The organism is Dickeya undicola, assembly GCF_000784735.1.
Taxonomy (GTDB): Bacteria; Pseudomonadota; Gammaproteobacteria; order Enterobacterales; family Enterobacteriaceae; genus Dickeya; species Dickeya undicola.
Genome location: NZ_JSYG01000025.1, coordinates 57,672 through 104,358, shown reverse-complemented (window position 1 = coordinate 104,358; position 46,687 = coordinate 57,672). Strand labels below are relative to the sequence as shown.

40 protein-coding genes, 3 tRNA genes and 3 pseudogenes (1 of these 46 running past the window's edge) are annotated in these 46,687 nt (G+C 53.6%); 30 read left to right on the top strand and 16 right to left on the bottom strand.

Going from position 1 to position 46,687, the window contains the following annotated elements; translation table 11 throughout:
* The 8 genes from OB87_RS12910 to OB87_RS12875 form a co-directional block, all read left to right on the top strand.
* The coding region (locus OB87_RS12910) for a tandem-95 repeat protein (RefSeq protein ID WP_152605894.1) at nt 1–950 on the top strand (950 nt) is incomplete at its 5' end.
* Nucleotides 951–962: 12 nt separating this feature from the next.
* Complete coding sequence (locus OB87_RS12905) at nt 963–2,489, top strand: TolC family protein (RefSeq protein WP_072025472.1); 1,527 nt, start codon at nt 963–965, stop codon at nt 2,487–2,489.
* Nucleotides 2,486–3,370: an efflux RND transporter periplasmic adaptor subunit gene (locus OB87_RS12900; RefSeq protein ID WP_033569823.1), complete on the top strand. Its 885-nt coding sequence runs from the start codon at nt 2,486–2,488 to the stop codon at nt 3,368–3,370. The genes OB87_RS12905 and OB87_RS12900 overlap by 4 nt, the downstream gene beginning before the upstream one ends.
* Nucleotides 3,363–4,727 (top strand): HlyD family efflux transporter periplasmic adaptor subunit, encoded by a 1,365-nt coding sequence (locus tag OB87_RS12895; protein WP_050515712.1) that lies wholly within the window; start codon nt 3,363–3,365, stop codon nt 4,725–4,727. Before OB87_RS12900 ends, OB87_RS12895 begins: the two co-directional genes overlap by 8 nt.
* Nucleotides 4,728–4,729: 2 nt before the next feature.
* Nucleotides 4,730–6,811 (top strand): biotin/lipoyl-binding protein, encoded by a 2,082-nt coding sequence (locus tag OB87_RS12890; RefSeq protein WP_033569822.1) that lies wholly within the window; start codon nt 4,730–4,732, stop codon nt 6,809–6,811.
* Between the two features lie 29 nt (nt 6,812–6,840).
* Entirely contained in the window at nt 6,841–7,824 is a 984-nt protein-coding gene (locus tag OB87_RS12885) for a Bug family tripartite tricarboxylate transporter substrate binding protein (protein ID WP_081977393.1), read from the top strand.
* A 50-nt stretch (nt 7,825–7,874) separates the two neighbouring features.
* The gene (locus OB87_RS12880; RefSeq protein WP_081977392.1) at nt 7,875–8,858 is read left to right on the top strand and encodes a Bug family tripartite tricarboxylate transporter substrate binding protein; all 984 of its coding nucleotides are present in this window, start codon (nt 7,875–7,877) and stop codon (nt 8,856–8,858) included.
* A gap of 233 nt (nt 8,859–9,091) precedes the next feature.
* A complete protein-coding gene (locus OB87_RS12875; protein ID WP_050515711.1) occupies nt 9,092–10,291 on the top strand; it encodes an MFS transporter in 1,200 nt (399 codons plus the stop codon).
* A 44-nt stretch (nt 10,292–10,335) separates the two neighbouring features.
* On the opposite strand, the gene OB87_RS20390 is transcribed toward OB87_RS12875, so the two are convergent.
* Together OB87_RS20390 and OB87_RS12865 are read right to left on the bottom strand one after the other, a co-directional pair.
* A complete protein-coding gene (locus OB87_RS20390; RefSeq protein WP_050515710.1) occupies nt 10,336–10,632 on the bottom strand; it encodes a hypothetical protein in 297 nt (98 codons plus the stop codon).
* 48 nt (nt 10,633–10,680) lie between these two features.
* Entirely contained in the window at nt 10,681–11,208 is a 528-nt protein-coding gene (locus OB87_RS12865; protein ID WP_033569819.1) for a P-loop NTPase family protein, read from the bottom strand.
* 32 nt (nt 11,209–11,240) lie between these two features.
* Between OB87_RS12865 and OB87_RS21165 the strand changes: the two genes are divergently transcribed.
* The 4 genes and pseudogenes from OB87_RS21165 (at nt 11,241) to OB87_RS12855 (ending at nt 13,498) form a co-directional block, all read left to right on the top strand.
* Nucleotides 11,241–11,492 (top strand): WYL domain-containing protein, encoded by a 252-nt coding sequence (locus OB87_RS21165; RefSeq protein WP_072025471.1) that lies wholly within the window; start codon nt 11,241–11,243, stop codon nt 11,490–11,492.
* A 65-nt stretch (nt 11,493–11,557) separates the two neighbouring features.
* Nucleotides 11,558–11,743: pseudogene (locus OB87_RS12860) on the top strand (IS256 family transposase); the annotation flags it as partial.
* Between the two features lie 372 nt (nt 11,744–12,115).
* Nucleotides 12,116–12,319: a hypothetical protein gene (locus OB87_RS20665; protein WP_152605893.1), complete on the top strand. Its 204-nt coding sequence runs from the start codon at nt 12,116–12,118 to the stop codon at nt 12,317–12,319.
* Nucleotides 12,320–12,427: 108 nt separating this feature from the next.
* Complete coding sequence (locus tag OB87_RS12855) at nt 12,428–13,498, top strand: DNA cytosine methyltransferase (RefSeq protein WP_033569817.1); 1,071 nt, start codon at nt 12,428–12,430, stop codon at nt 13,496–13,498.
* On the opposite strand, the gene OB87_RS19910 is transcribed toward OB87_RS12855, so the two are convergent.
* Together OB87_RS19910 and mobC are read right to left on the bottom strand one after the other, a co-directional pair.
* Nucleotides 13,477–14,136: an HNH endonuclease gene (locus OB87_RS19910; RefSeq protein ID WP_072025470.1), complete on the bottom strand. Its 660-nt coding sequence runs from the start codon at nt 14,134–14,136 to the stop codon at nt 13,477–13,479. The genes OB87_RS12855 and OB87_RS19910 overlap by 22 nt on opposite strands.
* A 540-nt stretch (nt 14,137–14,676) precedes the next feature.
* Nucleotides 14,677–15,206, bottom strand: a pseudogene (gene mobC, locus OB87_RS12845) (MobC family replication-relaxation protein); the annotation flags it as partial.
* On the opposite strand from mobC, the pseudogene OB87_RS12840 reads away from it, so the two are divergent.
* A pseudogene (locus OB87_RS12840) lies at nt 15,206–15,382 on the top strand (tyrosine-type recombinase/integrase); the annotation flags it as partial. The pseudogenes mobC and OB87_RS12840 overlap by 1 nt on opposite strands.
* Before the next feature lie 233 nt (nt 15,383–15,615).
* Here the strand turns inward: OB87_RS12840 and OB87_RS12835 are convergent.
* Nucleotides 15,616–15,691 (bottom strand) — tRNA-Phe (locus OB87_RS12835).
* A gap of 665 nt (nt 15,692–16,356) precedes the next feature.
* On the opposite strand from OB87_RS12835, the gene OB87_RS12830 reads away from it, so the two are divergent.
* Nucleotides 16,357–18,510, top strand: a complete 2,154-nt coding sequence (locus OB87_RS12830) for an ornithine decarboxylase (RefSeq protein WP_033569815.1) — start codon at nt 16,357–16,359, stop codon at nt 18,508–18,510.
* 73 nt (nt 18,511–18,583) lie between these two features.
* On the opposite strand, the gene ansP is transcribed toward OB87_RS12830, so the two are convergent.
* From ansP to mutY, 4 genes are all read right to left on the bottom strand, one after another.
* Nucleotides 18,584–20,041: an L-asparagine permease gene (gene ansP, locus OB87_RS12825; protein ID WP_033569814.1), complete on the bottom strand. Its 1,458-nt coding sequence runs from the start codon at nt 20,039–20,041 to the stop codon at nt 18,584–18,586.
* A gap of 448 nt (nt 20,042–20,489) precedes the next feature.
* The gene (mltC, locus tag OB87_RS12820; RefSeq protein WP_033569813.1) at nt 20,490–21,572 is read right to left on the bottom strand and encodes a membrane-bound lytic murein transglycosylase MltC; all 1,083 of its coding nucleotides are present in this window, start codon (nt 21,570–21,572) and stop codon (nt 20,490–20,492) included.
* A 54-nt stretch (nt 21,573–21,626) separates the two neighbouring features.
* On the bottom strand, nt 21,627–21,899 hold the full coding sequence (locus OB87_RS12815; RefSeq protein WP_033569812.1) for an oxidative damage protection protein: 273 nt from the start codon (nt 21,897–21,899) through the stop codon (nt 21,627–21,629).
* A gap of 2 nt (nt 21,900–21,901) precedes the next feature.
* Entirely contained in the window at nt 21,902–22,987 is a 1,086-nt protein-coding gene (gene mutY / locus OB87_RS12810) for an A/G-specific adenine glycosylase (RefSeq protein WP_033569833.1), read from the bottom strand.
* Between the two features lie 158 nt (nt 22,988–23,145).
* On the opposite strand from mutY, the gene trmB reads away from it, so the two are divergent.
* From trmB to OB87_RS12790, 4 genes are all read left to right on the top strand, one after another.
* Nucleotides 23,146–23,865 carry a tRNA (guanosine(46)-N7)-methyltransferase TrmB gene (gene trmB / locus OB87_RS12805; RefSeq protein ID WP_033569811.1) on the top strand — a complete coding sequence of 240 codons (720 nt, stop codon included), beginning with the start codon at nt 23,146–23,148 and terminating at the stop codon, nt 23,863–23,865.
* Complete coding sequence (locus OB87_RS12800; RefSeq protein ID WP_033569810.1) at nt 23,865–24,209, top strand: YggL family protein; 345 nt, start codon at nt 23,865–23,867, stop codon at nt 24,207–24,209. The genes trmB and OB87_RS12800 overlap by 1 nt, the downstream gene beginning before the upstream one ends.
* 108 nt (nt 24,210–24,317) lie before the next feature.
* Nucleotides 24,318–25,034, top strand: a complete 717-nt coding sequence (locus OB87_RS12795) for a YggN family protein (protein WP_033569809.1) — start codon at nt 24,318–24,320, stop codon at nt 25,032–25,034.
* A gap of 889 nt (nt 25,035–25,923) precedes the next feature.
* On the top strand, nt 25,924–28,944 hold the full coding sequence (locus tag OB87_RS12790) for an autotransporter serine protease (protein WP_235425275.1): 3,021 nt from the start codon (nt 25,924–25,926) through the stop codon (nt 28,942–28,944).
* Between the two features lie 55 nt (nt 28,945–28,999).
* Here OB87_RS12790 and OB87_RS12785 read toward each other — a convergent pair whose 3' ends face one another.
* The 4 genes from OB87_RS12785 to mutH all read right to left on the bottom strand — a co-directional run bounded on the left by OB87_RS12785 (nt 29,000) and on the right by mutH (nt 32,144).
* Entirely contained in the window at nt 29,000–30,040 is a 1,041-nt protein-coding gene (locus tag OB87_RS12785; protein ID WP_033569807.1) for an NADP(H)-dependent aldo-keto reductase, read from the bottom strand.
* A 232-nt stretch (nt 30,041–30,272) separates the two neighbouring features.
* Nucleotides 30,273–30,491 carry a YgdI/YgdR family lipoprotein gene (locus tag OB87_RS12780; protein WP_033569806.1) on the bottom strand — a complete coding sequence of 73 codons (219 nt, stop codon included), beginning with the start codon at nt 30,489–30,491 and terminating at the stop codon, nt 30,273–30,275.
* Between the two features lie 153 nt (nt 30,492–30,644).
* Entirely contained in the window at nt 30,645–31,361 is a 717-nt protein-coding gene (locus OB87_RS12775; RefSeq protein WP_033569805.1) for a TerC family protein, read from the bottom strand.
* A gap of 96 nt (nt 31,362–31,457) precedes the next feature.
* Complete coding sequence (gene mutH / locus OB87_RS12770; protein ID WP_033569804.1) at nt 31,458–32,144, bottom strand: DNA mismatch repair endonuclease MutH; 687 nt, start codon at nt 32,142–32,144, stop codon at nt 31,458–31,460.
* Nucleotides 32,145–32,347: 203 nt separating this feature from the next.
* Between mutH and OB87_RS20845 the strand changes: the two genes are divergently transcribed.
* The 10 genes from OB87_RS20845 (at nt 32,348) to ptrA (ending at nt 42,672) form a co-directional block, all read left to right on the top strand.
* Nucleotides 32,348–32,569 (top strand): hypothetical protein, encoded by a 222-nt coding sequence (locus tag OB87_RS20845; protein ID WP_033569803.1) that lies wholly within the window; start codon nt 32,348–32,350, stop codon nt 32,567–32,569.
* Nucleotides 32,570–32,916: 347 nt separating this feature from the next.
* Nucleotides 32,917–33,444: an RNA pyrophosphohydrolase gene (gene rppH, locus OB87_RS12760; RefSeq protein WP_033569802.1), complete on the top strand. Its 528-nt coding sequence runs from the start codon at nt 32,917–32,919 to the stop codon at nt 33,442–33,444.
* 14 nt (nt 33,445–33,458) lie between these two features.
* Nucleotides 33,459–35,705: a phosphoenolpyruvate--protein phosphotransferase gene (gene ptsP, locus OB87_RS12755; protein ID WP_033569832.1), complete on the top strand. Its 2,247-nt coding sequence runs from the start codon at nt 33,459–33,461 to the stop codon at nt 35,703–35,705.
* 192 nt (nt 35,706–35,897) lie between these two features.
* Nucleotides 35,898–36,764 (top strand): prolipoprotein diacylglyceryl transferase, encoded by an 867-nt coding sequence (gene lgt, locus OB87_RS12750; protein ID WP_033569801.1) that lies wholly within the window; start codon nt 35,898–35,900, stop codon nt 36,762–36,764.
* A 31-nt stretch (nt 36,765–36,795) separates the two neighbouring features.
* Nucleotides 36,796–37,590, top strand: coding sequence for a thymidylate synthase (thyA, locus tag OB87_RS12745; RefSeq protein ID WP_033569800.1), 795 nt, complete (start codon nt 36,796–36,798; stop codon nt 37,588–37,590).
* Between the two features lie 242 nt (nt 37,591–37,832).
* Nucleotides 37,833–38,336 (top strand): prepilin peptidase-dependent protein, encoded by a 504-nt coding sequence (locus OB87_RS12740; protein WP_081977390.1) that lies wholly within the window; start codon nt 37,833–37,835, stop codon nt 38,334–38,336.
* Nucleotides 38,330–38,923: a prepilin peptidase-dependent protein gene (locus tag OB87_RS12735; RefSeq protein ID WP_033569799.1), complete on the top strand. Its 594-nt coding sequence runs from the start codon at nt 38,330–38,332 to the stop codon at nt 38,921–38,923. The genes OB87_RS12740 and OB87_RS12735 overlap by 7 nt, the downstream gene beginning before the upstream one ends.
* A complete protein-coding gene (locus tag OB87_RS12730; RefSeq protein ID WP_200884293.1) occupies nt 38,913–39,359 on the top strand; it encodes a YgdB family protein in 447 nt (148 codons plus the stop codon). Before OB87_RS12735 ends, OB87_RS12730 begins: the two co-directional genes overlap by 11 nt.
* Nucleotides 39,343–39,732 (top strand): prepilin-type N-terminal cleavage/methylation domain-containing protein, encoded by a 390-nt coding sequence (locus tag OB87_RS12725; RefSeq protein ID WP_033569798.1) that lies wholly within the window; start codon nt 39,343–39,345, stop codon nt 39,730–39,732. Before OB87_RS12730 ends, OB87_RS12725 begins: the two co-directional genes overlap by 17 nt.
* A 39-nt stretch (nt 39,733–39,771) precedes the next feature.
* Nucleotides 39,772–42,672, top strand: coding sequence for a pitrilysin (ptrA, locus tag OB87_RS12720; RefSeq protein WP_033569829.1), 2,901 nt, complete (start codon nt 39,772–39,774; stop codon nt 42,670–42,672).
* A gap of 120 nt (nt 42,673–42,792) precedes the next feature.
* Here the strand turns inward: ptrA and argA are convergent, their stop codons facing one another.
* Nucleotides 42,793–44,118: an amino-acid N-acetyltransferase gene (gene argA / locus OB87_RS12715; RefSeq protein WP_033569797.1), complete on the bottom strand. Its 1,326-nt coding sequence runs from the start codon at nt 44,116–44,118 to the stop codon at nt 42,793–42,795.
* 224 nt (nt 44,119–44,342) lie between these two features.
* Between argA and amiC the strand changes: the two genes are divergently transcribed.
* Nucleotides 44,343–45,581 carry an N-acetylmuramoyl-L-alanine amidase AmiC gene (gene amiC / locus OB87_RS12710; RefSeq protein WP_033569796.1) on the top strand — a complete coding sequence of 413 codons (1,239 nt, stop codon included), beginning with the start codon at nt 44,343–44,345 and terminating at the stop codon, nt 45,579–45,581.
* Nucleotides 45,582–45,659: 78 nt separating this feature from the next.
* Here the strand turns inward: amiC and OB87_RS12705 are convergent.
* A tRNA-Met gene (locus OB87_RS12705) sits at nt 45,660–45,736 on the bottom strand.
* 39 nt (nt 45,737–45,775) lie between these two features.
* Nucleotides 45,776–45,852 (bottom strand) — tRNA-Met (locus OB87_RS12700).
* Between the two features lie 210 nt (nt 45,853–46,062).
* Here OB87_RS12700 and mltA point away from each other — a divergent pair.
* Nucleotides 46,063–46,687: the 5' portion of a murein transglycosylase A gene (gene mltA, locus OB87_RS12695; RefSeq protein WP_033569828.1), read on the top strand. Its footprint extends 527 nt past the window's final position; only the first 625 of its 1,152 coding nucleotides appear in the window; it begins with the start codon at nt 46,063–46,065; the stop codon falls past the right edge of the window.

Genomic DNA, 46,687 nt, shown 5'->3' with positions numbered 1-46,687 from the left:
ACGGCACAGTGGTGATCAACCCCGACGGGACGCTGACCTATACGCCGAACGCCAATTTTAACGGCACCGACACCGTGACTTATACGGTGAGTGATGGCGCGGGTGGGGTAACAACTGGGACTCTGACCATTACTGTCACTGCCGTAAACGATGCGCCAGAGGTGCTCGGTGAGACAACGCTGACCACGTCGGCGAATACCCCGGTTTCGGTAAACGTGCTGAATAACAGCCGCGATGTGGACGGTGACCCGCTGACAGTCACCTCTGTATCGGTTAACAACGGCAGGGTGTTGGTTAGCGCCGACGGCACGATGACTTACATCCCCAACCCCGGCTTTAGTGGGACGGATGTTGTCAGTTATACCCTTAGTGACCCGCAGGGAAGTACGGCGCGTGGCTTGCTGACGGTGGTAGTGAGTGCGTTGCCGGGAACGGATGGCAATACGGCAACCGGCGGAGCCGGACAGATGAACTATGTACCGCCGCCGGAGAATGCAGGATTGCCGCCCACGTTCACGCCAGGGCGTCTGAGCGCGGAAATGGAAGCCAGAGAGTATGACCCTGTACTGCTGGACGCCGTGAATGCGATCAAAGGCTTGGGCGGTAGCGCGCTACTGCTTGGTAATCAGCCGGGCAGCCAGGCTATTGCGGGTGTGAAGTCACTTGGCACCAGCAGCGGGCTTGATTTGGCGCAAGGGAGTATTAATCAGGTTGTCCGCGATTTTGAGCCAACCTCGACATTTGAGTTTTTGAATGATGCACAGAATCAGCCTGTAACCAATCCGGCAACATTGGGTGAAGGCATACCCATCGGGCCGGAAACCGCACAGAACAATAACACGATAATACCTACGCAGGACGAACCCGCTGTCACGGTAGATCAGCAATTACAGACTATTGCGATGCGTGAGCAGCAAGCATTGAGGGATCTTATCCGTGCGTTGAGCTAATGGAATGTCACAATGCCTGATTTTATTAAACCGTCTGTTTTGGCGTCTGTTGCTGTCTGGGGAGTGGTGACGATTACCGGGTGTACGGTGACGTCGCCACCGATTGATACCGATAAACAAACCTGGGACGCGTATGACCGCATCAATACGATCGTGTCCCGTGATGAGGCGGTTTCTGGCCCGATTTCGTTGTATGAAGCGATGGCTCGCGCGCTGAAATACAACCTCGACCAGAAAATCGAACTGATGGATGAGGAATACAAAAGCAAACTCAGTGAACTGGGGAGGCTTGGCATGTTTCCGTCGGTGGTGGCGTCGGTGGGCGGTAGTCAGCGCAACAACGACTCCGGTTCCAGCAGTCGTTCATTGATCGACGGCAGCCAGTCGTTGCAGTCCTCGACCTCTTCCGAACGGCGCACCTATACCGCTCAGCTGGCGGCCAGTTGGGACATTCTGGATTTCGGCCTGTCCTATATTCAAAACAAGCAGAATGTGGACGAGCAATATATCTCTCAGGAGCGGCGACGCAAGGTTATCAGCCGTATTCTGGAGGACGTGCGCACGGCCTACTGGCGGGCAGTCAGCGCCGACCGTACCCATGAAAAACTGATCAAGCTGGAAGCGCTGGCGCAGAAAACCTTGTTCCAGTCCGAGCAACTGGCGAAGCGGCGCAACGTGTCGCCACTAAAGGTGCTGAATTATCAGCATGACCTGCTGGAGATTCAGGCCAATGTGCAGCGGATGCAGCGTGAATTGTTTTTTGCCAAAAAGCAGTTAGCGGCGCTAATTAACCTGAAACCCGAAACACCGTTCAAGCTGGTTCTGCCCGACCGAACCGCCGTCGTGCCGGAATTACCCGGCTCGGCGGAGCAGATGATATTGATTGGGCTGAAATACCGCTCCGAATTGCGTGAGTCCAGTTATCGAAAACGGATCAATGATCATGAATTAACGAAGCAATGGGTCCGTAATTTACCCTCATTTAAAACGTTATTGGGTATGAATTACGACACCAATAAATACCTCTATAACAATGAATGGACGAATTTTTCCGGTACGGTTAGCTGGAATTTGATGAATGTGTTCAGTTATCCGATGCAGCATAAAGTGGTGCAGTCTGAGGCGAAGGTGATTCAGGCACGTGAGGATGCGCTGATAATGGCTATTCTTACGCAAATCTATGTCGCCAGGGCGCGCTTTATCCGTCTTTCTCAGGAGTTAAATACGGTACGTCAGAGTCATGAAGTTCAGGACAATATATTAGAACTGACCCGTGCCGGTTTTCAGGGAAAAATCATCAGCCAGATGGATCTGGTTCAGGTTGAGATGAAAACCATTCTGGACGAGGTGCGTTACGACACCGCCTACGCCGATTTGCAGAATGCCTATGCCAATCTGTATGCCTCAATGGGTATCGATAATTTTGATTCTGATATTACTGAAAAGGATTCCGTCTCCAGTATCGCGAAAAAACTCCAGTTTTATTGGACGGAAGAAATTACCACCTTACCGCAAGTATCAAGGCGGGAAAATCCATGAAGAACTGTCGACTCGTTATTATTTTGGTGATGGCCGCCCTGTCGTTTTCCGCCCACGGTGTTGGGCCGGAAAACAGTAGACCGGAAAATAATAGACCGGGAATGAAAGGGAGTTCCCGCGCGGTATTATCGGGTAACCGGGCGTTTACTGAAGAGAATGGCGTGTATCAGGCGCACGGTGTGTTACGGGCGATCAATCGGGCCACGCTCTCTTCGGAGCTGGCGGCTCAGGTATTACAAATTCCGTTTCGTGAAGGCATGGCGTTTAACAAAGGTGACCTGCTGGTGGGGTTTAATTGTGCCCGCCCTCGCGCCGAAGCTGATGCCGCCAACGAAGAGGTGAAGGTAAAAAAGAACGCCTGGGACACCAATATCGAGCTGGATAAATTCCAGTCGGTGGGGCGGTATGATTTGCTCACCTCGCAGGCGGAATACAATCAGGCGGTCGCCAAAGCACGCGGGCTGGCGATTCAAATCAGTTATTGCGAAATCCGAGCGCCTTTTGCTGGTGTCGTGCAGGAACTGAAAGTCTCGCCGTATGAAGCGGTGTCGGTCAGCCAGCCGCTGATGACTATTGTGGACCCGAGCGCGCTGGAATTGAACGTGATTGTGCCGTCTTCGTGGCTGAATTGGTTGAAGGCCGACATTCCGCTCCAGTTTATGGTGGATGAAACGCAGTCGGCTTATCAGGGCCATGTCACTCAGGTGTTGCCGCAAATCGACGCGGTGAGCAAGACGGTAAAAATTATCGGTCAGCTCGATGCTGACGCCCTGAGCCATCAGGTGTTTGGACCGGGTATGAGTGGGTCGGTCATGTTTAAACCGTCGGATGCCCGAAAGCAGTCAGATGACCTAAAACAACAGGGGAACGCTCATGAATAATACGATCCCCGCGTCAGGTAATAACAACGCTGCGCCGTTGGGGCAACTGGCGCTACCCGCCCTGAAACTGCTGCAATTTGAGGCCGCGATCCGCAAGCTGGCGGACGAACGGCTTATGAAAGCGCATATCGCCAATGCAGTACGACAGTTGCTGCCCTATGAGCAGGCGATTGTCTGGCAGCGCAATCAGTTCTCCGGCAAATTGCGCGTGGTGCAGGTATCGGACGTAAAGGGCGTGGAACGCAAAGCGCCGCTGTTGCTGGCGCTGGAGCGGTTTCTCAATAAAAAAGGCCAGGCGCTGGAGGCGTGCCGGGTCATCAATTTGCAGCAGGCGAAGGCAGCCGAACTGAAAAACTATCCGCTGCAACATGGGCTATGGTTGCCGCTTGGCTATCGGGAGCGGCCGGAAGCGGGGGTGCTCTACCTGCGCAGTGAGCAGGATTTTAACGACGCTGAGCAGTCGCTGGCGCTGCGTCTTTCCGAAACCTATACCCATGCGTGGCTGGCGTTGCGGCGTGAACCGCGGCTGTCGCAGGGAACGCGGTTGCTGCGCCATTGCCTGTGGCTGGTTCCGGCTATTCTGGCGGTGGGTGGGTTTATTCCGGTGCCGCTCAGCGTGGTGGCACCGGTGGAAGTGATCGCCCGCGACCCCTACCGCTTGACCGCCCCCATTGATGGCGTGGTGCGCCAGATTCTGGTTGCGCCCAACAGCCAGGTAGCGTCCGGAACGTCGCTGGTGCAGTTCGAAGATCTGAAACCCTATAACGAAATGGTGCTGGCCGGGCAGGAGCTGGCGGTGGCGGAAGCGCACAGCGGTCAGGTCAACGCTTCGGCGTTTGAGGATGAAAAATTCCGTCAGGAGATGGCGGTAGCCAGTACCGAATACCTGCTGGCGAGAGGGCGCTATCAATACATGACGGACATTTACCAGCGTACCAAAGCCGTCGCGCCAAAATCGGGTATCGCTATCTATACCAATAAGCGCGACTGGGAAGGTAAAACCGTGCGGGTGGGCGAGGAGATCATGCAGGTGGCGGATCCGCAGAAGATCCAGTATCAGATTGCGCTGCCGGTCAATGACAGCATCCACCTCAAAGCCGGTGATCGGATTCGTATTTTTCTCGACAGTTCGCCGTTGAAATCCTATAACGCCACGCTGACCACCTTCAGTTATACCCCGCAAGTCACGCCGGAAGGCGTCAGCAGTTATACGCTGCTGGCCGAAGCGGATGGCGACGACGTTTATCCGCGTATCGGTGCCAGGGGAACGGCGCGCATCTACACAGAAGACGTGCCGTTGTGGTTTCAACTGTTGCGCCGTCCGATTGCATCGGCCAGACAGTTTTTGGGGATCTGAGCATGGTTGACGACAGCACGGCGCTGCCCCGTTTACGTCAGGAACTGCAACTGGAATCCAGCCCCGGCAGCGACGGCGAGATGAGCTGGCGCATTTATGACCCCTGGCAGCATCGTTTTTTTCAGTTGCCGGACAGTGATGTGATGCTGATTTCCCGGCCCGGTTGTCGCACCATCGGTCAACTGAAACCGTTGCTGGATTCACGCGGGCGGCGTTTCGATATTGAGCAGTTCGGTTCGCTGACGCTGTTTCTACGCCAGCAGCATTTGCTGATGGCGCAGGACTATGCAACATCGGCGGAGGAGAAACCCAAGGCGCTATTGCTGCGCAAACCCAGCGTCCGGCAACTGCCGTTATGGGACCCAATGCCGTTGCTGCATCTGGTGGCGGGCGATCATCTTCGCTGGCTTGTCCGGATACTGTTAACACTCTGGCTGGTCGTCACGTTGGTTGGGGGGTACATGACGGCCAGACAGTGGGACAGCTACCTCGCCACCTTTCGGGATTTCTACTCGCTACAAGGCGTGCTGGGGTTTGGCGTGGCGATCCTGTTTTTGAAATGGTTCCACGAAATGGGACATGCGTTTGTGGCCTATCGTCAGGGCTGTCGGGTGGGAAAGATGGGCATTTCTCTGTTTGTCATCTTCCCGATGTTTTACACCGATCTGACCGACGCGGCGCGGATTGTTCAACCGCGCCGCCGGATGTGGATTGCGCTGGGCGGCGTGGGGGCAGAGACGCTGATCGCCGGTTTGGCGACCGCAGGATGGGCGCTGTTGCCACCGGGTTCGCTGCGTTCCATCTGCTTTGTGCTGGCAACCACCAGCTGGGTGACGACGCTGGCTATCAACCTCAATCCATTTTCCCGTTTTGACGGTTACTACTTTTTAAACGATCTCACTGGGGTGGATAACCTGCAACCGCGCTCGCGCTCGCTGCTTAATTATTACTGGCACCGGTGGGTTCTGGGGCCGGTGCTGGACAAGCCGGAGCCGGTCGGCGGCCTGCGCCCTAAACTGATGGCGCTGTATGGCCTGATGGTGCTGGCGTACCAAATGTTTCTGATCCTGGGCATCGGTTATCTGGCTTACCTGTTTTTCATTCCGCTCATCGGGATACTGATCTTCGCTTACATCCTTTATCACTATTTGCTACAGCCGCTTTTGCTGATGGGGAGAGACATGATTCGGCATCGGGAGAAAATAACCTGGAGGCGTAAACTGGTTCTGACATTGCTGCCGTTCGTGGCGATGGCCGCTTTTTTTTACCCACTTCCTCACACCGTCACAATCCCCGTTATGGTGAATATTCAGGGCCAAACGCTGATTTACACGCCAGAGAAAGCACAACTGGAGACGGTTGCCGTCAGCAATGGCGATCGGGTGCGTCAGGGGCAGGTACTGCTGCGTTTTTCCTCGCCGGAACTCACCTTTCAGCGTGAGCAGGCAATGATGGAGCATGACCTGATGCAATTTCGGCTTAACCGCATCAGCAGCTCCGAGGCGGAAAAACTGGAAACCGTGACGCTGCGCCAGAAGTTGCAGGAAGCGGAAGAAACACTGGCCGGGCTGGATAATCAACTGGCGCAGTTGGTCTGGCGCTCGCCTGTCGAGGGGATGGTGGTGGATTTGATCGCCAATTTGCAGCCGGGGCAGTGGTTCTCGCCGGATCAGGTCATCGGCCGGATCCTGGAAGGCGACAAACAGGACATCATTGGCTATGTGGACGAAACCTTTGTTTCCCGTCTGTTGCCCGACCAAAAGGGCAAATTTATCCCGAATAATCTGTCGGCACCGTCCCTGCCGGTCAAGGTTGAACAACTGGACCCGAACAGCTCCGAATTTATTACACCGAAATCACTGAGTGTGCTGTATGGCGGGCCGATCGCCTCGTTGAAAAACGAGAAAGGGGATGCGGTGCCGGTGGTGGCGATGCACCGAATACAGTTTCTGTTTAGCGACGCCCGCCTGCCTGAACAGCAGGCGTTGCAGGGTGTGGTGGTGTTGCGCTTGGCTCCGGAGAGCCTTGCCAGTCAGTCGGGGAAACGGTTGTGGCGTTTGATTATTGCGGAACTTAACCGGTAAGCGGAATCACTGTAACGCGGGAGGGTGACATGACATTGACTCGACGTGCATTTCTGGCAGGCGCTTCCGCCTGTATGGTGGCACCCTGGCTGGGGGCCGGGGCTGCGCAAACCGCACCATCCGGTGAATTGATCTTCGGGTATGGCAAAACCGGGATCGGCAGCGCGCTGGCGGAAGACACCGTGTCGTTGCTGGCGCAATCTTATCAGCAGAACCTTTACAAGTTGGTCAATATTCCTAGTGAGAATAGCCTGCGCGCCGTCTCAACGGTAAAACACGCCAACCCGGATGGACGAATACTGCTTCAGGCACAATCACCGCAGATGAACTTGCTGCCGGTAATCTACCGCAACTTGCCCTATAACGCGCTCACAGACTTCGAACCATTGGCGATCATGGGGGAATACACCTTATTCCTGACCGTTGGCAAGCTGGTGGACCCCCAGGTCAAAACGCTGGATGACTATTTGAGCTGGGTGGAGAAAAACCCGGAATACCGCAATGTCGGCTTTACCCAGTTCGGCTCGACCGGCCACATCGCGCAGGCGATTTTGTCGCGTCAAAAAGAAGTGGCCCTTCAGCCAGTGGCGTACTTCGGTTCCTCCATGATGATCGACGACTTATTGAACGGCTACCTCTCCGCCGGGCTGGTGATTTCAGGGAATGCGTCCAGCGCGTTTCGAAGTGGTCGCCTGCGCGCGGTCGCCGTTACCAGCACGGAACGTCATCCCGGCTGGGAAAATATTCCAACCTGCAAGGAACAAGGGGTGCCGGAGATGGCGATTAATGGCTGGTATGGCTGGTTTGCACCTGCGTCAATGCCTGACCGTATTTATGCCCCGCTGGCTGAGGCGTTACAGCAGCAAATTCAGCATGAACAGTATGCCGCTGTACTGGAGCGCTATTCGCTGAAACCGACCTCCTCGCCCCTCAACAAGATTCAGGAGCGTATTCGTGATGAGCAGGCGTACTACCGCGAGCTGGTTGACAGTTATCACATCAGCCGGATCTGATGTGAGGCTGCCCTGATGGAACATCCGTCAATCGATTGGGAGACGAACCTATGGCTATGACACGGCGAACATTCCTGGCGGGTTGCTCCTCGCTCCTCTTTCCGGCCTTGTATCCGCAGTTGTCAGCGGCTGCACCACTAGAAGGTGTGGTGATATTTGGCTATGGTCAAACGGGGATTGGGAGCAAGCTGATTAGCGACAGTTCTGTATTGCTGGAGTCGCAGTATCGTGAGCGGCGTTACCGGTTGTACAACGAGCCTGGCGATAATAGCCTTAAGGCGGTGTTGTCGGCCAAACAATCGCCGCCGGATGGCAGTATATTGCTGATGGCGCAATCACCGCAGATGACCATTTTCCCTTCCATTTATAAACGATTGCCCTACAACCCATTAGCCGATTTCAAACCGTTGGCGATAGCCGGGGAATATACCCTGGTGCTGACGTTGGGACCGGCGGTTGATGCCAGAGTAAAGAGTCTGGATGACTATGTTCGATGGGTGGAACGCAATCCGGAGTACAGCAATATCGGTTTTGCACAGTTCGGTTCCCCTGGGTACATGGCGCAGTTAGTGCTCAAGCGTGAAAAAGGGATTGCACTACAGCCACAGTCCTATGCCGGTACGTCAATGATCGTGGATGATTTGCTCAAAGGGCATCTGGCGGCGGCGTTTTTAATTTCTGGTAACGCGATTGAACGCTACAAAAGTGGTCAACTGAGGGCCATTGCCGTTACCAACCGTTTACGCCATCCAGGGTTTGATGATGTGCCGACGTGCCGCGAGCAGGGTATTCCCTCCATGAATATTAATGGCTGGTACGGCTGGTTCGTTCCCGCCGCCATGCCGGACAGTGTTTATCGCCCGTTAGCCGATGCGATGCAAAGAACCATTGTGAGTTACGACTACCTGGAAATGCTGAAAAAGTACTACCTGAGATCGGTATACGATAATCCCGATAAAATCCGCCAGCGTATCCAGCAAGAGCAGGCATATTACGCCGATATGATTGAAAGCTATCGGGTCAGTAAGGTGTAGCGCGATGCGGGGGGAGAAAGCACCGCCGTTACATTGACCCCGTGCGGGGTGTGCTAGAAAGTATCGCTTTTTTTCATGTTTTGGTGCGAAATTTACTCCGTTGGCATTGCCCGGCAGACTTGCTTAAATAACCTAACCTAAGGTTATTTACTGCTGATAACCCGGTTTTTGCCGGGCGTGACGATACCAATAATGAATTTTTTTCGCGCATACTGCTGTAACGGGAGCCTGATATGAGCCGCTTCCGTGCCTGGTTTTCGATTCGGCCGAATGGTGTACGCCCGACGCCGATGGCTATTTTCCTGATCGGGATAGTACAGATTCTGGTATGGGGTGGTTCGTTCTTTCTGCTGTCGGTGCTGGGCAGGCCGATCATGGAAGAAACCGGCTGGTCCCGCCAGTGGGTCTACGGCGCGCTATCGCTGGGCATTTTTATCTCCGGTCTGTTACTGCCGCTGTGCGGCGACTACATAGCCCGTCACGGCGGGCGCAGTATGCTGGCATGGAGCGGCGTGGTGACCGCACTTGGGCTGCTGCTGATGGCCTGCTCCACGGGGCTCCCCGCGTTTATCGTCGCCTGGGTGATCCTAGGAGGGGCGATGGCGATTGGTTTGTACGACGCGCTGTACGCCACGCTGGGCGACAGCTATGGTGTGCAGGCTAAAAGCGCCATCACCACCATTACGCTGATTTCCGGTTTCTGCACCACCATCGTGTGGCCATTGCTGGCCTTTGGCGTGGCGCATTGGGGATGGCGACCGACCTGTATCGTCTGGGCCATTGTGCTGTTGGCGACGGTGTGGCCGGTGTATCGCTATACCTTGCCCGCCCCGCGGCAGGATCGAGAAGCAAAGCAATCCAGAAAAAACGTCGTGCTGACGTTCGACAGCCACACCTACCTGTTATTGTCGACGATTTTTATGCTGTCGGCGGTGATCATGACGGTCATCTCTGTGCAATTGATTGATATTCTTCAGGACGAGGGCTTGAGTCTGGCGGCTGCCATCGGCATCAGCGCGGTGATCGGCCCCAGCCAGGTTGCTGCGCGGGTGATGGATCTGGTTATTCGTCTGAGTCATCCGGTCTGGTCGTTGCTGATTTCGGTCAGCCTGGTGCTGGCGGGTGTCGCGTTCATTGGTTTGTTTCCGGCTCATGCCTTACTGGCCGTGGTGGTTTACGGCGCGGGTAACGGGCTGCGTTCCATCGTTCGTGGTACGTTGCCGTTGGCTATCCTAAAGCCGGAGGAGTTTGCGGTGGTGATGGGGAAAATCGCCCGTCCTTCACTGATCGGCCAGGCGGTGACGCCGTTGATTGGCGGCTATTTGTTTGATGCCGCCGGGGCGCGTTCCGTATTGCTGGCTGTTGTGGTCGTGGCGGGGGTTAACCTGTTGCTGACCGTGTTGCTGATTGTGCGTCTTAAACATAAACAGTAGGGAAAACAGCAGGTGTAATAAAGGTCTATCCCATTCGAGCTATTCTATTCGCATTTGCCATTTTGAACCTGGGCAGTACGCAGCATCGCTGCCCTGATGTAAAAACACCTCGTCACTGAGCGCCGTGGTTTCGATAAAAACAGCCAGCCGGGCAGTGGCCTGGAGTTTTGTCTGTACCAGATGCCGATTTCCCCTCCTGTTAGCCTGATTTCGCCAGTTATAGCGGGTAGCTTAGCTTCCGATATCCCTTCCGTCAGTGCAACGGCGGTGGTGGTCATGTCGCAGGGCGGTAATAATTTAGCCAGTGCCGCTGATTTACGTTCGGGTGAAATACGCTCCATTAGCTGTTTCCAGCTTGTTATGAGTCCACCCTTCTGACAAAAGGGGAGTTATCTCGTGAGCTCCCATTCATCAAACTGTCTATTAATGTCTTTAATCGAAGCCAGTCTGATTTTGGGGATGGTCAACGAATCAAAGAGCTCGGCATAGTATTTTCGATTTTTAGGCGTGGCGGCCGCAATATGATAGAGCATTTTCCTGTTAAGCCGGTCTTGCCCCCCTTCCAGACCACCATAGCGCTTATATTGAAATAGCGTCCGGTTTACGTAGCGCAGCAAGCTCGACAGCGTAGAGACATCCAGCAGAATCAGCCCCGTGGCGCGCGCCAAACGCTGTGGCAGGCATCTTTTATAATTTCCATCGATGACCCAGCTTTCCTTATTGATTGCCTGCTCATGCAATAACAGAAACTCATTCAGCGGGCGCTCTTGCCAGTTTGAATTGGGGATATGAAAAAGTTGGTCCAGATGGATCACCTCCAGATGACGTTTCCGCGAAATCGCATGAGCCAGCGTAGATTTGCCGCTGTTCGACGGCCCCATAATGCAAATTCTGTCTCCCAAATCTGAAAGCTTCATGCTCTTCCTCTCCATCCGGCGCTTTACATCTGATGTTATTGCACCGACAACAACGCAAAACGTGCATCACGTACATGGACCAATACAGCGTGGTGTCGAAGCGTATCACTTGGTCGATTGTGCTCGGCTTTGTTGCGCCCTGGTGTTTTATTGTCGGGTGGTGTGAATTGCGTCAAGATTTTCGCCTCTTCCGCGCCGACCGCATCACACACGCCGAGTTCCTGAACGACCGTTATTCACGCAGCCGATTTGTTCCTTCGGTTCGATTCCCTGTGATTCGATAAATCGTAATGACATTAGCGTTACGTCATCTGTATAATTAACGTCCAGAATGTAGGCCGGAGGATCAAACAGCGTTATCCGCCAGGCGATAAAGAAACGCAACGTGTTCCCGACGGACGACTCGGTGCGGAAAGTGATTTATCTGGCGATAGAGTCGGCATCAAAAAAATGGAGTATGCCGATCCAGAACTGGCGGCTGGCGATGAGCCGCTTTATTATCGAGTTTGGTGATCGCCTGAGCGCTCACCTTTAATAGGGTGGCAATTACACAGAATTACGTACACCCTCATATACCTTCATGCCATGCTGATGATTTTTTGTAGTGTTCGAACGCGATTGTCAGGCTCTGTATCGATGAATAGTGCACTATATTCTGAGCCCATTGTTCATCAGCCATTCTGTTGGCGATGTCTGGATAGCATCCCGAAGCGCTTTCCCACTGTAGTGGTTCACAAAATCAGGGCTCGAGGATAACCTTTTTCTATCACATGATCTCTTCAACGTGGAGTAATGACAAAAAAATTTTCGCACGTAGCTCTGATTTTTTATAAAAAAACATAATGAATTGTGTGTATGTTATCTTAAATAAATGTTGTTAACAGTTGTTCATTGTATCTGGAGCCTTATGATGACTTCTAAAATTATTGCTACTTTAGACCCAGTGATTAAAGAATACGTAATCGAAAAATCTGTTCCTAAATCCTATTCACTTCCTGCGTCGCTTCATAAAAAACTTTCAGACGAAGCAATTCGTCGTTCGCAAGTTGAAGGACGTAGGGTTTCTGCAAGTCAAGTCTTGCTTGAGATTCTGCATGCTAGAACTTTTTAATTACAAGAGTTGTTAAGAGTTAATATTTGTTGTTATTTGTTTCTTTGGTTGTATACTCAGACTCAATACGGTAGAAATAATACTGTTCATAAACACAGGGCTGGTGAGATGCAACAATATACTTCAGTTGAGATATGTGCGGGAGCTGGTGGGCAAGCATTAGGTCTGCACAATGCTGGTTTTTCTCATCGTGTATTGATTGAAATTGAGCCGACTGCCTGTGAAACGCTCCGCTATAATAATGCCAGTCACTCACTAGGTTGGGGCAGGATCATCGAAGGGTGTGTTCAACATTTTGCTGAAAATGAGGCACATAAGTACATGGGTATCGACTTAGTTGCTGGTGGTGTTCCCTGCCCTCCATTTTCTAAGGCAGGAAAGCAGTTGGGTAAAGACGATGAGCGTGATTTGTTTCCCGCAGCCTTAAAGATTGTTGATACGATTAGACCCAAAGCCGTGATGATTGAGAATGTCTCTGGGTTATTAGATCCTAAATTTAAGCTGTACAGGGATGAGCTCGACTGTGCATTTGAAAGGATGGGGTACAAAACCTTTTGGAAACTTCATAATGCATCTGATTATGGGGTTCCCCAATTACGCCCGCGTGTTTTACTGGTCGCTTTACGTGGCGAATATGCTGAATACTTTCAATGGCCTGATGAAAAAATTATTCCTCCTACCGTTGGGGAAGCACTTTTTGACCTTATGTCAGTTTATGGTTGGGAAGGTGCCGATGAATGGAAAAAGGGGGCCAATAAGATTGCTCCAACGCTTGTTGGTGGCTCCCACAAACATGGCGGACCTGATCTTGGTCCTAGCCGAGCAAAAAAAGCTTGGCAAGAACTAGGTGTCAATGGTCACTCCCTTGCAGATAATGCACCTGAAAAAGGCTTCATTGGGTATATAGGGAGATCAGGTGTTGTTCGATTTGGTTATGAGAATATGCCTCGGTTAACTGTAAGAATGGCCGCCAGAATTCAAGGTTTTCCGGATTGGTGGACATTTTTTGGCAAGAAAACCTCAGCATATCGTCAAGTAGGTAATGCATTTCCGCCTCCTGTTGCTGAAGCGACAGGCAAACAGATCTACAAGGCTCTTGAGATTGTAGATTCACGTCAGAGATGGGAGCGGAAAGCATTAATTAAACTTGACCACGCTCAAAGTTTGCGTATTGCGTAGTCGATAATACCATTAAGTGTATTCCCTGAATCAGCAGCCAACTTTTCAGCTTTTCGCAGAGTTTGCTCATTTAGATGGATAATAGTTGGTATTCCAAAATCTCCAGGGTATGCCCATGAACATGAACGACACATTTGTTCACATTCAAAACATGCTCTACGTTTCCCTACATTGCAGTTATGGCATAGGGGTTGCCAATTTGCTAACTCGTTTCCTCCTCCGCGTGATAAGGGAATTTTATGATCAGCTTGAAGACCTCTTAATCCAGCAGCTACTTTTTTCCCGCAAGTTGCACAGCTATAGTCATAGCTGGAGAATAGAGCTGACCGTTGTGATTCTGTGAGATATTCTCTATCTAATGGAGGCGCAATTTCATCAGATTTAAGTCTCCAAGCATGGCCTGAAAATTCGGCAATATGCTTACTTTCAACGTCACAACCCAACTGATCACGCAATTCTCTGGCTCGTCTGTCAAAGTATTTTTGCTGGGTTAACTCAAGCAAATCTGCAGAAGATATCCAAGGTTTAGGAAAACCAATTTCGTCGGAATGCCATAATTTCTTTAGAATTAGATATTTGACATCGCTCAGGCCTTTTTTGCTTGGTAGTTTTGATAAGTACTCTTCAAAAGCATTCATTTAAAATCTCCTAGATATAATCCTACGATTTCCTTAGATGGACAATGCATTCCGGTAAGTAAGGTTATATTATCAAGCGTTCAATTTTATCACCGAGCTTATTGAGATAATCAGTAAGCGCACTGTGTTGACAGTGGGTATACCGCTAAACCGAACCATTTACTATGGAGACCTTCCGACATACCGATTATGTCCTCCCTGAGAGGGCGCTATGCGTAATGTCCGATTTGTTTACTTGGAATGCCTTTCAACATCCCAATATATAAGGTTTATAACATTTTTGCTCTCGCTAATGACCTCAACGGTAATGCTCTATAGTTCAGTGGCCATCATCAGTGATTTTCGCCATTGATGGAGAGTCGGGTAAACAGTATTTTATTCACCTGTCTCAGATAGGTGATACGAGTCTATGTACACGATGACCATAAGTCGCTTTGGCGTCTTGATAATAATTATGGAGGAGACTAGCCAGCATTTTGGTGAATCTGACATCGATGAGACTCCATTTACCAGATGCCGACCAGAACAAACAATATTGACCTAAGCGAAATTTCCTAACTCCAACCCCTTCAACTCCTCAAACGTATAAACCCGAAAAACATGGCGGTGCTTCGCTTCCAGCGGGATACGCTGATGGCTGACGATGGCGTATTTCACACTATTGTGAACATCCGTTCAATAGCTCGCTTTATCTGTGGATCGGGCGCGATGTAGAAGACGTACATCCAACGTTTTTGAGTACGAGTTATCAAATGCTGGGTGATTATCGCCTGATAACGGGCTTTGGTTTTCAGATGGCGTTCAGTCTCAACGGCGATGACGGTTCCGTCTGGTAACGTTATCACTCCGGCCGGGCGATGATATACCTCATAGCGGCTGCGGAATGTTGAATCAGCGCCGCTGATCCACCCATAAGCGCCTTTCTTCTCAAGAAGGAGCCGTGCTAGCTGACGATCAAGGCGCTGCATCAGTGTCCAGCCAGTGACTTTCGAGGGCTCAAACCGTGCAGGAAAACCATCCTCATGGGGTGTGGCAACAACGGATAATCCGCCATTGGTGATCCCCCACAGTCAGCCCTCACCGTTTCCGTCATACGCTGGCCACGGAAATGATGAAAAGCCCGGACAGGAACCTGCAGATCGTGAAAAACCTGCTGGGGCACTCCAGTCTGACTACGACGTTGGAGTACGTGGAGTCGAATATCGACAGTATCCGGGCGGCGCTTGAGGGGGAATTGCGCTGTTAGCTGACTAATGATAAGGATGAATTAACTTTGTTCTTTACACTGGCTTGACAGAAAAAGGAAAAGTTGTAAGTATTTCGCGGGCAATAGGAAACCGGTGCATACTTCGAATATGCACCGGTTTATGAGTCTCAACTTCTTCACTGTGTGTACTTGTCAACGGACACAGATCCAAGGTAGGGCCCATTTAGCTGCCCGTTATGAGCGGATACTCGTAACGAACAGGCTCTTAAGAATGGTGCCCGGACTCGGAATCGAACCAAGGACACGGGGATTTTCAATCCCCTGCTCTACCGACTGAGCTATCCGGGCAACGGGGCGCATTAAACCGTATATCGCGGGGAGCGTCAACGAGTTTCTGTCATAAACGCTGCGGTTGGTCTATTTTCAGTCAGTTACCTCCATTTGCAGCCGGTTTGCGGCGTGTCGAAAGGTGCCTGCGATGACGCGACAAGCCAGACGGCGCGCGGTGTTGCGCCGATAAATACTGTCACATTCGTTTTCTTGAATTCGGCGAAAAATAATGCCACTATTGCGCGGTTTTTAACTTACCTTTCACCTGCGGTTATTAGAGGGTTGCGGATATGTCGGATTCAATGCTCATGGTACAGACGCCGTGCGCCGGATCTCTGCTGCTGTCGCCGCATCCTGAACGCTCTGCGTTAATCCCGTCCCTGTTTTCCCGATTATCCCTTGCCACCATGCGGTGAGGCGTGCTGACGCTCCCTGTTAGGCATGATTAAAAATAGAGCCTGTCTCTGATTTTACTGATGTCTATCGGACGGTGCTGGTCCCAGATGATGTGATGTTTTCCTGCGCTATCGGCGCGGGTCATACGTTTGTCGTGGTTGGCTGGCACTCTGTTCATCGTTTTGGGCAGTAGTTAATCGGGTGCATTACGCTTAAAGCGTGGTGATACCCCTGCGAGGTGTCTTTCAGACACGTGCACTCATTCTTAACCGTTTGGGTTTGGTTACATGAAACAGTTAAAAATTGCGGCTAATGCGGCGGTTGCCTCCCGTCTAATCACCCTGCGTCCGGTTGTGGCGCTCAGTCAAACCGACTTTACCGACATCGCGGCCGTGGTGGTATCGGTTGAGGAGGCGCGCAGCGGCATCCTGTCGGTGATGCATCACTCCGGTTTTGGTATTCCGGCATTCGTTGTGCGGGAATCGTGGCATACCAGTCAGGATGTGCTGCCGCCGGGCAGCGAGTGGCTCAGCCTGGATAAAGGCGGTGATCACGCGCTCCAGTTGGAAAAAGCGGCGGCGGAGTATCAGGCGCGGTTGTTGCCGCCGTTCTTTGACACGCTGTCCAAGTATGTCGGGATGCGTAACACCACCTTTGCTTGCCCTGGGCATCAGGGCGGGGCTTTTTTCCGTAAGCATCCGGCTGGGCGTCAGTTTTTCGAGTTTTATGGCGAAAATATGTTCCGGTCTGATATCTGCAACGCGGATGTGAAACTGGGTGATTTGTTGATCCATGAAGGGGCGGCCAAAAAAGCGCAGAAATTTGCCGCCACTGTATTTAACGCCGACAAAACCTACTTTGTGCTGAATGGCACCTCGGCGGCCAACAAAGTGGTGACTAACGCGTTGCTGACGCGCGGCGACCTGGTGCTGTTTGACCGCAATAACCACAAATCCAATCATCATGGCGCGTTGATTCAGGCCGGTGCGACGCCGGTTTATCTGGAAACGGCCCGCAACCCGTTCGGCTTTATCGGCGGGGTGGATGCGCACTGTTTTAACGATGGTTACCTGCGTGAGCTGGTGCGTGAAGTCGCGCCTGAGCGTGCCGATGAAGCCCGTCCGTTCCGCCTGGCGGTGATTCAGCTTGGCACCTACGACGGTACTATCTATAACGCCCGGCAGGTGGTGGACAGCATCGGTCATCTGTGTGACTACATCCTGTTCGACTCCGCCTGGGTGGGATACGAGCAGTTTATCCCGATGATGGAACAGTGCTCGCCGCTGTTGCTGGACCTGAACGAGAACGACCCAGGGATTTTTGTTACCCAGTCTGTGCATAAGCAGCAAGCCGGTTTCTCGCAGACGTCGCAAATACATAAGAAAGACAACCACATTCGCGGGCAAAAGCGTTTCTGCCCGCACAAGCGCCTTAACAATGCGTTTATGTTGCACGCGTCCACCAGCCCGTTTTATCCGTTATTCGCCGCGCTGGACGTCAACGCCAAAATGCACGAAGGGCCGAGCGGCCGCCGGTTGTGGATGGAGTGTGTCAGGCTGGGGATCGAAGCGCGCAAGCAATTGCTGACACGTTGTTCCCTGATCAAACCGTTCGTGCCGCCGACGGTTGCTGGCACCCCCTGGCAGGACCATGACACCGATGTAATGGCGCAGGACGTGCGCTTCTTCAACTTTGAACCGAGCGACAATTGGCACGCTTTCGAAGGCTATGCGCAGCAACAGTATTTTGTCGACCCGTGCAAACTGCTGCTGACTACGCCGGGGATTGACGCGGTGACCGGCGCTTATACCGAATTTGGTATTCCGGCAACCATCCTCGCCAATTACCTGCGCGAACACGGCATCATTCCGGAAAAATGCGATCTTAACTCGATTCTGTTCCTGCTGACCCCAGCGGAAGACAGCGTGAAGATGGAGCGCCTGGTGGCGGCGTTGGTGCAGTTCGAGCAACTGATCGCGCAGGATGCACCGTTAAGCGAAGTCTTGCCCAACCTGTATCAGAAATATGAGCAGCGCTACGCCGGTTATACCTTGCGTCGTCTGTGTCAGGAAATGCATGACTTTTACGTCAGCCATGACGTGAAGCGGCTGCAAAAAGAGATGTTCCGCAAGGCATCGTTCCCGCAGGCGGTGGTGCTACCACAAGATGCTCACACGGCGTATATCCGTGGTGATGTTGATCTGGTGCCGTTGGCCGAAGCGGAAGGGCGCATCGCAGCGGAAGGCGCGTTGCCTTATCCACCGGGCGTGCTGTGTGTGGTGCCGGGAGAAGTCTGGGGCGGGGCAGTGCTGCATTATTTCCAGGCGCTAGAAGCAGGCATCAACCTGATGCCGGGTTTTGCACCGGAATTGCAGGGCGTTTACAGCGTCGCGCAGGAAGATGGCAGCAAACGTCTGTGTGCGAATGTGATTGCTCGCTAACTGACTAGCGCTGTCTCCACCAAAGAAAAAACCGGGGGAAATAAACCCCCGGTTTTTTTATCGCTATGGGTCATCAGGCCGCGGCGTTCTCGTGTTCTGCTTTTAGCCGATTGGCTTCTGCTTTCTGTTTGCGCAGCCCATACCAGCCGACAATCAGCAGAACAGCCAGTACCGGAATGGTGGCGATAGTCCAGGTGCCGTTCGGATAATCCAGCGCCATCAGCACCAGCACACTGAGCAGAAACGCCAGCGTCAGCCAGGAAGAGAAGGGTGCCAGTGGCATACGGAAGGCGACCGGGCGGGCTTTACCCTGATTAATCGCCTGGCGCAGTTTCATCTGGCAGATGATGATGAATGCCCAGGAGGTGATAATGCCGAGCGAAGCCACATTCAGAACGATTTCAAACACCTGCGATGGCACGATGTAGTTCAGGAACACCCCGATAATGTGGATACCAACGGTGACCAGAATCCCGGCGTAAGGTACGGATTGGGCGTTCATGTTGCCGAGGAATTTCGGTGCAGAACCGCCCTGCGACAGTGAACGCAGGATACGGCCGGTGGAATACAGCCCGGAGTTGAGGCTGGAGAGCGCCGCTGACAGCACCACGATATTCATAATCGTGCCGATATAAGGCACGCCCAGCTTGCTGAAAAAGGTGACGAACGGGCTTTGCCCCGCCTGATAGGCATTCCACGGCAGCAGGCACACCAGCAGAATTACCGACCCGACATAGAACAGACCGATACGCCAGATAACGCTGTTGACCGCTTTGGGCAGCGTTTTTTCCGGATCTTTACATTCACCAGCGGCAGTGCCGATAAGCTCCACCCCGGCGAAGGCGAAAATCACGCCCTGAACGAGCACCAGTGCAGGTAACAGACCGTGTGGGAACAGGCCGCCGTTATCGGTAATCAGGTGCAGCCCCGGTATGTTGCCGTCCAGCGTTTTGCCGGTGCTAAGGAAAATGGTGCCGACAATCAGGAACAGGGAAATCGCGGCGACCTTGATCAGTGCGAACCAGAATTCCATCTCGGCGAACCATTTCACGCCAATCATGTTCATGGTGGTGACGATCGCCAGCGCGCCGAGCGCGAACATCCATTGCGGTACGTCGGCAAACGTGCCCCAGTAGTGCATGTAGAGCGCGACCGCCGTGATATCAACGATGCCGGTCATCGCCCAGTTGAGGAAGTACATCCAGCCGGCGACATAAGACGCTTTTTCGCCCAGAAACTCGCGGGCGTAGGAAACAAAGCTGCCGCTGGAAGGGCGGTGTACGATCAGTTCGCCCAACGCCCGCAGAATGAAGAACGAGAAGATGCCGCATACCAGATAAACCAGTGCCAGCGCCGGGCCTGCCATCTGCAACCGCGCACCTGCGCCCAGAAATAAACCGGTGCCAATCGACCCGCCGATGGCGATCATCTGTACCTGGCGGTTACCCATGCTTTTGTGGTAACCCGCTTCATGTGAATCGAGCCAGCGTCGTTTGGCGTGGTGTTCGGTTTCATTTTTGTGTTGATTCATTGCCTGTTTGATTCCCTTGTCTGTCATTCAGGAGAATGAAATTGGCTGTTGTGTCACAGCCTGGCTCATTGAGTGGATAGTGTTTTTCAGGCCGCGCCGGAACCGGGCCAAAAAACGTCAGCGATGCTACCGTGTCCTGACCTGAGAGGCAAAAATTCTCTGCGCTAATCCAGTGGGTTTGTTTTGTTTGTGTGCTTTGTTTGCTGTTTATATCAACCGATTAATCTGTCAGCTGATTTATTTTAAGTCTTTAAGGCTATTAAATGCTGTCGGGATAGTGTTTGCTTATGACTGTAACCAATCGTTTGCATCGATTATTTGTTAATCATTGCTGATGTAATTACCGCGGCGAGGGAAGACGGGTTAACAGAGAAATACGGGTTGGGGGCTGACGAGCGGTGCCCTGTACGGAACAGGAGCACCGCTTTGGGAGGCTAAGGCGATGCCGTCAGCGGCTGTAACCACGGTAGTTTTTCTGCGCGGAGTTAACCTTATACAGATAATGCCGCGATTCCGCAGACGGATGGCGCGTCGTCAGGGTCTGGTAGACCTCGCCGGGCGACATATTGTTGATGATGCCGAACGCGGTGTCTTTATCACTGGAGAACACCCGCAGTACGCTGCCTGCGCCGCCGTTATAAGCCGTGATGATGGCGTAGCGCTGTGAGGTTGGGTCCTGAATGCCGGACAGGTAGACATTTTTCAGCATCGACAGATAAGCCGTGCCGGTATCGATGTTGTTCTCCGGGTCGAACAGATAGCTACGGCTGGGTTGTCCCCATTTGCCTTTCATCTTGAATACGTCGCGGCCAGCACTGTGCTGTACCACCTGCATCAAGCCCAGGGCGTCGGAACGGCTGACCGCGTAGGGGTTGAAGCTGGATTCGGTCTGCATGATGGCAAGAATCAGCGAGGCATCGATGCCGTAGCGCTCGGAGGCCTGACGCACCATTGGCAGGTATTTGTGTGCGCGTTTATCCAGGTGGTTCGGCACCAGTTGAATGGTAACCGACCAGATCACGCGCATACCCGAGGTGCGGCGTTGTAGCTTGTTCTGAATCAGATAGTCGGCAAAGCTGCCCGCGCGTCCTTCCCAGCGAATCGGCTGACCGGTGTTATCTAACACCTGGCCGTACAGCAATGGCTCCCGGCTGATTTGGATATCGTTGGCGTCGGAGTAGAGGTCCGTATTACTGGCGTTATCGCCCATGAGTAACGTGGTGATGATCGCCTGACGCAGGCTGGCCTGATAATTGGTAGAAGAAATGGTTTCGATGGTGATAGTACCCGCGTCAAAGTTGACGTGACTACGCGTCATATATTGGTCGGAGTATTTGACGTAGTCTTTGGGGCCCGCGATCAGAACTTCGTTCAATCCCCAGATGTTTTCGATGTTGTTGGCGAATTGCCCCATCAAAATGTCGAAGGCGTTGGTGTCTTTGATAAACGCCTCGTTGTTCTCACCTCCTTTTTTGCTAGAGCAGGAGATCAACAACGGGGCCACAAGCAGCAAAGCAAACAGTTTCTTCATTGTATCAAGCCGTACGGGATCAGGGACGCATCAGGGCCTGGCGGCCCCTGTCATTTAATGTTGCGGTGGGGTGTAACCGTCGATATGCACGTCCTTGCCTTCAAACAGGAACTGCACCATCTCTTGCTCCAGCAGCTTACGATGCTCTACATGCATCATGTTGAGCTTTTTCTCGTTGATAAGCATGGTCTGCTTGGTCTGCCATTGTGCCCAGGCTTCCTTTGAGATTTCGTTATAGATGCGTTTGCCCAGCTCGCCGGGGTAGAGCTGGAAGTCGAGCCCTTCGGCGTCGCGTTGTAAAAAGGTACAAAAAATGGTTCTGCTCATGCTTATTCCTCATCAGGTGCACAGGCTTCAGCGAAGACCGATTGTGGCTGAGCCAACTGGCGTAGCAACCGTTCCACCGGGGCGGCGAGCCCTACCGACGGCGGCTGCGCTAAGTTATACCAAAGACCGGTGCCTTCATCCATGCAGGAACTCTGGTCGGAAAGACTCAGCCACATCGGCACAATATCCAGGTGGAAATGGCTGAAGGTATGGCGAAAAGCGATACCCTGACGCAATGCCCGCCGCTGGATGCCGCGCTGGTCGAGCCATTGCGTCAGGTCATCCGCGCTGGCGAACTGCGGGAAACAATACAGGCCGCCCCACAAGCCAACCGCCGGGCGTTGTTCCAGCCATACCGTCTGCGCATTTTGCAGCAGCAGGAACCAGGCGGTTTTCTCAGGCAGCGTTTGTTTGGGCTTTTTGCCGGGATATTCGGCCCAGCTGTGATTGGCATAGGCGACGCAGCCGTTGCTCAGTGGGCACAGTTCGCATTTCGGGCGGCTGCGGGTACAAACCATCGCGCCCAGATCCATCATCGCCTGATTAAACTTTTCGACCCCGAGTGCCGGGGTGACGGTTTCGCTCAGCGTCCAGAGCTGTTTCTCGACCTCTTTTTTCCCCGGCCAGCCAGCGACAGCGTAGCAACGTGCCAGCACCCGTTTGACGTTGCCGTCCAGAATCGGGTAGTGCTGACCGAGCGACAGCGAGAGAATAGCCCCGGCGGTGGAGCGACCCACGCCGGGCAGATCGGTGATGTCGTCAAAGCGAGTGGGAAACACCCCACCGTGGCGACTGACAATCGTCTGCGCGGCTTTATGCAGGTTGCGGGCACGGGCGTAATAACCCAGCCCGGTCCACAGATGCAGCACTTCATCCAGCGGCGCGGCTGCCAGTTCAGCCACCGTGGGAAAACGCGCCATGAACCGTTCGAAATAGGGAATGACGGTGGTCACCTGGGTCTGTTGTAGCATCACTTCCGACAGCCAGACTTTATAGGGCGTTTTTTCGAGTTGCCAGGGCAGGGTTTTACGGCCGTAGCGCTCGTACCACTCCAGTACCTGTTGCGCGAACTGTTGCGCTTGCATCATAGAGGCGTCGTCATCCGGCTGGTAAAAATTTGACAGCGATTGCAGCACAGAGTGAATGTACTGTAAACCGGAACTTTCCGCCTCCGGCTACTTGCTAAACAACCGTATCCTTGGATAATGCGCGTTTTCCCAACCCAATCAGACTTACAGAAAGCATTATGATCAATAACGTCATCTCTCCGGAATTTGATGAAGACGGACGCCCGCTGCGCAGAATCCGCAGTTTCGTGCGCCGCCAGGGCCGCCTGACCAAAGGGCAGCAACAGGCGCTGGATGATTTTTGGCCGGTGATGGGCGTGGAATATCAGAATGAGGCGCTGGATTTCGCTCAGCTATTCGGGCGCGATGCGCCAGTGGTGTTGGAGATCGGTTTTGGGATGGGGGCGTCGCTGGTTACGATGGCGCAGCAGCATCCAGAACAGAATTTTATCGGTATAGAAGTGCATGTACCTGGTGTGGGGGCTTGTCTGGGCGCGGCGCAGGAAGCGGGCGTCGACAACCTGCGGGTGATGTGCCACGACGCGGTGGAAGTGCTGGAACGCATGATCCCCGACGGTTCGCTTGCCATGGTGCAGTTGTTTTTCCCTGACCCGTGGCACAAGGCGCGCCATAATAAACGCCGCATTGTGCAAGTGCCTTTTGCTGAGCTGGTGCGCAGCAAACTGGCCGTCGGTGGCGTGTTTCATATGGCGACCGACTGGGAACCTTATGCGCAACATATGCTCGAAGTGATGGGTTCGCTCGCAGGTTATCGCAACCAGTCGGAGCATAATGATTATGTGCCGCGCCCAGCGTCGCGGCCATTGACCAAATTTGAGGCCCGCGGCCAGCGGCTGGGGCATGGTGTCTGGGATCTGATGTTTGAGAGGAATCAATAATGGCTAAGAATCGGAGTCGTCGTTTACGTAAAAAGTTACACATCGATGAATTTCAGGAATTCGGCTTCTCGGTAAGCTGGCGTTTCCCGCAGGGGACCAGCGTGGAAACGATCGATAGCTCGCTGGACCGGTTCGTTGATGAAGTGATCGAGCCGAATGGGCTGGCGTTTGAAGGCAGCGGTTACCTACAGTGGGAAGGGCTGGTGTGCCTGCAAAAACTGGGTAATTGCACCGATGAACATCGTGAGCTGGTACGCAAATGGCTGGACGCGAACCAGATGACAGACGTGACGGTTAGCGATCTGTTCGATATCTGGTGGGATCTGCCCGCTAACCTCGGTTAAACCGCGCATTCTTCGTCATCACTGGCGGTTCTGCTGGTGATGGCGGCTGTCGGTCCTGGCGGCCGGTCGTTCCGGCTGGCATCGGGCGCTGTTTTTTCAGGAGTCTTTATGTTGCGTAAAATGACCTTGGGTGCAATGATGTTACTGGCCTGGCAAGCGCAGGCGGCCTATCAGTGCAATGTTCAACCTCAGGACGACATCATCATTAGCCCGCAGAATGTGAAAGTGGTCGGTGCCAGCGGCAATTGGCAGATTTCACCGCAGGGCGATGTGTCGAGCAACGGCAGCGCGTTGAATCTCGATGCCGGGCAGCGTCAACAGGCCAAAGCGTACCAGTCTGAACTGCGTCAGCAACTGCCGTGGATTGACGAAGGTGCCAGGCAACATCTGGAGAAAGCGCGTCAGGCGTTGGACAAGGTGATTGTGCAACAGCTGGGTAGTGACAGCAATGTACGTAACCGTCTCGGCACGCTGGACGAACAGTTAAAGCAGCAGATGAACCGGATTATCGAACATCGTAACGATGGCCTGACCTTTCATCATCAGGCGATTAAGCAGGTTGAACAGGATGGACGGCAGATTGTCGAACGCAGTCTGGGCGGTGTCTTGCAGGACAGCCTGAATGAAATGGGCGTTAAACAGATGGGCAGCGGTGGCGGCAATCCGCTACAAGCGATGATGGGTAATCTGGGTGGCTTGCAGAAAGCGATCCAGACCGAGTGGAACAATCAGGAAATGGATTTTCAGCGTTTTGGCCGCGACGTCTGCAATCGGGTAACCTCGCTGGAAAATCAACGCCAGACGTTATTGCAGTCGATTAAATAACCCTTCTTTAAATAGGGTAAGTACTGTTTTGTATTTGCCCTTGATTCCTTTTTATAAATAATCTTTCCTCTGTGTTCCTGATTGTTGCTTTATTTTTCTATTTATTTCCTGCGGGGTTTTTAATTTGCGTAATTCATAAAAACGTAAATTAAAGGGCTTGTTTTGTTCATTCTTGTTGTGTAAAGATATCGTTAAGAGGCACAGCTTTTCGTTATGTGTATACCCTAAATAATTCGAGTTGCAGGACAAAAAGTATTGCGTTTTGAACGCTGCTTGCAGCGGCCCCGAAGGGGCGAGGCCCATGAAATGGGCCGAGTAACGCAGCCAACGCATCTGCAACTTGAAGTATGACGGTATAAATGACGAGTGTGCTATTGAATCAATGGAATGAGTAAATTTCACAAGGGATGATGGTCGATGGCGGCAGGTTGTTATCAGATAAAAAGTATCTCTATCAATAATATGATGATAAGTGTGCATTATTTTTCTCAACAGAAATCATCAGTTTTATTTCTTTATTTAGTGATGTTTCATCATATATATCCTAAGTGATTTGAATCGCAGGAACGTAATTGGCAATAGCTCGCCAGGGCGAGATTCATACCACCAATACATCTGCAATGAAAAAGACAAAGGATAGAAGATGAATCAGCGCTCCCCGCACAGCAGATAATTTCACCCGTAATGCTTGATTATCGGATCACGCGATCCGTTTATTGAGATTTTATTATTCTTTAATATCGCCAGGATGTGTCATATGCGCATGACGTTTAATACGTTAGGGTTTTCTTATGTCAGAAAATCAGCGCTTTTTCATTGTATAAAAACGGATTTTTATCACTGTGGAAACGCGCAAGATAAAAAGCGATTTAACAGGCAGTTGATCGCCGTGCTGCTGCTGGCCCAACTAGCTGGCTCCGTATTACACCCTGCGCTGGCTGCAACCGCTGACGATTTTCGTACCCGCGAATATATGCGCAACGGTGCCGCGCTGGATTCTATCCACGCTGCCGACGCCTACGCGCTGGGATACAGCGGTGCCGGGGTAACGGTCGGGATTATTAACCGCGTCGGCGATCTGTCTGGCAATGATGAATTCAACGGCAAAGTGGATGCCGGTTCTCACTGGATCAGCGACCCCAGCAGCGCCAGCCCGCATGGGTATTGGGTGGCTGGGGTCATTGGTGCGGCAAAGAATGATGTTGGCGTACAAGGTATCGCCTATAACTCAAACCTGTTAACGCTGGGAACGGATAATTCCATCAATGATCTGTTTCAGGGCATGGTCGATATGACCAACCGACCGGACGTGAAAATCATCAGCAACAGTTGGGGTTTTCTGTTTTACCCCAACCAGCTTTCTTCTTATTCCGCCGCCATGCAGGACCTGCTGTTGAATACGGTGGTGTCGGCGTACACCAGCGCGGCTGACGTGCTGGCCAGTCAGGGGCAACTGATGGTGATGTCGGCCGGGAACGAAGGGCACCTGACGCCGACACTGTTTTCCGCGTTGCCTACGGTGCTGGACAATAACGGCCTTCAGGACAACATCGCCAACACCTGGATTAACGTGATGGCGTATGACCCATCCCAACCTACCAGCAGCGCGGCATTTATCGCCACCTTCAGCAATCTGGCGCAGGGCGCGACCGACTACAGCCTGCTGGCTCCAGGCGTTAACATTATTACGCCATCCACCAACAATACGTATTTCCGGGTTAACGGCACCTCGTTTGCTTCACCTTATGTCGCCGGTGTCGGCGCGTTGGTCAGTCAGGCATTTCCCTATATGAGTGGTAAGCAGATTGCCGATGTGCTGCTGTCTACCGCGACGCCGCTGACCGGCAGTAATTTGCCGAAAGCAGTGGTGCTGGCTAACGAGCAATATGACGAAAATCAGTCGCTGACCGGCACTGCCGTCAACGTTTACTCCACCCATACCGGTATTACGTTTACTGACGATGAACTCACCACGCTAATCCGTTCACTGAAAATTAAAAGCCCGTATAACGGCATGACGGATGATCAGGTGCGGACGGCCATTCTGGATGCCGCCGCCGATCAGAATATTACGGTGATGACACAGAGCGACTATCAGGCGCTGTTCGGTCAAGGGGTAGTCAATGCTTTCAAAGCAGTACAAGGCCCCGGTTTGCTGAACGCCAAACGTCTGGTGAGCAGCGATCTCAGCAGTGGCACTTTTGGTGGGAACTTTGCTCTCTATTCAATTGATACCAAGGGTATCGACAGCACCTGGAGCAACGATATCGGTCAGGTGAAAAACACCGATAGCGGCAGTGTTCTTTCCGGGCTGGACGTCGGCCTGCGTAAGCAAGGGACTGGTACGCTGTATCTAACCGGCAATGATACTTTCGCCGGTCCGACTGTAGTGGAAGGTGGCAAGCTCATTGTGGGTAAGGTCGCTGGTGGCTCCGGCAGCCTGGCGGGGGATGCCTGGGTGCAATCTGGTGCTGTGCTAGGTGGGCACGGCATCATCAGCGGCTCAGTCGTGGTGCAGAATGGCGGCACTCTGTCGCCCGGCAACTCGGTCGGGACGTTGACGGTCGGCAATGTACGTTTTGATTCCGGTTCGATTTATGAATTTGAGATTGACCAGCAGGGCAATGCCGACCAACTGGTGGTGACCAATAATGCTCAACTGGCAGGAACCGTGAAGCTGGTTGGCGGAACCGCCAGGCATTTAGGTGATCGATTCACCCTGGTTCAGGTGGGAGGGGCGCTAACCGGCGCGTTCGACAAGCTGGAGCCGGTCAATAGCGCGTTGTTTTTGGATGATGTGCTCACCTACAGCACACAAAGCGCCTTCGTCAATGTGGTGCGTAACAACGTGCGCTTCAGTGATGTGGCGCAAAGCGCTAATCAGAAATCGGTCGCGAACGCTATTGATAACCAGTCGGGCACCGCGGTGTTGAGCGCCATTGCCAACCAGCAGGATGCCGACAGCGCCCGGCGCGCCTTTGATAATCTGAACGGCGAATTTTATGCCACGGCGCGCAATGCGTTGATTCGAAACAGCCGTGCGGTGCGCGATACCCTGAACAGCACCATGAGTGGTGCGGGCAAAGGCGCTGAACCCTGGGTGAGTAGCTGGGGGTATGACGGCCGTCAGGATGGCGACGGTGCGCAGGCAGGTATGAAATACCATGGCTATGGTCTGCTGCTTGGTAATGGCGGTCATCTGGGGGATCAGGGGGTGCTGGGGTTCGCCGTTGGTGCAGAAAAAGGGCGAGTCATGATGTATGAGCGTGCATCACGCGGTGATTTGACCGCGTATCACACCGGTATCTATTTATCTGGTCGGGCGCTGGCGCTTGATCTGCGGTCCGGGCTTAGCTACAGCTATCTCACCCTCGACAGTCAGCGCGACATCAATGTCTCCGGGCTGAACGGACAGGCGACAGGCGATTATCGCGCTAATCTGGCACAGGGGTTTGTCGAAGCCAGCCACCGGTTTGAATTGTTGAATACTGTGAGCGTGGAGCCGTATGGCAACACGGCCTGGGTCTGGTTGCAAAATCAGGGTGGGCAGGAGAGCGGAAACAGTGCGGCGCTGGCATTTGCGAAAGACACCACCCGTGCCGCCTTTGCAACCGGCGGCCTACGCCTGAAAGTTCAGCCGTTGTCACGCGTACCGGTGTCGCTGTATGGGGATATCGGCTATCAGCACCGCTTAACCCATGACGACAATCAGGCCCGGCTGCGTTTTGTTTCCGGCGGTGATGCCTTTACTTCGGAGGGTTTGCCACTGGCGGAGAATACCCGATTGATGCGAGCAGGTGTCGCGGTGGATTTCTCCCGCAATACCCATCTGTCGCTGGGGTATCAGGGCTTGCGCGCAACCAAGGCTAACGATGACAGCGCGCAGGCCTTGTTCAGTATGGCGTTTTGACAGCATGGCTGGTTGAGGTCAACACGCCTTCCCGAAAGGAAGGCGTGTTGTGAGGTCAGGGCGCGGGAATGGTAAAGCGGCGGTGGATGGCTTCCAGTTCCGTCAGTACGTCCTCGCCAAGCGTCAGATCAAAGCTACCCAGGTTGGTTTTTAGCTGTTCCAGCGTGGTGGCACCGAGCAGGGTACTGGCGACAAACGGCTGTTGACGCACAAACGCCAGCGCCATCTGCGCCGGATCCAGACCGTGTTTTTGTGCCAGTGCCACGTACTCAGCGATGGCTTGCTGGGTATGAGGAGCAGAGTAGCGTACAAAACGGCTAAACAAGGTATTGCGCGCGCCCGCCGGTTTGGCACCGTTCAGGTATTTGCCCGTCAGTGTGCCGAACGCCAGCGGCGAGTAAGCCAGCAGCTCGACCCCTTCATGCTGACTGATTTCCGCCAGACCGACCTCGAAACTGCGGTTTAGCAGGCTATAGGGATTCTGGATAGAGACAATTCGTGGTAACTCATGTTTTTCAGCCAGTTGCAGATAGCGCATCACGCCCCACGGGGTTTCGTTCGACACACCGATATAACGAATTTTACCGGCGCGCACCTGCTCGTTTAGCGCTTCCAGCGTTTCCAGCAGCGTGACGGCCGGTTTTTCATGCGAGTACTGGTAGTTCAGCTTGCCGAAGCTGTTGGTTTGACGCTGTGGCCAGTGCAACTGGTACAGGTCGATGTAGTCGGTATTCAGCCGCTTGAGGCTGTCATCCAGCGCGGCACGGATGTTTTTGCGATCTAACGCCTGCTGTGGACGAATGCTACTGTCATTGAGGCGCGCCGGTCCGGAGACTTTGCTGGCGATGATCAGCTTTTCGCGCCCGCCGCGACTTTTCAGCCAGGAACCGATGTAACTTTCCGTTAGCCCCTGTGTTTCAGGACGTGGTGGAACCGGGTACATTTCCGCGGTATCAATCAGATTAATGCCAGCGGCAACCGCGAGATCCAACTGAGCGTGGGCATCCGCTTCACTGTTCTGTTCGCCAAAGGTCATGGTGCCCAGACCCAGCGTACTGACTTCCAAACTGCTGTGGGGAATACGGTGATAGAGCATTGCAGTGTCCTTTTTATTCTTCTGAGTAACGCGGGTGCGATGGCACCACGTTTTCGACTATAACCAAGCTGTGACGAGGGGGGAAGACTCTTTGTGCGGGAAGGTCGGTTGTACGGGAGGGCGAGGCATTAATGCGGGGAAAAATGGTTTTTCCCCCAGACAGGGAAGGCGACGGGGATAGCGGGGCCAAACAGAATCTCCGAATCTGGCCCGGCTGATGCAAATAACCGGCCTAACGCTCAATCACCTGAGAAATAGTGTTGTTGTTGATCTGGTGTTCTACGCCTTCTTCATCAGTATAACTGAGTAGACCAGTGGTCGAATCCAACGTTGGTTTTCCTCTGGTCAGCAGCATCTGACCGTCTTTCGTAGCGATGACATAGTGGCTGGCGCAGCCGGAAAGCAGGACGACAAAAGTCAGGGCAACGGCGGTTTTAATCCGAAATCGCATACTGCATTTACCTGTTATTTAGCAAAAAAACTGAACGTTTTTTCAGTCTAGCAAAGCGTTGTCCGGACGAGGTTAGGATTTATGGTAAAAAAATTAAAAAGATACGTAAGAATGGGGCGGGAAACGGCACGAAGGCCCTTTCCCGCGGAGGTGTTACTGGTTTTTGGCAGATTTCTTGCCACGCATCAGGTTCAGTGCTTCTACCGACATGGAGAAGAACATGGCGAAGTAGATATAACCTTTCGGCACATGGATATCGACACTTTCCAGAATTAACGTGAAGCCCACCAGAATCAGGAATGACAACGCCAGCATTTTTACCGACGGGTGACGATCGACAAATTCGCCGATGGTGCGGGCAGAGAACATCATAACGCCGACGGCAATCACTACGGCGGCCATCATAATGAACAGATGGTCAGACAAACCAACAGCGGTAATTACCGAGTCCAGACTGAAGATGATGTCCAGCAGCATAATTTGCACGATGGCACCAAAGAAAGAATGCACTTGCGAGGTATGGTCTTCCGCGCCGCCTTCAATGGTTTCGTGGATCTCCTTGCTGGATTTCCAGATCAGGAACAAACCACCGAGGAACAGAATCAGGTCACGAGCGGACACGTCTTGCCCGAACACGCTAAACAGCGGATTGGTCAGCTTGATAACCCAGGCAATGGACGCCAACAGGCCGAGGCGCATCAGCATTGCGCCCATCAGGCCAAGGCGGCGGGCTTTGTTCTGCTGATGTTTGGGAAGCTTGGCGACGACCAGCGACAAAAAGATGATGTTGTCGATGCCAAGTACGATTTCCAGTATGGTGAGTGTCCCCAGCGCCAGCCAGGCGTTGGGGTCTGCGATCCAATCGAACATTATCTCATTACTTCCTTAAACGAAACCTAAATGACAATTATCTCCGGCCTGATGCCGTGCAGGCAAGAGGTTTAGGCCGTGTCCGCCCGGAGGGCATTACAGCAGAAAATGCCGGGCCAGTAACGGCGTAGTAAAGGTTTTCTTCAGGTAAAAGCCGCGGGGGAGCGTCAGAATCGGCTGCCCGTGTTCACCAATCGCTTCGGTTAGCGCCCGGCTGTTGGCAGCCTTGGGACGCAACTGTAACACCTCACCGTGACGGGCGGTGATGCTTTCCACTTTGCCCAGTACGATCAAATCCATCAGTTCTTCCCAGTCCTGACGTAATTGCCGTTCTTCCTCCGGGCTGGGACTCCACAACAACGGTGCGCCGATACGGCGTTCTCCCAGTGGGATTGCGCGCGATCCTTCCACCGGAATCCACAGCACTCTGGCTAGCTTGCGTCGTACATGACTGCTTTCCCAGATCACACCACTGTTGCCGGTCAGCGGTGCCACACAGACAAAGGTGGTTTCCAGCGGCCGCCCTTGTTCATCTACCGGGATGGTTTTCAATTCAATCCCGATGTCAGGGAAGTCCTGCTCCGGCTTACTCCCGGCGCTGGCACCTAAAAAGCCTTCCAGGAGTACCCCGATCCACCCTTTGTCACGTTTAAGGTTGGCGGGCAGCGGCAGTTGGGCGATTCGGGCCAGTTCCGCCAGCGAATAACCCGCCAACGCCTGTGCCCGCAGCAGCAGAGCCTGTTCACTGTCCGGTGCGTTGCGATGGGGAGTGGGTGTCTGCATGGATTGTCTATCCGTTACTGATAACAAGGGTGATTAAAAAAAGTACAGCCATAACGGAGGATAACGTCAGGCATTCAGCTATTCAGGTGAAAAATAATAATAGCATGATTCTCTTATGGTTTTTCTCCCTATATTCACAGGGGAAAACCGGCTGCCGGTTTTTGTTCATGACAAGACACCGACAATGAACAGGATTTTACACTATGTTATCCACAGTTTTTTGGGATAACCGGGATAACTCGGGATCACTGTTTCAATTTACAGCCTTGACTGACCGTGGTTTTGCTGGTTTTGCCGATTTTTTGGCTGGTTTTCGATGGTTGCCTGTGGATAAAACCACCGTAGTGCGATCTTTCGCCATCTCGAAAACCATACTGAAATGGGGGAATGCCTGGCGGTGGAGAAATCAGGGAAAGGCGGCTTAATTGCTTGAAAGGGAATGGCAATTTAGTGGAGTAGATCACAGCGGTATAAAGGTTGAAATGAGTTTTACGCACTTTTTCATGATGTTCTTCACAAAGATGTCCACAGAAAAAGTGAATAAACCAACGGAATTGCCTGGTGAATGTTTATAACTTTGATCTTATCTGTGGGTTAACGGCTTTTTATCAGAATGGTTCGGCTATGTTGAGGTAATGCTCTGTGTTGCTGACGCCCGGTGCGAATGCGGGAAGCCACATCCATAAAAGGGATGTAAAGCGGGAGTTTACCGTCTGTCAGGAGTGTGAAACAATCGAGTCATCTTTGCATTCTAGTTTATCGAGGTAGTCCGGTGATCGACGATGATGGCTACCGCCCGAATGTTGGTATTGTAATTTGTAATCGGCAGGGGCAGGTGTTGTGGGCCCGTCGCTATGGTCAGCACTCCTGGCAGTTTCCTCAAGGGGGAATCAACCCCGGAGAAAGCGCGGAACAAGCGATGTACCGCGAACTGTTCGAAGAGGTGGGGCTGCGGAAAAAGGACGTTCGTATCCTGGCTTCCACCCGAAGCTGGTTACGCTATAAATTGCCAAAACGTTTGGTGCGTTGGGATACAAAACCGGTATGTATCGGCCAAAAGCAAAAATGGTTTCTGCTACAGTTAATGTGTAATGAATCAGACATCAACATGCAAAGCAGTGGCACCCCGGAATTCGATGGGTGGCGCTGGGTGAGTTACTGGTATCCGGTACGCCAGGTGGTGTCGTTCAAACGTGACGTTTATCGAAAGGTGATGAAGGAGTTTGTCATTGCCGTGATGCAGCTACAGGAGAATTCGGCTAACCGAATGTCATCAGGAACCAGACGAAAACGAGGATAATCCGATACATCATGATGCTCACGCGACTGCGGGAAATTATTGAGAAGGTTGCAGCCGCGGCCCGGCTGAGTGATGCGTTGGAAATCCTGGTGAATGAAACCTGTCTGGCGATGGATACGGAAGTCTGCTCTATCTATCTGGCCGATCACGATCGTCAATGCTATTACCTGATGGCGACGCGCGGGCTGAAAAAGCCGCGCGGCCGCACTATTACCTTGGCGTTCGGGCAGGGAGTTGTCGGCCTGGTTGGCGAGCGGGCGGAGCCTATCAACCTGGCGGATGCCCAAAGCCACCCCAGTTTTAAATTCATTCCTGCGGTACGTGAACAACACTTCCGCTCGTTTCTGGGCGTGCCGGTGATCCACCGGCGTCAATTGCTGGGCGTGCTGGTAGTCCAGCAGCGCGAACACCGGCAGTTCGACAAAAACGAAGAATCGTTCATGGTGACGCTGGCCACCCAGATGGCGGCCATTCTTTCCCTGTCTCAAATGAAAGCGCTGTTCGGGCAGTACCGGCAGACGCGCATCAAGGCGATGGCAGCGTCTTCCGGTGTGGCGATTGCCACCGGCTGGCAGGACCGCGGCCAGCCGTCGCTGGAGCAGGTCTTCCCGGCTTCCAGCTTGGATAGCGACCGTGAACGCTCCCGGTTGCTGATGGCGATGGAGGAGGCCGGGGCGGAGTTCCGCCGTTTCAGTAAGCGTTTTAGCGCCAGCGCGCAGAAAGAGAGCGCGGCGATCTTCGATTTCTATTCCCACCTGCTTAACGATGCACGCCTCAAACGCGACCTGTTTCAGGAGGTGGATACCGGTAGCGTGGCCGAATGGGCGGTCAAAGTGGTGATCGAACGGTTCGCCGCGCAATTTGCCAGCCTGCAGGACCCTTACCTGCGCGATCGTTCCAGCGACCTACGGGCGTTGGGGCAGCGCCTGCTATTCCATCTTGATGACAACGCCCAGAGCAACGGCCAGTGGCCGGAGCGTTTCATTCTGGTGGCGGACGAGCTGACCGCCACACTGCTGGCGGAGGTGCCGCAAGAGCGCCTGGCTGGTGTGGTCGCCTATGACGGTGCCGCTAATTCCCACGCCGCCATTTTGGTGCGGGCGATGGGTATTCCTACGCTGATGGGCGCGGATATTCAGCCTGAGCTATTGCATCAGCGTCTGCTGATTCTGGATGGCTATCGCGGCGAGTTGCTGGTGGACCCTGAGCCGGTGCTGGTGCAGGAGTATCAGCGTCTGCTGAGCGAGGAAAACGAACTCACCCGGCTGGCGGAAGATGACATGGAGCGCCCGGCGGTGCTGAAAAGCGGTGAGCGGGTGGACGTGATGCTTAACGCCGGTCTGAGCGCCGAACATGAAAAGCACTTCATTAATCAGGTAGACGGTGTGGGGCTGTATCGCACCGAAATTCCGTTCATGCTGCAAAACGGCTTTCCCTCGGAAGAGGAGCAGATGACGCAATATGAAGGCATGTTGCGGCTTTATCCGTCCCGTCCGGTGATGTTGCGCACGTTGGATATCGGTGCGGATAAACAACTGCCTTACCTGCCTATCAGTGAAGAAAATCCTTGTCTGGGCTGGCGTGGCATTCGCGTCACGCTTGATCAGCCGGAAATATTCATGATTCAGGTTCGCGCCATGCTGCGGGCTAATGCGCATATCGGCAACCTAAGTATTTTACTGCCGATGGTCAACAGCCTGGATGAGATCGATGAGGCAAAACGGTTGATTGAACGCGCTGCAGCGGAGGTGTCGGAGATGCTCGGTTTTCCGCAGCCACAGCCACGCATCGGTATTATGATCGAAGTGCCGTCGGTGCTGTTTTTATTGCCGCATCTGGCGTCCCGCATCGATTTTGTCTCCGTCGGCACCAATGACCTGACTCAGTATCTGCTGGCGGTGGATCGTAATAACCCGCATGTCGGTGCCCTGTACGACAGCCTGCATCCGTCGATGTTGCAGGCACTGAACATGATCATCACTCATTGTCAGCAATATTCGTTGCCGGTTTCGGTGTGCGGCGAGATGGCCGGTGAACCGATGGGCGCGCTGTTGCTGATCGGGTTGGGATACCGTTCGTTGAGCATGAACGGTCGTAGCGTTGCTCGTATCAAATACCTGCTGCGTCGGATTGGTGAAGAAGAGACACGCCAGTTGACGGACAAGGTGCTCAAGGCGCAAACCGCCAGCGAAGTGCGCCAGTGGGCGTCGATTTTCATTGAAGAGCGCGGGCTGGGCGGCCTGATTCGCGGTGGTCGCTGAGCGCGGCATCACCTCATTTTTATACCGGATTCGTACCGGAAATGTTTACAGTTCTTTTATCCCCTCGTCGCCAACTGTTTCCGTTGGCTATGCTATCATGCGCACCGCGGACGGCCGACGGAAGCCCAGCCTTCTTTTCGGCCCTTGAATAGCCCCGAAATCAGGGACAAAGCAACGATAATGTGGTGATCGATGACGACGAGCTATCTGGTATTTCCCCAGTTTGATCCGGTAATTTTTTCGTTAGGGCCGGTTTCCCTGCACTGGTATGGATTGATGTATTTGGTCGGGTTTGTGTTTGCCATGTGGCTGGCGGTTCGCCGGGCGAACAAACCAGGTAGCGGATGGCGCAAGGAAGAGGTAGAAAATCTACTCTACTTCGGGTTCCTCGGCGTATTTGTCGGTGGTCGTCTGGGTTATGTGCTGTTCTATGCTCTCCCGTCGTTTCTGGATAATCCGCTCTATCTGTTCCGCGTGTGGGACGGCGGTATGTCTTTCCACGGCGGCCTGCTGGGTGTCATCACGGTCATGCTGTGGTTTGCACACCGCACCAAGCGTCATTTCTTCCAGGTATCTGATTTCATTGCTCCGCTGATTCCTTTTGGTCTGGGTGCCGGGCGTCTGGGCAACTTCATCAATGGTGAACTGTGGGGCCGCGTCAGCATTGATACGCCGTGGGCGATGCTATTTCCTGGCTCGCGTGGCGAAGACATGGCGCTGGCGGCCGGTAACCCGCAGTGGCAGGCGATCTTCAATCAATACGGTGTGTTGCCGCGTCATCCGTCGCAGTTGTATGAACTGGCGCTGGAAGGGGTGGTGCTGTTTATCATTCTGAATGTGTTCATTCGCAAAGCACGCCCGATGGGGAGTGTTTCCGGTCTGTTCCTGATCGGCTACGGTTGTTTCCGTATTATTGTGGAGTTCTTCCGCCAGCCGGACGCGCAACTGGGGCTGTTCGGCGGTATCAGTATGGGGCAGATCCTGTCGTTGCCGATGGTATTGGCTGGAGTCCTGATGATGGTCTGGGCGTATCGTCGCCAGGCTGCTGCCCGGCAGTAAATGTTGATAAAAATTAAGTAGGTGAGGTGGTATGAAACAGTATCTGGAACTGATGAGAAAAGTGCTTGAAGAAGGGACTCCCAAGGATGACCGCACAGGTACGGGGACGTTATCGATTTTCGGCCATCAGATGCGTTTCAATCTACAGGAAGGGTTTCCGCTGGTGACCACCAAGCGTTGCCACCTGCGCTCCATCATTCATGAGCTGCTGTGGTTCCTGAACGGCGATACCAATGTCGGCTACCTGCATGACAACAAGGTCACCATTTGGGATGAATGGGCGGATGAAAATGGCGACCTGGGGCCGGTTTACGGCAAGCAATGGCGCGCCTGGGGGGCGGCAGACGGCCGTCAGATCGACCAGTTACAGACAGTGCTAAAACAGCTGAAACAGGACCCGGACTCCCGCCGCATCATTGTTTCCGCCTGGAATGTGGGCGAGCTGGACAAAATGGCGCTGGCACCCTGCCACGCCTTTTTCCAGTTTTATGTCGCCAACGGCAAACTCTCCTGCCAGCTGTACCAGCGTTCCTGCGACATTTTCCTCGGTCTGCCGTTCAACATCGCCAGCTACGCACTGCTGGTGCATATGATGGCACAGCAGTGCGACCTGGAAGTGGGCGATTTTGTCTGGACTGGCGGTGATACCCACCTCTACAACAACCACCTTGAGCAGACGCATCTGCAACTTAGTCGTGAGCCGCGTCCTTTGCCGCGACTGGTGATCAAACGTCGTCCGGCGTCGCTGTTTGATTACCAGTTTGACGACTTCGAGATAGAGGGGTATGACCCGCACCCTGCCATCAAGGCACCGGTAGCTGTCTGAACCTTATCCTGCGCTGATATCACCTGACACCGCCCAACGGCGGATGCCGCTGACATAAGGAAATTGCGGTTTCCTGTTGCTCAGCCGGACATCTTGCCGTTGGGCGGTTTGTTTTGTCCTATCCCCTGATTTGCGAGCAGCCGCGCAGTTTCTCTGCATGTTGCCGCCGCCTCGCATCTTGCCTGCGACGCGCCTCGTAACCCCATCCTCTGGCGCTATTCACGCCGATACCGCGCTTTAGAATGGCGGTCATGAACAGGCGAAACAATGCACGGCAACAGGGGTTTTCCCTGCTGGAACTCATCGTGGTGGTCACCATTGTGGCTTTGCTGACCGGGGGCGGCTTGCATAGCTGGCTGGCTTATCGCCAGGCGCTTTTGCTGGAGCAGCACGCCCGGCACCTGCTGGCATTCATGACGCGCATACAGGCCAACGCCTACTGGCATAACCAGACCGAAAGTCTGTGGTTCAAATCAGTAGGGGATAACTGGTGTATTGGGTATGGTGCCGAACCGGCTTCCTGCCCGCCGGAAAGTGCTTTCGTTTTTACTCGCGCGGTGCGGGATGCGGCAATCGCCGAAGCCACCAGCGAGCGATGGGTATTTTACGGCTTGCGTAATGCCGCACAGGCTGGGCACCTCACCCTGAGCAACCCGGCCGGGCGCGTAAGGCTGGTTATCTCGGCACGCGGACGCTTGCGCCTTTGCAGCGAGTCCCGATCAGTACAGGGGATCCCGCTATGTTGAACAGATTAGTCGGGAAAGCCGCAGGCGGTTTTACCTTACCGGAGGTGATGCTGGCGATGGGGATGAGCAGCTTGATCATGCTGGCGGTGGCGCAATGGTTGCCATTGCTGCGGGCCCAGACGCAGGAAAGTGCCAGCCTGATCCGACTGGAGCAACTGCTAGGACAGACTCTGTTCGGGATAGAAAAAGACATACGGCGTGCCGGATTTTGTGCCGGGCGTTGTCAGGGAAATGCACTGACACTGGAGGTGGGGGCCGCGAAACAGGTGAGTTGCCTGTCGGTGGCGTATGACGTCAACCGCAATGGCCGTTGGGAAACGGAGGAGCAGTTGGAGCCGGAGTTTTTCAGCTATCGCTTACGCGATGGCGCGCTAGAGGTGCAAACGGGCGGCCCCCGTTGTCAGGGCAACCGCTGGGAGAAATTGCTGGACCCCGGTGAGGTGACCATCGCCCGTTTTGAGGTAACGAAGGAGACGTCCGGCACGACACCGCGTTATCGGGTATTGCTGGAAGGGTACTGGAGCGCGCGGCCGACACGACGGAGACAGGTCGACAGCCTGGTGGCAGGGAGGAATCATGCGGGGTAGGCGGCAGCAGGGCAGCATACTGGTGATAGTGATGTTGGTGATGATGACAGGCTTGTTAATGGTGGGCGGATTGCAGCGCCAACTGGATATTCAGTTACAGCAAGGTGTTGATGAACAGCGCTTCTGGCAGGCATTCAATCAGGGGCTGTCGTCATTGAACTGGGGAATGGGGTTGCGCTGGCAAAATACCGAAGAATGGCAATGTCAGGCTCAGCCATCGTCACAGTTACGCGCCTGCTTGCGTATCAATGGCGAAGATCATTCCGGGTTATTGCGAGGGGAAGGGCAGATAGCCGGTAATCCGCAGCCATTGACGTTTTATCATCGGGTTATCGCTGATGCCGCAGCGGCAGACAGTGGCATCCGGCCTATCGCTGGCGGGTGGTTGGACTTTTGTCCGAATGCGGAGGAGCTGGCCTGTGTCCCGGCGCAATGAAAGGTCGAACCGTGATGCCAGCGTCGGGTTCAGTCTGCCGGAAACGCTGGTTGCTACGCTGTTATTTGCGGTTTCGTTGGTCGGCCTCTTGCAATATCATCAGGTACTTCAGCAATCGTTGTTGCACCAGATGCAGCAGCGTCAGGCGTGGCGGCTGGCCCATCAGCAGTTGGAAACGGAAGGAGCCGACAGTGTTTCATCATTGCCACGGAGCGTTCCCGCCGGATGGCGAGTGAACCGGGAAGAACAACGCCATCCACCGGCCTGTCGCCGTGTAACGGTGACCGTGGTGACGCCCTATCACTATCGTGCGGCACTTAGCCGTTGGTTTTGTGATACCCCTGACGCCGTTGTGCAACGTGACAGCGGCTAGCCTGGAATAACTGTCTGTATAACGCTTGTGGAGATGTTGATGCGGAAATCTTGTATTTGGTTAAGTGCGTTGTTGCTGTGTTTCTGGTTTCCGATCAGTCAGGCGGCGGATAGCTGGCAGCCGCTACCCGAAACGATAAGAAAGAGTGAGAATGACGTTCGTCAGTATCAGGCGATACGGCTTGATAATGGCATGACGGTTCTGCTGGTATCCGATGTGCAGGCCACTCGTTCGTTGGCGGCGTTGGCGATACCGGTCGGTTCGCTGGATAATCCCCCACAGCAGCCGGGTCTGGCCCACTATCTGGAACACATGTTGCTGATGGGGTCGAAGCGTTACCCACAGGCGGATGGGCTGGCCGAATTTCTGAAAATGCACGGCGGTAGCCACAACGCCAGTACGGCGTCTTATCGCACCGCTTTCTATCTCGAAGTGGAAAACGACGCGTTGCAGCCTGCTGTCGACCGGCTGGCTGATGCGATTGCCGAGCCACTGCTCGATCCGGTCAACGCTGATCGTGAGCGTCATGCGGTCAATGCGGAGTTGACCATGGCGCGTGCCCGCGATGGTTTGCGTATGGCTCAGGTCGAGGCGGAAACTATTAACCCGGCGCATCCAGGTTCCCGCTTCGCGGGGGGCAACCTGGAAACCCTCAGTGATAAGCCCGGTAGTAAACTGCACGATGAACTGGTTAATTTCTACCAGCGTTACTATTCCGCCAACCTGATGAAAGGCGTGATCTACGGCAAACTGCCGTTACCGGATCTGGCGGCCATCGCCGCCTCGACCTTCGGACGGATAGCCAATCGTCAGGCCAACGTACCACCGATTACTGCACCTGTAGTGACTGATGAACAGCGTGGGTTATTCATCCATTATGTCCCGGCACAACCTCGCAAACAGTTGAAAATTGAGTTTCGGATCGAAAACAACAACCTGGCGTTTCGTAGCAAGACGGATACCTACATCAGCTACCTGATCGGCAATCGTAGTCAGAACACGCTTTCTGACTGGTTGCAAAAGCAGGGGCTGGCTGAGTCGGTGCGCGCCAGTTCTGATCCCATGTCTGAGCGCGACAGCGGTGTATTCAATATCAGCGTTGATTTGACCGACAAAGGTTTGGTACAGAAAGACAAGGTGATCGCGGGAGTGTTCAGCTATCTGGAAAAGCTGCGCAAAGAAGGGATCCAACCGCGTTACTTCGATGAAATATCACGGGTACTGGCTATTGATTTCCGCTATCCCTCGCTTACCCGTGACATGAGTTATGTGGAGTGGCTGGTGGATACCATGTTGCGGTTGCCGGTGGAGTATACCCTTGAAGGGCCTTATCTGGCAGATCGGTTCGATCCTGACGCGATCAAAGCACGGCTATCGGCCATGACGCCGCAAAATGCACGCATCTGGGTAATAAGCCCGGAACAGCCGCATAATAAAGAGGCTTATTTTGTTGGTGCGCCTTATCAGGTAGACAAAATTACCAATGAGCGGATGGTGCAGTGGCAGCAGACGGCTGAGTCGTTGGCGCTCAATTTACCTGTGACCAACCCTTATATCCCGGATAGTTTTTCGCTGATTGCCGCAGATGCTGGCATTACTCACCCCAGAAAAGTCGTTGACCAGCCGGGGTTGCGCGTGTTTTACATGCCCAGCCGCTATTTCGCCAGCGAACCCAAAGCCGATATCACGCTGATGCTGCGCAACCGGATGGCGAACGATTCCGCCCGTCATCAGGTGCTGTTCGCTCTGAATGATTATCTGGCTGGCGTAGCACTGGATGCGCTCAGTTATCAGGCATCGGTGGGCGGCATCAGCTTCTCCACCGGCAGCAATGATGGGCTGATCATGACAGCCAGCGGCTATACCCAACATCTGCCGGAGTTATTGCTGACGCTGGTGGAGCAATACGCTAACTTCAGCTCGACGGAAGAACAGCTGGAGCAGGCAAAATCCTGGTATGCCGAACAACTGGATGCGGCCGAAAAGGCCAAAGCGTATGAACAGGCGATGTTCCCGATTAAGGGGTTGTCGAACGTGCCTTACAGTGAGAGAAGCGAGCGACGCAACTTGCTGAAGGACATTACGCTGCAAGAGTTGATGGAATACCGTAAGGCCTTACTGCATTTGGCTGCGCCTGAAATGCTGGTGGTCGGCAATCTGGAACAGGACAAGGTGGTTAGCTTGTCGCACAGCCTGCGTGAGCGTCTTGGCTGTGGCGGCACCGAATGGTGGCGCGGACAATCCGTCAGCATCAGCCAGCCACAGCGAGCCATGCTGCAACGTAGCGCAGCAGCAAGCACTGATTCGGCGCTGGCCGCGGTATATATTCCGACCGGTTATGACGAAGTACAGAGTGCGGCTTACAGCAAATTGTTGGGGCAGATCATTCATCCCTGGTTCTTTAATCAGTTACGTACTGACGAACAGTTGGGCTACGCCGTATTCGCCACCCCGGTTTCGGTCGACCGCCAGTGGGGGATCGGTTTCCTGCTGCAAAGCAACAGCAAGCAGCCTGCTTATCTCTACCAACGTTATCAGGACTTTTTTGGCAAGGCACAGCAGCGACTGAGCGCCATGAGTGCAGAGGTTTTTGCTCAGAACAAACAGGGGTTGATCAATGCACTCAGCCAGCCACCTCAGACGCTGGATGAAGAGGCGGCACGCTTGCGTGGCGATCTGGAGCGAGAGAATTTTGCCTTCGACACTCGCCAGCAGTTGATCGGGCAACTGGCGTCCATTTCGTCGGCGCAGTTGTCAGACTTTTTCCAGCAGGCGCTGCATCCACAAGGGCTGGCAATTCTATCGCAGATTTCCGGCAGTGCGAGCGGGAAGGTGGACTATGCCCAGCCATCGGAATGGCAATCCTATGCATCAACGTCTGCACTGCAACGAACGCTGAGGTTGAAAACGGTGGAACAAAAGCAGACGGAAACCCAGTAAGGCACTGAACAGTAAGTACTGCTGAAAGTATGATACCTGTGCCAGGTGAAATGGCTGGCACAGGGAAACGCAGAGAAACAGCGTGGATAACGCGTGGTGGTGAACCACGCGTTATTTTCCCTACAGGTCGATGACCAGAATCTTGGAGCGACGTTGGTAGTTGTAAAGCTCCTGCTTGCGTTTCGGCAACACGGCGACTTCCGCAGGCTGGAAACCGCGTTCCTGGAACCAATGGATACTGTGGGTGGTCAGCACAAACAGGCGTTTGAGCCCTTGTTGGCGCGCTTGCGCAGCGATATGGTGCAGTAACTGATCACCGCGCGACGAGTTGCGGTACTCCGGGTGCACCGCCACGCAGGCCATTTCACCGATGCTCTCTTCCGTAAATGGATAGAGCGCGGCACAGGCGATAGTCAGATTATCGCGGACCACCACGGTGAATTTGTCTATCTCCATTTCCAGTTGTTCGCGCGAGCGGCGCACCAGAATGCCTTGCTGTTCCAGCGGGCGAATCAGCTCCAGAATACCGCCGATGTCATTGATAGTTGCCCGACGGATTTGCTCGGCGCTTTCCATCACGATCTGGGTGCCGATGCCGTCGCGGGAAAACAACTCCTGCAACAGTGCGCCATCTTCCTGATAGCTGATCAAATGGCTACGGCGTACTCCGCTGCGGCAGGCTTTCACCGCGCCACGCAAGAAACGTACAATCTCCGAGTTATAGTCACCGGCTTCTTCCAGTGACTGAATGCGCTGTTGGGCTTCGTCTGGCAACAGTTCGGACACAATGCTGCCTTCGATATTGGTCACGCCCTGGGAAGCACAGAAACCGATCATCTTTTCGGCTTTGAGCTTGATAGCCAGCTGGGTGGCGACTTCTTCTGAGGTCAGATTGAAGCTTTCACCGGTGACGGAAACGGCTACTGGGCCCAACAGTACGATCGCGCCGCTGTCCAGTTGGCGATGCAGCGCTTCTTCGTCAATACGACGGATGCGCCCGCTGTGGCAGTAGTCAACGCCGTCATCCACGCCCAGCGGCTGGGCGATGATGAAGTTGCCGCTAACCACATTAATGTGCGCCCCTTGTAGCGGCGTGTTCAACAGGCTCATCGACAGCCGGGCGGTGATGTCCAGTTGCAGCATACCTGCGGCCTGCTTTACCAGTTCCAGCGTGGTGCTGTCTGTTACGCGGGTATGTTTGTGGTAACGAGGCTCGTAGTGATGGGCCATGAGATTCGCATCGATTTGGGGGCGTGCGCCATAAACCACCACCAGCTTGATGCCAAGACTGTGTAACAGCCCGATATCATTGACGATTTTGGTGAAATTCTCATGTTCAATAGCTTCGCCACCGAGCATGATGACAAACGTTTTGCCACGATGTGCATTGATGTAAGGAACTGAGTGGCGGAAGCCTTGAACCAGTTCTGTACTACGTTCCTTCACTGCGAGCCCTCTTTGAATTTTTATTCGATATTTTCGTATTTTTATTCTTCATAAACTAAAAGGCAAGCGATAACTTTTCGGTCTGGCCCGATAGTTCAGAGAAGTCTGCTTATCATAGTAGAAAACATAAAAATGATTTTTGCATGACAGCCCGATAGGTATTGGTTAAAGTTTTTGACGTTTTTATCAATCTGTCTGATTTCTTTAGCCATTACCGGAGTTGCATGTCTGATACGAAGCACCATCTGACCCGTCGTCATTTATTACAGGGCGCCGCTGCCACCTGGTTACTGAGTATCAGTGGCATTGGGCTGGCTGCTACTTCGCAGGTGATTGCCGTGCGGGTGTGGCCTTCTTCAGCCTATAGCCGTGTGACGCTGGAGTCCAGTCAGCCGCTCAAGTATCGCCAGTTCATGCTGGAGAACCCCGATCGTCTGGTGGTGGATATTGAAAACGCCTCGTTGAATAGTGTGCTGAAAAATGCCGGTCGGCAATTCGAACGGCCAGACCCTTTCATCAAGACGGCGCGCGCCGGGCAGTTCGACAAAAATACCGTGCGTCTGGTGTTGGAATTATGGCAGAAGGTTAACCCCAAATTGTTTACGTTGGCACCGGTTGCCAGCTTTCGAAACCGCCTGGTGATGGATTTATATCCCGCCGCTGGCCGTTACGACGATGCGGATGACCCGCTACTGGCGTTGCTGGAAGATTATAATAAAGGTGACCTGGAACGGACGCTACCGCCGGAAAAGCCCAAAGACGGCAAGGCAGGGCGCGAAAGGCCGCTGGTTATCATGCTTGACCCTGGGCACGGTGGTGAAGATCCGGGAGCCATCGGCAAAAACCGGACCCGTGAAAAAGACGTGGTGCTGCAAATTGCCCGGCGTCTGAAAGCGCTCATCGAGCGTGAGCGCAACATGAAGGTCTACATGACCCGCAATGAAGATGTGTTTATTCCACTTAAAGTCCGGGTGGCTAAAGCGCGCAAACAGCGTGCTGACCTGTTTGTCTCCATTCATGCCGACGCGTTCACCAGCCGAGCTGTCCGCGGTTCCTCCGTGTTTGCGTTGTCAAAAAAAGGCGCGACCAGTTCAGCGGCGCGTTATCTGGCACAAACCCAGAATGAGTCGGATTTGATTGGTGGTGTCAGCCTGAGTGGCGACCGCTATCTGGACAGCACCATGTTTGACATGGTGCAAACCGTGACTATCAACGACAGCCTGAAATTCGGCAAAGAAATTCTGCACCGGTTGGGTAGGGTCAACCATCTGCATAAAAATAGCGTCGATCAGGCCGGATTTGCGGTATTGAAGGCACCGGATATTCCGTCGGTGCTGGTGGAAACGGCATTTATCAGCAATCTGGAAGAGGAGCGTAAGCTGCGCACCAGTCGTTTTCAGCAGCAGGTGGCACAGTCGATTCTGGAAGGGATTAAAGCCTATTTTGCGGCTCAGGCACGTTAAGCGCCGAAAGGTGTATTGTGCCTGAAAGAATGCCTGAATCGCAGGCATAAAAAAACACCCATTCGGGTGTCTGATTATTGGTTGCGGGGGCCGGATTTGAACCGACGACCTTCGGGTTATGAGCCCGACGAGCTACCAGGCTGCTCCACCCCGCGTCCGTCTTCTTTCTTCTCATATGATGCTGGTACATCAATTGGTTGCGGGGGCCGGATTTGAACCGACGACCTTCGGGTTATGAGCCCGACGAGCTACCAGGCTGCTCCACCCCGCGTCCGTGGATGCGCACTATACTCCGCGTTCGCTTTGATGCAACCTCTTTTTGCAAATAGTTTACGCTTTTGCAGACAGTTGGTGGAAATGTCAGCGTTACGTTGATTTTTTAGACTGCTGGGTGTCGTTTTGATGTGATGCGTTTTATTCTCTCTGCCTGTTTGTTATCGTTCTGCGTGGTTTTACACTCAAGCAAGAAGAGAGCATGGAAATGAAAGGATGGTGGGGGAAATACGTGTTGACCGGGGTCGTCATCGCCATACTGGCCGGTTGTCAGACTCGGCCCAGCGATCGTGGTCAGCAATATAAAGATGGCCGTCTCGATCAGCCGATGGAATGGGTCAACGCACCAAACGCGAATGGTAAACCGATAAACGCAGTCGATTTTTCCCAGCAGGTCAGCCAGATTCAGGCCTCTTCCCCCGGCCTCTACTCTCGCAACAGTGATATCTTTCAAGCCGTTCAGAATTGGATTCAGGCCGGTGGCGATACCCGGCAACTGACGCAGTTCGGCCTCAGTGCCTGGCAGATGGAAGGTGTTGACAGCTTTGGTAACGTGCAGTTTACCGGCTACTACACCCCGGTGGTGCAGGCGCGTCATTATCGCCAGGGCGAGTTTCGTTTCCCCTTGTACGCCATGCCTCGTGTTCGCAAGAACGGCCGTCTGCCGGATCGTGCCGCCATTTATTCCGGTGCGCTGAGCAACGAACTGGCTATCGCCTGGACCAACTCGCTGATGGACAACTTCATGATGGAAGTGCAGGGCAGCGGTTATGTGGATTTCGGTGATGGCAGCCCGCTGACGTTTTTCGGTTATGCGGGTAAAAATGGTCATG

What these genes read in the sequence shown, in the direction of transcription:
- OB87_RS12905 (WP_072025472.1), top strand. Translation starts at nt 963, where the DNA reads ATGCCTGATTTTATTAAACCGTCTGTTTTGGCGTCTGTTGCTGTCTGG.
- OB87_RS12900 (WP_033569823.1), top strand. Translation starts at nt 2,486, where the DNA reads ATGAAGAACTGTCGACTCGTTATTATTTTGGTGATGGCCGCCCTGTCG.
- OB87_RS12895 (WP_050515712.1), top strand. Translation starts at nt 3,363, where the DNA reads ATGAATAATACGATCCCCGCGTCAGGTAATAACAACGCTGCGCCGTTG.
- OB87_RS12890 (WP_033569822.1), top strand. Translation starts at nt 4,730, where the DNA reads ATGGTTGACGACAGCACGGCGCTGCCCCGTTTACGTCAGGAACTGCAA.
- OB87_RS12885 (WP_081977393.1), top strand. Translation starts at nt 6,841, where the DNA reads ATGACATTGACTCGACGTGCATTTCTGGCAGGCGCTTCCGCCTGTATG.
- OB87_RS12880 (WP_081977392.1), top strand. Translation starts at nt 7,875, where the DNA reads ATGGCTATGACACGGCGAACATTCCTGGCGGGTTGCTCCTCGCTCCTC.
- OB87_RS12875 (WP_050515711.1), top strand. Translation starts at nt 9,092, where the DNA reads ATGAGCCGCTTCCGTGCCTGGTTTTCGATTCGGCCGAATGGTGTACGC.
- OB87_RS20390 (WP_050515710.1), bottom strand. Translation starts at nt 10,632, where the DNA reads ATGGAGCGTATTTCACCCGAACGTAAATCAGCGGCACTGGCTAAATTA.
- OB87_RS12865 (WP_033569819.1), bottom strand. Translation starts at nt 11,208, where the DNA reads ATGAAGCTTTCAGATTTGGGAGACAGAATTTGCATTATGGGGCCGTCG.
- OB87_RS21165 (WP_072025471.1), top strand. Translation starts at nt 11,241, where the DNA reads ATGTTATTGCACCGACAACAACGCAAAACGTGCATCACGTACATGGAC.
- OB87_RS20665 (WP_152605893.1), top strand. Translation starts at nt 12,116, where the DNA reads ATGATGACTTCTAAAATTATTGCTACTTTAGACCCAGTGATTAAAGAA.
- OB87_RS12855 (WP_033569817.1), top strand. Translation starts at nt 12,428, where the DNA reads ATGCAACAATATACTTCAGTTGAGATATGTGCGGGAGCTGGTGGGCAA.
- OB87_RS19910 (WP_072025470.1), bottom strand. Translation starts at nt 14,136, where the DNA reads ATGAATGCTTTTGAAGAGTACTTATCAAAACTACCAAGCAAAAAAGGC.
- OB87_RS12830 (WP_033569815.1), top strand. Translation starts at nt 16,357, where the DNA reads ATGAAACAGTTAAAAATTGCGGCTAATGCGGCGGTTGCCTCCCGTCTA.
- ansP (WP_033569814.1), bottom strand. Translation starts at nt 20,041, where the DNA reads ATGAATCAACACAAAAATGAAACCGAACACCACGCCAAACGACGCTGG.
- mltC (WP_033569813.1), bottom strand. Translation starts at nt 21,572, where the DNA reads ATGAAGAAACTGTTTGCTTTGCTGCTTGTGGCCCCGTTGTTGATCTCC.
- OB87_RS12815 (WP_033569812.1), bottom strand. Translation starts at nt 21,899, where the DNA reads ATGAGCAGAACCATTTTTTGTACCTTTTTACAACGCGACGCCGAAGGG.
- mutY (WP_033569833.1), bottom strand. Translation starts at nt 22,987, where the DNA reads ATGATGCAAGCGCAACAGTTCGCGCAACAGGTACTGGAGTGGTACGAG.
- trmB (WP_033569811.1), top strand. Translation starts at nt 23,146, where the DNA reads ATGATCAATAACGTCATCTCTCCGGAATTTGATGAAGACGGACGCCCG.
- OB87_RS12800 (WP_033569810.1), top strand. Translation starts at nt 23,865, where the DNA reads ATGGCTAAGAATCGGAGTCGTCGTTTACGTAAAAAGTTACACATCGAT.
- OB87_RS12795 (WP_033569809.1), top strand. Translation starts at nt 24,318, where the DNA reads ATGTTGCGTAAAATGACCTTGGGTGCAATGATGTTACTGGCCTGGCAA.
- OB87_RS12785 (WP_033569807.1), bottom strand. Translation starts at nt 30,040, where the DNA reads ATGCTCTATCACCGTATTCCCCACAGCAGTTTGGAAGTCAGTACGCTG.
- OB87_RS12780 (WP_033569806.1), bottom strand. Translation starts at nt 30,491, where the DNA reads ATGCGATTTCGGATTAAAACCGCCGTTGCCCTGACTTTTGTCGTCCTG.
- OB87_RS12775 (WP_033569805.1), bottom strand. Translation starts at nt 31,361, where the DNA reads ATGTTCGATTGGATCGCAGACCCCAACGCCTGGCTGGCGCTGGGGACA.
- mutH (WP_033569804.1), bottom strand. Translation starts at nt 32,144, where the DNA reads ATGCAGACACCCACTCCCCATCGCAACGCACCGGACAGTGAACAGGCT.
- OB87_RS20845 (WP_033569803.1), top strand. Translation starts at nt 32,348, where the DNA reads ATGTTATCCACAGTTTTTTGGGATAACCGGGATAACTCGGGATCACTG.
- ptsP (WP_033569832.1), top strand. Translation starts at nt 33,459, where the DNA reads ATGCTCACGCGACTGCGGGAAATTATTGAGAAGGTTGCAGCCGCGGCC.
- lgt (WP_033569801.1), top strand. Translation starts at nt 35,898, where the DNA reads ATGACGACGAGCTATCTGGTATTTCCCCAGTTTGATCCGGTAATTTTT.
- thyA (WP_033569800.1), top strand. Translation starts at nt 36,796, where the DNA reads ATGAAACAGTATCTGGAACTGATGAGAAAAGTGCTTGAAGAAGGGACT.
- OB87_RS12740 (WP_081977390.1), top strand. Translation starts at nt 37,833, where the DNA reads ATGGCGGTCATGAACAGGCGAAACAATGCACGGCAACAGGGGTTTTCC.
- OB87_RS12735 (WP_033569799.1), top strand. Translation starts at nt 38,330, where the DNA reads ATGTTGAACAGATTAGTCGGGAAAGCCGCAGGCGGTTTTACCTTACCG.
- OB87_RS12730 (WP_200884293.1), top strand. Translation starts at nt 38,913, where the DNA reads ATGCGGGGTAGGCGGCAGCAGGGCAGCATACTGGTGATAGTGATGTTG.
- ptrA (WP_033569829.1), top strand. Translation starts at nt 39,772, where the DNA reads ATGCGGAAATCTTGTATTTGGTTAAGTGCGTTGTTGCTGTGTTTCTGG.
- amiC (WP_033569796.1), top strand. Translation starts at nt 44,343, where the DNA reads ATGTCTGATACGAAGCACCATCTGACCCGTCGTCATTTATTACAGGGC.